The 56,697-nt window shown below is 66.0% G+C and carries 56 protein-coding genes and 1 pseudogene; 42 read left to right on the top strand and 15 right to left on the bottom strand.

Going from position 1 to position 56,697, the window contains the following annotated elements; genetic code table 11:
- Positions 1–90 precede the first annotated feature (90 nt).
- The 5 genes from R1L06_RS00285 to R1L06_RS00265 all read right to left on the bottom strand — a co-directional run bounded on the left by R1L06_RS00285 (position 91) and on the right by R1L06_RS00265 (position 7,270).
- Complete coding sequence (locus tag R1L06_RS00285) at positions 91–480, bottom strand: DUF805 domain-containing protein (protein WP_317216560.1); 390 nt, start codon at positions 478–480, stop codon at positions 91–93.
- A 188-nt stretch (positions 481–668) separates the two neighbouring features.
- The gene (locus tag R1L06_RS00280; RefSeq protein ID WP_014037159.1) at positions 669–1,946 is read right to left on the bottom strand and encodes a replication-associated recombination protein A; all 1,278 of its coding nucleotides are present in this window, start codon (positions 1,944–1,946) and stop codon (positions 669–671) included.
- Positions 1,947–2,176: 230 nt separating this feature from the next.
- A complete protein-coding gene (gene lolA / locus R1L06_RS00275; RefSeq protein ID WP_317216559.1) occupies positions 2,177–2,815 on the bottom strand; it encodes an outer membrane lipoprotein periplasmic chaperone LolA in 639 nt (212 codons plus the stop codon).
- A gap of 111 nt (positions 2,816–2,926) precedes the next feature.
- Positions 2,927–4,870, bottom strand: a complete 1,944-nt coding sequence (locus R1L06_RS00270) for a DUF3857 domain-containing protein (protein WP_317216558.1) — start codon at positions 4,868–4,870, stop codon at positions 2,927–2,929.
- Between the two features lie 39 nt (positions 4,871–4,909).
- Positions 4,910–7,270 carry a DNA translocase FtsK gene (locus R1L06_RS00265; protein WP_317216557.1) on the bottom strand — a complete coding sequence of 787 codons (2,361 nt, stop codon included), beginning with the start codon at positions 7,268–7,270 and terminating at the stop codon, positions 4,910–4,912.
- Positions 7,271–7,503: 233 nt separating this feature from the next.
- On the opposite strand from R1L06_RS00265, the gene trxB reads away from it, so the two are divergent.
- Together trxB and R1L06_RS00255 are read left to right on the top strand one after the other, a co-directional pair.
- Positions 7,504–8,475 carry a thioredoxin-disulfide reductase gene (trxB, locus tag R1L06_RS00260; RefSeq protein WP_317216556.1) on the top strand — a complete coding sequence of 324 codons (972 nt, stop codon included), beginning with the start codon at positions 7,504–7,506 and terminating at the stop codon, positions 8,473–8,475.
- Between the two features lie 101 nt (positions 8,476–8,576).
- A complete protein-coding gene (locus tag R1L06_RS00255; RefSeq protein WP_317216555.1) occupies positions 8,577–9,701 on the top strand; it encodes a GNAT family N-acetyltransferase in 1,125 nt (374 codons plus the stop codon).
- 127 nt (positions 9,702–9,828) lie between these two features.
- Here R1L06_RS00255 and R1L06_RS00250 read toward each other — a convergent pair whose 3' ends face one another.
- Complete coding sequence (locus tag R1L06_RS00250) at positions 9,829–11,097, bottom strand: hypothetical protein (protein WP_317216554.1); 1,269 nt, start codon at positions 11,095–11,097, stop codon at positions 9,829–9,831.
- A gap of 72 nt (positions 11,098–11,169) precedes the next feature.
- Between R1L06_RS00250 and aat the strand changes: the two genes are divergently transcribed.
- From aat to R1L06_RS00230, 4 genes are all read left to right on the top strand, one after another.
- On the top strand, positions 11,170–11,910 hold the full coding sequence (aat, locus tag R1L06_RS00245) for a leucyl/phenylalanyl-tRNA--protein transferase (protein ID WP_317216553.1): 741 nt from the start codon (positions 11,170–11,172) through the stop codon (positions 11,908–11,910).
- Between the two features lie 86 nt (positions 11,911–11,996).
- On the top strand, positions 11,997–12,215 hold the full coding sequence (infA, locus tag R1L06_RS00240; RefSeq protein WP_005409596.1) for a translation initiation factor IF-1: 219 nt from the start codon (positions 11,997–11,999) through the stop codon (positions 12,213–12,215).
- 171 nt (positions 12,216–12,386) lie between these two features.
- Positions 12,387–12,659 (top strand): hypothetical protein, encoded by a 273-nt coding sequence (locus R1L06_RS00235; protein ID WP_049399363.1) that lies wholly within the window; start codon positions 12,387–12,389, stop codon positions 12,657–12,659.
- 129 nt (positions 12,660–12,788) lie between these two features.
- Positions 12,789–13,166: a hypothetical protein gene (locus tag R1L06_RS00230; RefSeq protein ID WP_032127355.1), complete on the top strand. Its 378-nt coding sequence runs from the start codon at positions 12,789–12,791 to the stop codon at positions 13,164–13,166.
- Positions 13,167–13,214: 48 nt separating this feature from the next.
- Here the strand turns inward: R1L06_RS00230 and R1L06_RS00225 are convergent, their stop codons facing one another.
- From R1L06_RS00225 to clpA, 3 genes are all read right to left on the bottom strand, one after another.
- Positions 13,215–13,502 carry a HigA family addiction module antitoxin gene (locus tag R1L06_RS00225; protein ID WP_032127356.1) on the bottom strand — a complete coding sequence of 96 codons (288 nt, stop codon included), beginning with the start codon at positions 13,500–13,502 and terminating at the stop codon, positions 13,215–13,217.
- An 8-nt stretch (positions 13,503–13,510) separates the two neighbouring features.
- Positions 13,511–13,789: a type II toxin-antitoxin system RelE/ParE family toxin gene (locus R1L06_RS00220; protein WP_125895706.1), complete on the bottom strand. Its 279-nt coding sequence runs from the start codon at positions 13,787–13,789 to the stop codon at positions 13,511–13,513.
- A gap of 183 nt (positions 13,790–13,972) precedes the next feature.
- Positions 13,973–16,258: an ATP-dependent Clp protease ATP-binding subunit ClpA gene (gene clpA / locus R1L06_RS00215; protein ID WP_317216552.1), complete on the bottom strand. Its 2,286-nt coding sequence runs from the start codon at positions 16,256–16,258 to the stop codon at positions 13,973–13,975.
- 138 nt (positions 16,259–16,396) lie between these two features.
- Between clpA and R1L06_RS00210 the strand changes: the two genes are divergently transcribed.
- Positions 16,397–17,209 (top strand): APH(6) family putative aminoglycoside O-phosphotransferase, encoded by an 813-nt coding sequence (locus R1L06_RS00210; protein ID WP_317216551.1) that lies wholly within the window; start codon positions 16,397–16,399, stop codon positions 17,207–17,209.
- A gap of 138 nt (positions 17,210–17,347) precedes the next feature.
- Here R1L06_RS00210 and clpS read toward each other — a convergent pair whose 3' ends face one another.
- Positions 17,348–17,674 carry an ATP-dependent Clp protease adapter ClpS gene (gene clpS / locus R1L06_RS00205; protein WP_006444529.1) on the bottom strand — a complete coding sequence of 109 codons (327 nt, stop codon included), beginning with the start codon at positions 17,672–17,674 and terminating at the stop codon, positions 17,348–17,350.
- Between the two features lie 112 nt (positions 17,675–17,786).
- Here clpS and R1L06_RS00200 point away from each other — a divergent pair, with 112 nt between their 5' ends.
- From R1L06_RS00200 to R1L06_RS00160, 9 genes are all read left to right on the top strand, one after another.
- The gene (locus R1L06_RS00200) at positions 17,787–18,260 is read left to right on the top strand and encodes a hypothetical protein (protein WP_317216550.1); all 474 of its coding nucleotides are present in this window, start codon (positions 17,787–17,789) and stop codon (positions 18,258–18,260) included.
- Position 18,261: 1 nt separating this feature from the next.
- Positions 18,262–18,723: an NUDIX hydrolase gene (locus R1L06_RS00195; protein WP_317216549.1), complete on the top strand. Its 462-nt coding sequence runs from the start codon at positions 18,262–18,264 to the stop codon at positions 18,721–18,723.
- Positions 18,720–19,862, top strand: coding sequence for a tRNA 2-thiouridine(34) synthase MnmA (gene mnmA, locus R1L06_RS00190; protein ID WP_049421942.1), 1,143 nt, complete (start codon positions 18,720–18,722; stop codon positions 19,860–19,862). Before R1L06_RS00195 ends, mnmA begins: the two co-directional genes overlap by 4 nt.
- Positions 19,859–20,473 carry a high frequency lysogenization protein HflD gene (gene hflD, locus R1L06_RS00185; RefSeq protein ID WP_317216548.1) on the top strand — a complete coding sequence of 205 codons (615 nt, stop codon included), beginning with the start codon at positions 19,859–19,861 and terminating at the stop codon, positions 20,471–20,473. The genes mnmA and hflD overlap by 4 nt, the downstream gene beginning before the upstream one ends.
- Before the next feature lie 164 nt (positions 20,474–20,637).
- Positions 20,638–21,828: a methyl-accepting chemotaxis protein gene (locus R1L06_RS00180; RefSeq protein ID WP_317216547.1), complete on the top strand. Its 1,191-nt coding sequence runs from the start codon at positions 20,638–20,640 to the stop codon at positions 21,826–21,828.
- A gap of 98 nt (positions 21,829–21,926) precedes the next feature.
- Positions 21,927–22,142: a hypothetical protein gene (locus R1L06_RS00175; protein ID WP_317216546.1), complete on the top strand. Its 216-nt coding sequence runs from the start codon at positions 21,927–21,929 to the stop codon at positions 22,140–22,142.
- A gap of 97 nt (positions 22,143–22,239) precedes the next feature.
- Positions 22,240–22,587, top strand: a complete 348-nt coding sequence (locus R1L06_RS00170; RefSeq protein WP_049399381.1) for a hypothetical protein — start codon at positions 22,240–22,242, stop codon at positions 22,585–22,587.
- A 136-nt stretch (positions 22,588–22,723) separates the two neighbouring features.
- Entirely contained in the window at positions 22,724–23,188 is a 465-nt protein-coding gene (locus tag R1L06_RS00165) for a hypothetical protein (RefSeq protein WP_317216545.1), read from the top strand.
- Positions 23,189–23,297: 109 nt separating this feature from the next.
- A complete protein-coding gene (locus R1L06_RS00160) occupies positions 23,298–23,825 on the top strand; it encodes a hypothetical protein (protein ID WP_317216544.1) in 528 nt (175 codons plus the stop codon).
- Positions 23,826–23,942: 117 nt separating this feature from the next.
- Here the strand turns inward: R1L06_RS00160 and R1L06_RS00155 are convergent, their stop codons facing one another.
- Positions 23,943–26,702, bottom strand: coding sequence for a bifunctional diguanylate cyclase/phosphodiesterase (locus R1L06_RS00155; protein ID WP_317216543.1), 2,760 nt, complete (start codon positions 26,700–26,702; stop codon positions 23,943–23,945).
- A gap of 131 nt (positions 26,703–26,833) precedes the next feature.
- On the opposite strand from R1L06_RS00155, the gene R1L06_RS00150 reads away from it, so the two are divergent.
- Entirely contained in the window at positions 26,834–28,936 is a 2,103-nt protein-coding gene (locus tag R1L06_RS00150) for a sensor histidine kinase (RefSeq protein WP_317216542.1), read from the top strand.
- A 4-nt stretch (positions 28,937–28,940) separates the two neighbouring features.
- On the top strand, positions 28,941–30,713 hold the full coding sequence (locus R1L06_RS00145) for an EAL domain-containing protein (protein ID WP_317216541.1): 1,773 nt from the start codon (positions 28,941–28,943) through the stop codon (positions 30,711–30,713).
- A gap of 42 nt (positions 30,714–30,755) precedes the next feature.
- Here R1L06_RS00145 and R1L06_RS00140 read toward each other — a convergent pair whose 3' ends face one another.
- The 4 genes from R1L06_RS00140 to flgA all read right to left on the bottom strand — a co-directional run bounded on the left by R1L06_RS00140 (position 30,756) and on the right by flgA (position 33,440).
- Positions 30,756–31,976 carry an ATP-binding protein gene (locus R1L06_RS00140; RefSeq protein WP_019337422.1) on the bottom strand — a complete coding sequence of 407 codons (1,221 nt, stop codon included), beginning with the start codon at positions 31,974–31,976 and terminating at the stop codon, positions 30,756–30,758.
- A 91-nt stretch (positions 31,977–32,067) separates the two neighbouring features.
- Positions 32,068–32,406 carry a flagellar protein FlgN gene (locus R1L06_RS00135; protein WP_317216540.1) on the bottom strand — a complete coding sequence of 113 codons (339 nt, stop codon included), beginning with the start codon at positions 32,404–32,406 and terminating at the stop codon, positions 32,068–32,070.
- Positions 32,403–32,708, bottom strand: a complete 306-nt coding sequence (gene flgM, locus R1L06_RS00130; RefSeq protein WP_049421929.1) for a flagellar biosynthesis anti-sigma factor FlgM — start codon at positions 32,706–32,708, stop codon at positions 32,403–32,405. The genes R1L06_RS00135 and flgM overlap by 4 nt, the downstream gene beginning before the upstream one ends.
- Positions 32,709–32,783: 75 nt before the next feature.
- Complete coding sequence (gene flgA, locus R1L06_RS00125; RefSeq protein ID WP_126928703.1) at positions 32,784–33,440, bottom strand: flagellar basal body P-ring formation chaperone FlgA; 657 nt, start codon at positions 33,438–33,440, stop codon at positions 32,784–32,786.
- Between the two features lie 192 nt (positions 33,441–33,632).
- Between flgA and R1L06_RS00120 the strand changes: the two genes are divergently transcribed.
- The 24 genes and pseudogenes from R1L06_RS00120 to R1L06_RS00005 all read left to right on the top strand — a co-directional run bounded on the left by R1L06_RS00120 (position 33,633) and on the right by R1L06_RS00005 (position 56,535).
- On the top strand, positions 33,633–34,577 hold the full coding sequence (locus tag R1L06_RS00120; RefSeq protein WP_032127374.1) for a chemotaxis protein: 945 nt from the start codon (positions 33,633–33,635) through the stop codon (positions 34,575–34,577).
- Positions 34,578–34,714: 137 nt separating this feature from the next.
- Complete coding sequence (gene flgB, locus R1L06_RS00115) at positions 34,715–35,110, top strand: flagellar basal body rod protein FlgB (RefSeq protein ID WP_005409576.1); 396 nt, start codon at positions 34,715–34,717, stop codon at positions 35,108–35,110.
- 3 nt (positions 35,111–35,113) lie between these two features.
- Complete coding sequence (gene flgC, locus R1L06_RS00110; RefSeq protein ID WP_010485892.1) at positions 35,114–35,521, top strand: flagellar basal body rod protein FlgC; 408 nt, start codon at positions 35,114–35,116, stop codon at positions 35,519–35,521.
- A 23-nt stretch (positions 35,522–35,544) separates the two neighbouring features.
- Entirely contained in the window at positions 35,545–36,228 is a 684-nt protein-coding gene (locus R1L06_RS00105) for a flagellar hook assembly protein FlgD (protein WP_317216539.1), read from the top strand.
- A 32-nt stretch (positions 36,229–36,260) separates the two neighbouring features.
- Positions 36,261–37,484 carry a flagellar hook protein FlgE gene (gene flgE, locus R1L06_RS00100; RefSeq protein WP_107431886.1) on the top strand — a complete coding sequence of 408 codons (1,224 nt, stop codon included), beginning with the start codon at positions 36,261–36,263 and terminating at the stop codon, positions 37,482–37,484.
- Positions 37,485–37,516: 32 nt separating this feature from the next.
- Positions 37,517–38,266, top strand: a complete 750-nt coding sequence (locus R1L06_RS00095) for a flagellar basal body rod protein FlgF (RefSeq protein ID WP_032127377.1) — start codon at positions 37,517–37,519, stop codon at positions 38,264–38,266.
- Between the two features lie 102 nt (positions 38,267–38,368).
- The gene (gene flgG / locus R1L06_RS00090; protein ID WP_005409571.1) at positions 38,369–39,154 is read left to right on the top strand and encodes a flagellar basal-body rod protein FlgG; all 786 of its coding nucleotides are present in this window, start codon (positions 38,369–38,371) and stop codon (positions 39,152–39,154) included.
- A 22-nt stretch (positions 39,155–39,176) separates the two neighbouring features.
- Positions 39,177–39,869 carry a flagellar basal body L-ring protein FlgH gene (gene flgH, locus R1L06_RS00085; protein WP_010485899.1) on the top strand — a complete coding sequence of 231 codons (693 nt, stop codon included), beginning with the start codon at positions 39,177–39,179 and terminating at the stop codon, positions 39,867–39,869.
- A 2-nt stretch (positions 39,870–39,871) separates the two neighbouring features.
- The gene (locus tag R1L06_RS00080; RefSeq protein ID WP_049421917.1) at positions 39,872–41,008 is read left to right on the top strand and encodes a flagellar basal body P-ring protein FlgI; all 1,137 of its coding nucleotides are present in this window, start codon (positions 39,872–39,874) and stop codon (positions 41,006–41,008) included.
- Position 41,009: 1 nt separating this feature from the next.
- Positions 41,010–42,209, top strand: coding sequence for a flagellar assembly peptidoglycan hydrolase FlgJ (gene flgJ, locus R1L06_RS00075; RefSeq protein WP_317216538.1), 1,200 nt, complete (start codon positions 41,010–41,012; stop codon positions 42,207–42,209).
- A gap of 8 nt (positions 42,210–42,217) precedes the next feature.
- Positions 42,218–44,098, top strand: coding sequence for a flagellar hook-associated protein FlgK (gene flgK, locus R1L06_RS00070; RefSeq protein ID WP_049398113.1), 1,881 nt, complete (start codon positions 42,218–42,220; stop codon positions 44,096–44,098).
- The gene (gene flgL / locus R1L06_RS00065) at positions 44,095–45,303 is read left to right on the top strand and encodes a flagellar hook-associated protein FlgL (RefSeq protein WP_049398114.1); all 1,209 of its coding nucleotides are present in this window, start codon (positions 44,095–44,097) and stop codon (positions 45,301–45,303) included. The genes flgK and flgL overlap by 4 nt, the downstream gene beginning before the upstream one ends.
- Positions 45,304–45,389: 86 nt before the next feature.
- Positions 45,390–46,124: pseudogene (locus R1L06_RS20535) on the top strand (flagellin N-terminal helical domain-containing protein); the annotation flags it as partial.
- A gap of 33 nt (positions 46,125–46,157) precedes the next feature.
- The gene (locus R1L06_RS20530) at positions 46,158–46,940 is read left to right on the top strand and encodes a flagellin (RefSeq protein WP_317216751.1); all 783 of its coding nucleotides are present in this window, start codon (positions 46,158–46,160) and stop codon (positions 46,938–46,940) included.
- 222 nt (positions 46,941–47,162) lie between these two features.
- Entirely contained in the window at positions 47,163–48,689 is a 1,527-nt protein-coding gene (locus R1L06_RS00050; protein ID WP_317216537.1) for a flagellin N-terminal helical domain-containing protein, read from the top strand.
- A 183-nt stretch (positions 48,690–48,872) separates the two neighbouring features.
- Positions 48,873–50,213, top strand: coding sequence for a flagellar filament capping protein FliD (gene fliD / locus R1L06_RS00045; protein ID WP_317216536.1), 1,341 nt, complete (start codon positions 48,873–48,875; stop codon positions 50,211–50,213).
- 125 nt (positions 50,214–50,338) lie between these two features.
- Positions 50,339–50,758 carry a flagellar export chaperone FliS gene (fliS, locus tag R1L06_RS00040; RefSeq protein WP_049398118.1) on the top strand — a complete coding sequence of 140 codons (420 nt, stop codon included), beginning with the start codon at positions 50,339–50,341 and terminating at the stop codon, positions 50,756–50,758.
- The gene (locus R1L06_RS00035) at positions 50,755–51,045 is read left to right on the top strand and encodes a hypothetical protein (RefSeq protein ID WP_317216535.1); all 291 of its coding nucleotides are present in this window, start codon (positions 50,755–50,757) and stop codon (positions 51,043–51,045) included. Before fliS ends, R1L06_RS00035 begins: the two co-directional genes overlap by 4 nt.
- Entirely contained in the window at positions 51,042–51,620 is a 579-nt protein-coding gene (locus R1L06_RS00030; RefSeq protein ID WP_317216534.1) for a PilZ domain-containing protein, read from the top strand. Before R1L06_RS00035 ends, R1L06_RS00030 begins: the two co-directional genes overlap by 4 nt.
- Before the next feature lie 91 nt (positions 51,621–51,711).
- Positions 51,712–52,344 (top strand): response regulator, encoded by a 633-nt coding sequence (locus tag R1L06_RS00025; RefSeq protein ID WP_032970105.1) that lies wholly within the window; start codon positions 51,712–51,714, stop codon positions 52,342–52,344.
- A 285-nt stretch (positions 52,345–52,629) separates the two neighbouring features.
- Entirely contained in the window at positions 52,630–54,039 is a 1,410-nt protein-coding gene (rpoN, locus tag R1L06_RS00020; protein ID WP_049398121.1) for an RNA polymerase factor sigma-54, read from the top strand.
- Positions 54,040–54,053: 14 nt separating this feature from the next.
- Positions 54,054–54,431 carry a response regulator gene (locus R1L06_RS00015; protein ID WP_010485922.1) on the top strand — a complete coding sequence of 126 codons (378 nt, stop codon included), beginning with the start codon at positions 54,054–54,056 and terminating at the stop codon, positions 54,429–54,431.
- Positions 54,428–55,933, top strand: coding sequence for a sigma-54 dependent transcriptional regulator (locus R1L06_RS00010; protein ID WP_317216533.1), 1,506 nt, complete (start codon positions 54,428–54,430; stop codon positions 55,931–55,933). The genes R1L06_RS00015 and R1L06_RS00010 overlap by 4 nt, the downstream gene beginning before the upstream one ends.
- A gap of 185 nt (positions 55,934–56,118) precedes the next feature.
- On the top strand, positions 56,119–56,535 hold the full coding sequence (locus R1L06_RS00005) for a hypothetical protein (RefSeq protein ID WP_317216532.1): 417 nt from the start codon (positions 56,119–56,121) through the stop codon (positions 56,533–56,535).
- Positions 56,536–56,697 lie beyond the last annotated feature (162 nt).

Here is a 56,697-nt window from a genome sequence, read left to right as displayed (position 1 = left end):
ATGACGAAGCCGGCATCACGCCGGCTTCGCCCCCCCCCCCCCCCCCCCCCCCGCTTCTGTAGAGTCGAGCCATGCTCGACTACCGCAGCCTCACGGCCCCGCGGGCACCGGACCGTAAACATTCTCCTGCGGCGTGCCCGGCAGCAGCGAGAAGATCATGATCACAATGCCACCGCCCGGCACCAGCGCCAGCAGGAACAGCCAGCCCGACTGGTTGCAGTCATGCAAGCGGCGCACGGTCACGGCAATCAGCGGCACGATCGTGGCCAGCCACATCACGCCCAGCAGCACCATCATGCCGATCAGGATGCCGGCCAGTGCATCGGGACTGTTGCGCAGGAGGATCGCCAGCACACCGGCCAGCAGCATCACCGCAGTTGCGACCAGGAACAGGAACAGCTGGTACATCCAGTACTCGCGGCGGTTGGCGCGCCCCTCGAACTGGGCATAGCGCTTCAACGGCAGAATCATTTCCTGCACGGCATCGATCCTTGAAAGAGAAGCCGCGCAGTGTGCCAAATGCAGGCGCACAGGACAATGTGGCGACGAACCATGCTCGACTGCCATTGCCCCCTGTAGAGTCGAGCCATGCTCGACTACTGTTCCAGAAGGCACCCGTAGCCGTGCAAGAGCGGAGTCGAGCATGGCTCGACTCTACAAGAGCGGGCTCAACGACCCTTTGCCGCCCGCGCCGCCTCTCGCTCGGCGCGCAGCCGGTCCAGCTTTTCCTTCAGCTTGATTTCCAGGCCGCGCGGCACCGGGTTGTAGTACACGCGCTCGCCCATCGCATCCGGGAAACCGGTCTGGTCCAGTGCGATACCACCTTCGGCATCATGGTCATATTGGTACTCGGCACCGTAGCCCAGCTCCTTCATCAGCTTGGTCGGCGCATTGCGCAGGTGCAGCGGCACTTCTTCGGTGCCACTCTCGCGCACATCGGCCTTGGCCTGGTTGAAGGCCGCATAGCCTGCATTCGACTTGGCGGTGCTGGCCAGGTACAGCACCAGCTGAGCAAAGGCGAGCTCGCCCTCCGGGCTGCCCAGCCGCTCGTAGATGTCCCAGGCTTCCAGCGCCATGCTCTGCGCACGCGGATCGGCCAGGCCGATATCCTCGATCGCCATGCGGGTCAGTCGGCGCGCCAGGTAGGACGGATCGCAGCCGCCATCGAGCATGCGGGTCAGCCAGTACAGCGCGGCATCCGGATTGGAGCTGCGCACGGATTTGTGCAACGCCGAGATCTGGTCGTAGAACTGCTCGCCGCCCTTGTCGAAGCGACGGGTGCGGTCGGCCAGCACCTGGGTCAGGGTCTGCGGGGTGATGCGACCACCCTCCCCGCCCGCCAGCTCGGCAGCGATTTCCAACAGGGTCAGCGCACGTCGCACGTCGCCGTCGGCGGCGGTAGCGATTTCCAGCAGCAGCTCGGGGGCGACCTCGATACCCTCCTCGCCCAGGCCGCGTTCGCGGTCACCCAGCGCACGCTCCAGTGCCTCGACGATGTCGGTAGGCGAAACACCTTCCAGCACATGCACACGGCAGCGCGACAGCAGTGCGGAATTCAGTTCGAAGGATGGGTTCTCGGTCGTGGCACCGACGAACAGGATGGTGCCGCGCTCGATGTGAGGCAGGAACGCATCCTGCTGCGCCTTGTTGAAGCGATGCACCTCATCGACGAACAACACGGTGCGCCGGCCTTCGGCGAACCGTTGCGCCGCCTCGGCCAGCACCTGGCGCACTTCCGGCAGGCCGGACAGCACCGCGGAGATCGCACGGAACTCGGCGTCGGAGTATTCGGCCAACAGCAGTGCCAGCGTGGTCTTGCCGCAGCCCGGCGGCCCCCACAGGATCATCGAGTGCACGCGACCGGATTCGACCGCGCGGCGCAGCGCACTGTCCGGCGCCAGCAGGCGCTTCTGCCCGACCATCTCGTCGAGGGTTCGCGGGCGCATGCGCTCGGCCAGCGGGCGCAGATGTTCCCGATCGACGCTCAGCAGATCGGGGCCGGGGAAGGAAGTTGAACGATGTCTTGCCACACGCTCATTGTACCGCGAGAGCGTGCCAACCATGGTTGGCACCCACCAGCGCCAGGCAACAGGAATCGGTAGTGCCGGCCGCTGGCCGGCAGATCAAAAGCGTGTCAACCAAGGTTGACACCCACCGGGGCGTTTCCGCCCAGAGATCAGTTACCGATGACGTCGGTGCCCTTCGGCGGGGTGAAGCTGAAGGTGCCGGCAGCAAAGCCCGGGTTGCGCTTCCAGCCACTGAAGCTGATCACGGTACGCTGGCCAACCGCATCAGTGATCTCCATCTTGGCCAGGCCCTGGGCGTTGAAGCCCAGCGCGGCGTACTGGAAGCTGGCTTCGGTCTCGCGCTTCGGCGACAGCGACAGCCACTGCAGGCCGTCGCGCTGCGCGGCCTCTTCGCTGACGTCGTACTGCTGTTCCAGCAGCGCCGGGTTGATCAGCGCGGTCAGCGGGCTGTTCTGCTCTTCCTTGCCCTGCTCGCGAACAGTGGCCTGCTCCAGGTCCGGCTCGTACATCCAGACCTTCCTGCCGTCGGCCACGATCAGCTGTTCGTGCGGGCGCACGTATTCCCAACGGAACAGGCGCGGCGCCGACAGGGCCACACGGCCACTGGTCGATTCCTTCACTTTGCCGCGGCTGTCGAACACCTGCTGGTTGAACTGGCCATCCAGGCCCTTCAGGCCACTGGTGAAGGTCTTCAGGTCATCGCGGGCGCCTGCCCAGGCGCTGCCGGCGGCGGCGCAGGCCACGGCCAGGGTGGTGGTGGCAAGGAAACGGCGGAAGCGGAAGTTCATGCGGGAATCCTGTGGGCGCGGGCGCCAGGAAAGGTGGTTGCCAGTGTGCCCGGACAAAGATGAATGGGCGATCAGGGCGACATTATGCCGCCCCGAACGTCCATCGGCGATTCAGCCACCCGAGCCGGGCAGCTTGCCGTACAGCACCTGGCCACGGAAGCCGCGCCGCACTTCGCGGTACAGCGCGCGGAACGCCGGATAGTCCTGCGGCTGGCACAGCGCCTCTGGTCCACGCACCGCGTTCTGCTGCAACCGGTGATGCACGATCACGTCCTGGCCATCGCGACTCCAGTCCACCCGGTACTCGCCGGCGGCGTTGGCAAAACGCTGGCTGGCCGGGATGGCGATGATCGGCGCATTGGCCGGGAACTGCAGGCGATAGGTTTCCTCGCGCAGGCTGGCATTGCAGTAGAACGGCGTCTCGTTGGCCGGCGCCGAGGCGGTGGCATACAGCCCGCGCACCGACTCACCACCCGGCGGGTCCGGCACGGCCATGCCGCCGGCCACGCTGAAATCGGCGTAGTCCTCGGCCTGGAACCCCATGCGATAACCGAACGGCCGGGTCAGGTCGACCGGCACGCCCTGGATCTGCAGCTGCCCTCGCCCATCGAAACCGGACGCGGCCATGATCTGCTCTTCAGCGCGCGCACGGTTCTGCGCGTTGAGCTGGGAGAACTGGGCGCGCATGCCGATCTCGGCGTTCTCGCCCAGCTTCGGAATCGTCTCGCCGCGCAGGTTGCCGTTGGCGTCGAAGGTGAAACGCACCTCCATCGAGGTGGCATTGCGCTCCGGCGTATTGGCCGGGGTGCGCGCCAGTGAGGCGTCGCGGGTACGCATCACCGGTGCGCCCAGGTCACCTTCCGGCAACTGCCCGAAGCGCGCCCACGCCGTGGTCGAATCCAGGTACAGATCGAACTCGGGAATGTAGGTGATGGCGTGGTTGAAGCGGCCCAGCACCGGGATCTTCGGCAGCGTCGGGCCACCGCCGGCACCGATCAGCACCGGCGAGCTGGCGATGCCCTTGGCCGCCAGCAGCGCCTCCAGGATCGTCACATGGTCCTTGCAGTCACCATAGTGGTTGTCGAGGATGCTCTGCGCACTGTTCGGCTCCAGGCCACCATTGCCCAGGTACACCGCCACGTAGCGGATGTTCTGCGCCACCCAGCGGTACAACGCGTCGGCCTGCTCGCGACGGTCGCTGATGCCAGCGGTGATCTCATCGGCCAGCGCCTGCAGTTCCGGCGTGACCTGCGCGGCCGGGCCGGCCTTGAGCTGGTAGGCGCGACCCATCTGCGACCAGTCACGATAGGTGCTGGCCATGATGTTCGGGCCGAACTCCCAGCCCGCCGCCGACCAGTTCTGTGCTGGCATGGCTTCGCGACGCTGGTAGCGCCAGCGCCACTGTGCCTGTCCGTTCTTCACCGTGGGGCGATCACTGCCCTGCACGCCGCGGCTGTCGACGAACATCGGCAGGTTGGCCGGCGCACTCAGGGTGACCTCGGCGTCCTCGTACTCGGTGAAGACATTGAAGGTCTCCCACAGGCCGAAGTAGCCCGGGAAGTACGGCGTGGCCTGGGTGCGGCGCACCTGATAGTACAGGCGCGTGCCCGGGGCCAGGTTCGGGAACACGATCACCCGCACCTTGCGGTCGGCATACATCGCCGCCGAAGCGCTGGAGTAGCTCTCCTGGGTATAGATGCGGTCGGCGGGTACGTCGCGGCGCTGGCCATCGGCGGTGATGGTGTAGGCGCCGAGCACTTCCAGCGTCTCCATCTTCTCGCTGTAGCTCAGCCGCACCTGGCTGAACTGCTCGACGGAGGCCTTGGTCTTGAGCAGGACTTCGTAGGTTTCGGTCTGCACATTGCCCGCATCCGGCCGCACCTGGTAGTCGGCGCGGTAACGGACAATGCTGAAATTATTGCTGGCTTCGGTATCGCCGCTGGTGGAAGGCGGCGCCGTGGCGGGCGCGGAGGTGGCGGTGTCTGCCAGTGCCGGGCCGGCAGCCAGGAAGGCTGCCAGCGCCAGTGCCAGCGCGCTTGGTACGGGGTGAAGCATGCGTCGGTTCCTTGGACGTCGTGGGGGATACGTCGGGTCTTACTTCGGCGGCGGCGGTGCCAGCACCGTGCGGTCGCCATTGTGCTCGGGCGGACTGACCACGCCGGCCGCTTCCATGGCCTCGATCAATCGCGCTGCACGGTTGTAGCCGATCTTCAGCCGGCGCTGCACGCCGGAAATCGAGGCACGGCGGGTCTCGGTGACCACCCGCAGCGCTTCGTCATACAACGGGTCGGACTCATCGCCGGCAGAGCTGTTCTCGGGCAGGCCGGTGGCGCCGACGACCACGCCGTCGCCCATCGTCTGCACTTCGTCCAGCACGCCGTCGACGTAGTCGGCCGGGCCCATCGCCTTGAGGTGTTCAACCACGCGATGCACTTCCTCGTCGGAGACGAAGGCGCCGTGCACGCGCTCGGGCATGGCGGTACCCGGCGGCAGGTACAGCATGTCGCCGTGGCCCAGCAGGGTTTCCGCGCCGGACTGGTCGAGGATGGTGCGCGAGTCGATCTTGGAGCTGACCTGGAAGGCGATGCGGGTCGGGATGTTGGCCTTGATCAGGCCGGTGATCACGTCCACCGACGGGCGCTGCGTGGCCAGGATCAGGTGGATGCCCGCCGCACGCGCCTTCTGTGCCAGGCGCGCGATCAGCTCTTCCACCTTCTTGCCGACGATCATCATCATGTCGGCGAATTCGTCGATGAAGATGACGATGAACGGCAGCGTCTCCAGCGGACGCGGCGCCTCGCCCAGTTCCGGGTTCGGCTTGAACAGCGGGTCCATCAGCGGCTGGCCGGCGTCCTGGGCTTCCTTCACCTTCTTGTTGAAGCCCGCAAGGTTGCGCACGCCCACCGCGCTCATCAGCTTGTAGCGGCGCTCCATCTCGGCCACGCACCAGCGCAGGCCGTTGGCGGCCTCCTTCATGTCGGTGACCACCGGCGCCAGCAGGTGCGGGATGCCCTGGTAGACGCTCAGTTCGAGCATCTTCGGGTCGATCATCAGCATCCGCAGGTCTTTCGGCGAGGCCTTGAACAGCAGGCTCAGCACCATCGCGTTGACCGCCACCGACTTGCCCGAACCGGTGGTACCGGCCACCAGCAGGTGCGGCATGCGCGCCAGATCGGCCACGGTCGAGCGGCCAGCGATGTCCTTGCCCAGCGCCAGGGTCAGCACGCTGGCCGACTTGTCGTACTCCTTCGAACGCAGCAGCTCGGAGAGGTAGATCATCTCGCGGGTGACGTTGGGAATTTCCAGGCCGATCACCGATTTGCCCGGAATGACGTCGACCACGCGCACCGACTTCACCGACAGGCCGCGCGCGATGTCCTTGTCCAGCGAACTGATCTGGCTGACCTTGATGCCCGGCGCCGGCTCGATCTCGAAGCGGGTAATGACCGGGCCGGGGTTGGCGCCGACCACCTGGGCGTCGATGCGGAAATCCTTCAGCTTGAACTCGATCTGCCGCGACAGCGCGTCCAGAGTTTCCTTGTCGTAGCCCACCGGCTGCGGCTTGGGATCGTCCAGCAGGGCCAGCGGCGGCAGGTCTGATCCGTCGCCGTTGACGCCACGGAACATCGGGATCTGCGTGTCGCGCTTGGCCCGGTCACTCTTCTCGATCACCGGTTCCGGGCGCGGCTCGATCTTCACCGGCTCGCGCTTGGCGCGCACCTCGGCATCGGCCTTGCGTACCTCCTGGCGTTCCTCGCGCATCACCCGGGTCTGCTGCCACTCGGTGACTTCTTCCTTCTTGCGCGCCAGCAACGGCGCCAGCGACATCACGCCGCGGCCGATCTTCTCCATCACCGTGAACCAGGACAGCCCGGTGGCCAGGGTGATCGAGGCCAGCAGCAGCACCAGCACGAACAGGTTCGCGCCCAGCGCACCGAAGCCCAGCGTGAGCGAATTGCCGACCAGCTTGCCGAGGATGCCGCCGGCACTGGAGACGTCGCCACTGAACAGGCGCACATGCAGGAAGCCGGTGCCGGCGATCAGGAAACCGACCAGGCCAACCAGGCGCAGCGCCGGGTCCAGATCGTTCTCGCCCTTGCTCTCGCGCTTGAGGCCGAACATGGCGATCCACGCCAGCGCGCCGAGCACCACCGGCAACAGGAAGGCGATGTAGCCGAACAGCTGCAGCAGCACGTCGGCGATCCAGGCCCCGGCGCGGCCGCCGAGGTTGTGCACCGGTGCGACCACGCTGCCGGTGTGCGACCAGCCCGGGTCGGTCGCTGAATAGGTGAACAGACTGGCCGCCAGGTACAGCAGCGCCGGCGCGATGGCGATCAGGCCAAGGTCGCGCCAGAGGCGTTGGCGGCGTGGATTGTCGGTCGTCGCCGCCGCGGCCGTGCGACGTGACGCCTTGCTGTCGTCGGACTTGGAGCGTTCGGGGACCTGCTTCGCCACCTTAGACCATACCTTTGGAATGCGCTGTTAGTGATTGATAATAAATGAGACGGCGTCAGTTTTCAGTTATGCGACGTCCGACGGGGCAATCAGAGGGCCGGAACCACTGCTGGATGACGGCGTTCTGTTCATCGGCTTGAATCGCCCTGCCCCAGCCGCCACTCTATGACCAGCCACGGATGCTGCGCAAACATCGCCAGCGCCTTGTCCCATCTACCTTTTCGCGAGTCTACATGAGCACCAGCCTGCCCTCCCGCCACCAGCGCCTCATCATCCTCGGTTCCGGCCCGGCCGGTTGGACCGCCGCCGTCTACGCCGCCCGCGCCAACCTGAAGCCGGTCGTCATCACCGGCCTGCAGCAGGGCGGCCAGCTGATGACCACCACCGAAGTGGACAACTGGCCGGGCGACGCCCACGGCCTGATGGGCCCGGACCTGATGGCGCGCATGCAGGCCCACGCCGAGCGCTTCGAGACCAAGGTCATCTTCGACCACATCCACACCGCCGATGTGTCACAGCGCCCGTTCAAGCTGATCGGCGACAGCCACGAGTACACCTGCGATGCCCTGATCATCGCCACCGGCGCCACCGCCAAGTACCTGGGCATCCCGACCGAGGACGAGTTCAAGGGCCGCGGCGTTTCTGCCTGCGCCACCTGTGACGGCTTCTTCTACCGCGACCAGGACGTGGTCGTGGTCGGCGGCGGCAACACCGCCGTGGAAGAGGCGCTGTACCTGTCCAACATCGCCCGCAAGGTCTACCTGGTCCACCGCCGCGACACCCTGAAGGCGGAAAAGATCATGCAGGACAAGCTGTTCAAGAAGGTCGCCGAAGGCAAGATCGAGACCGTCTGGCACCACCAGGTTGAAGAAGTGCTGGGCAATGATGCCGGCGTGACCGGCGTGCGCGTGAAGTCCACGCTGGACGGCAGCACCCGCGACATCGACGCCCACGGCTTCTTCGTGGCCATCGGCCACCACCCGAACACCACCCTGTTCGACGGCCAGCTGGCGATGAACAACGGCTACCTGGAAATCCGCTCGGGCCTGGGCGGCAACGCCACCCAGACCTCGGTGGAAGGCGTGTTCGCCGCCGGCGACGTGGCCGACCAGCACTACCGCCAGGCGATCACCTCGGCCGGTTTCGGCTGCATGGCCGCACTGGACGCCGAGCGCTACCTGGACGCACAGGGCAAGGCGAGCTGAGAGGCGAACCTGCATCCGTAGAGTCGAGCCACGCTCGACTCATGCAAAAGGCCGACGCCAGTGCGTCGGCCTTTCTGTTTCATCTGCCCTATCCTTTCCCCATGCCTTCCCACCGCTTCCTCGACTCCCTGCAGTCCATTCCCGCCACCGACTGGGATGCACTGCACGACGGCCGCAACCCCTTCGTCAGTCATGCCTTCCTCTCGGGTCTGGAACAACACGGCTGTCTGCGCGAGGACTGGGGCTGGCAGCCCCGGCACTTCACACTGTGGGAGGGCGACCACCTGATGGGCGCCATTCCGGGTTACCTGAAGACCAACTCCCACGGCGAATTCGTGTTCGACCATGCCTGGGCCAACGCGTATGCCCGTCATGGCCGCGACTACTATCCGAAGTGGCTGGGCGCGGTGCCGTACTCGCCGGTCACCGGCCCGCGGTTGCTGGCCCGTCACGATTCAGAGCGCACCGCATTGCTGTCGGCGTTGCGCGACGCGTTGCCGCCACTGGACGTATCCTCGGCCCATATCAACTTCCACACCGCTGGTGACGAGGCGTTGTTCGGCGATGACTGGCTGCTGCGCGAGGATGTGCAGTTCCAGTGGCAGAACCCGGGCGACTGGGCCACGTTCGAGCAGTTCCTCGGCGCGATGGACCACAAGCACCGCAAGAACATCCGCCAGGAACGCGCCAAGGTCATTCGCCAGGGCATCACCTTCCGCGTGGTGCACGGCGACGAGGCCAGCCGCGCCGACCTGCAGGCGATGTACCGCTTCTACCTGCAGACCTTCCTCGAGTACGGCAATGCCCCGGCACTGACTGAGGCCTTCCTGCGCCATCTGGCGATTTCGCTGGGGCGCGGGCTGGTGCTGTTCCTGGCCGAACAGGACGGCGAGCCGATTGCCGGCGCGCTATGCCTGCGCGGTGGAGACACGCTGTACGGCCGTTACTGGGGCGGCGCCGCGCTGCCCGGCCTGCACTTCGAGGCCTGCTACTACCAAGGCATCGAGTATTGCCTGCGCGAAGGGCTGACCCGCTTCGAGCCGGGCGCACAGGGCGAGCATAAGCTGGCACGCGGCTTCCTCCCGACGCTGGTGCGCAGCCGGCACTGGGTGGCCGATCGGGATTTCGCAGACGCACTGCAGGACTGGTGCCGGCAGGAGCGGCGCGATGTGCGGCGTTACCAGCAGGAGCTGCAAGGGCATGGGCCGTTCCGCGCAGGAACGTAGAGCCGAGCGTGCTCGACCTGGGCGCCGCCAAAAAGCGTGCCAACCAAGGTGGGCACCTACCGGAGCAATAGCGAGAGCTGCGCGCATCGATCTGGCACCTACCAGATCGATGGCGAGGGCGCTGTGCTCAGGTGCACTGCCAGAAGTGCCCGCTCACCTGGCACTTCGCACACCAGAACGTGTAGAGCATGCCGCCGCTGCCCCACAGCAGCGTGCCCTCACCCGTGGTCGGCAGTGTCGAATCCAGCTGCATCACGAACGGCATCTCTTCGCCGCAATCGATGCACGCCGGGTACCACGCACTCTGCACCCAGCTTGGCGCTCCGCCCACACGCGACAGGTTCTGCCGATGATTGGACTGGCCCCAGTCCTGTTGTTGCCAGCGCGCACTGTCCATGGCGACCAGACCCACCTCGGCCTGCATCAGGTCGCCACTGTCGGTGGGTGTGTTCGGCACCTCACGGTGCTGGCTGGGGTGGCAGCTGGGCAGGCCGGCCGCATCATGGCGATAGAAACGCACGGGCGGGTCTTCCCAGCCGCAGCAGTCCAGGCACAGCCCCAGCGTGATCTCGCCCGACGCGCCCGGCTGCAGCGCGGCGGCATCGGTCTGCAGCAGGCGCTGAAGCGGCGCATGGCAGCTGCTACACAGCGCTTCCAGCGGCCCTCCCATCTGCCCAGCATGGTGTACCTGCCCACCATTCCAGGTCGGGTGCAGGCGCCAGGTGCGCTTGCGCCAGCTCGGTTCGTCCGCCTGCTGCGCGCGATGCTGTTCGCGGCCGAAGCGGAAGTGCAATGGCCGCTCGCCATGTAGGCGACGCGGCTGCGGACCTTCGGCGACGCCGGCCCAGTGCGCCCAGACCTCGGCATCCAACCGCCCCCAGTCGACCAGGTAGCCGCGAGCAATGGCGTAGGTCTCGGACTGGGCGGCGAGCAGCAGCGCCCTGGCCCGCGCCATTTCGCGATCGTCATCGGCTTCGGCCAGGATCTGCGCCCAATGCGCGGCCGTCGCGCTGGGCAGGCCCTGCCAGACCTGCGCGGCCAACTGCACCTCATCCTCACTGGCGACCGCCAGCAATGCCTCCCAATCGTCCTGCAGCACCTGCGGCGCCTGATAGCTGGCGAACTCCATCACGCTCGTCAACACGTCACCGCGCTCGCCCGCGCGATAGCGGCGCCACGCGTCGGCCGCGACCGCGGGCACCGCGTCATCCGGCAGCAGGTCCAGTGCCATGTCGAGGAAGGCCGAGCTCGGCGAAGGCCGCGCCAGCGCCTGCAGCATCAACTCTCCCAGTTGACGCGGCTGTTCAGTGGCCATCGACAGCAGCATGCCTTGGCTGTCGTTGCGCGTGCGCGGGGCGTCATGCAGGTCGAGGATGGCGCTGATCGAGTCACTCATTCGGAGGCTCCTTGCCGGTGAATAGTGATGGTGCCAGACATCACGAATCACCACGACGAATACAATGGCCCCATGACCCGCCAGCTGCCCTGGCGCCTGGCCGATGCGCCGGACGCCCCCTTCCCTCCGGCCGAGACCGCACTGCGCCAGCCCGATGGCCTGCTGGCGGTGGGCGGCGACCTGCATCCGGTGCGTCTGCTCAATGCCTACGCCGGCGGTATCTTTCCGTGGTTCAGCGAGGGCGAGCCAATCCTGTGGTGGTCGCCGGACCCGCGCATGGTGTTCCGCACCGACGGCGTGCACCTGTCCAGCCGCTTCCGCCGCCAGCTGCGCAGCAGCACGTGGGAGGTCACCGCCGACACCGCCTTCAGTCGTGTGATGCGCGCCTGCGCCACGGCACCTCGGCCCGACCAGGACGGTACGTGGATCAGCCCGGCGATGGTCGAGGCATACAGCCAGCTGCACGACCTTGGCTTCGCCCATTCCTTCGAAGTCTGGGATCGGCAGACACTGGTCGGCGGCATCTATGGCGTCGCGATCGGTGCCATGTTCTTCGGCGAGAGCATGTTCAGTGGCGCCAGTGGCGGCTCCAAGATCGCCCTGGCCGCGTTGGCAGCCACCCTGCGTAGCTGGGGCTGGGAACTGATCGATGCCCAGGTCGAAAATCCGCACCTGCTGCGGATGGGTGCCGAACACCTGCCGCGCGCGGACTTCCTGGAGCACGTCCGCCAGGCCGTACACCGTGACGGCCGTGAAGGCCCCTGGACCCAGGCGGTAGGACGCTTGCCAGCACAGCGTTTGGCCGGGGGTTAACACAAACTTTGCAAGCCGGGCCCATCACGCGTAAAATACCGCGCCTTAGGCCCAGCGTGGCCGTTTTCTGAACCGCACAGGACTACATGTCGAAAGACGATTCCATCGAGTTCGAGGGCACCGTCAGCGAGACGCTGCCGAACACCACTTTCCGCGTTCGTCTGGAAAATGGGCACGAAATCATCGCCCACATCTCCGGCCGCATGCGCAAGAACTACATCCGCATCCTCACCGGTGACCGGGTCAAGGTTGAAATGACCCCGTACGACCTGACCAAGGGTCGTATCACCTACCGCATGAAGTAAGCGGTCGGCGCATTGCGCCACTCCGACAGGGCCGGCCTCGCTGCTGGCCCTTTGTCGTGCGCGGAAGAAAGCGACCGGCACCGGGACCGCTCGATTTTCGTCCCTGTCCGAAATACCGCATCGCGCCGCGACTCTAGAATCAACGCGTTCTTCACAGAAGGCGTTGCGCGCATGACCTACCTGATCGTCCTGGACCCCCAGTCCGTCACCAGCCGCTGCTACGCCAGCAAGGGCCCGGACGGCACCTGGTTCGGCCAGCCCTGCCTGGTCTGCACCAGCATGGACGCCTCGCACCCGCTGTACCTGGCCGTGCAGCGCGAGATTCCGCATATGGGCAGCACCCTCAAGCAGCGCCTGCACATTCCGCACGAGGCGGTTGCCTTTGTCATCGAAGACGGCGGCGACCAGGGGCGCCAGCAGGGATTCCGTTCGATCGCGGCCTGAGGCGCCAAAGGTCATCGTGACCGATCTCACCGTGGCTTCGGTCAGCCCTGCTTGCGGCAGATTCGCATTTGCAGCGGCGGCGGCATCTTGGGATCCGATCCAGTCCGGATCGCTGCCCCCTGCCCCGCCATGAACCTGTCTTCCCTGCTCATCCCCCTGGCTTTGTCCGCCGTCACCCTGCTGGCGTCGTCCGCCCATGCCGCCGACACCGCGCCGGCACAGTGCGTATCACTGACCGGCGAACAACAGATCGTTCGCGCCGGCGCCGACAAGAACATCCTGCTTCGCTCCGGCGAAGACCACTATGTTGTGCATTTCCGCAACAGCTGCCCTTCTGCCGTACTGGCCACCCGCCTCGGCTTCAAGACCGACGGCAAAGAAGCTGACGAGCTGTGCAGCGAGGGCCGAAGCGCACTGGACACCGGTCGCGGCAGCTGCGAGGTTGCACGCATCGAGCCGATCGATGCCGAGCGATTCAAGCGTGAGGCGCGCCGCCGCAGCCGCTGACCCCAGACAGGACAAGGGCGGCCGAAGCCGCCCTTGTCGCCATACACGTCAACGCGTCGCGGCAACCAGCGACAACACTCTCGGTTGCGCGCGCTGCCGTGCCAACCAGAGATCGTAGCTGGATTGCAGCCCCATCCAGAAAACCGCAGTACTCACCCCCGCCATCTCAAGGCGGATGGCCAGGTCAGGACTGATGCCCGCCTTGCCGTTCAGAACCCGCGAAAGGGCTACCCGCGACATTGCCAGGCGCTCGGCCGCTTCGGTCACAGACAGATCCATTGGATCAAAGACCATTGCCTTGATCGCCTGCCCGGGATGCGGATGGTGATGAATCATGCGCGGCCTCAGTGATAGTCCAGGTAATCCAGCAGCTCCACGTCGCTGCCGGCGAAACGGAAGGTAATCCGCCAGTTTCCATTGACCCATACAGACCAATGCCCTTTCAGGCCGCCCCGGAGCTTATGCAGACGCAATCCAGGCATGGCCAGATCCTCAGGACCCGAAGCAACATCCAGGATCGACAGGATCAACAACACCTTGCTGGCGTGACTGTGGCGGATTCCACTGCTACTGCCGGAACGGTAGAGCCGCTCGAGGCCCCTGTGGCGAAAACCGATGATCATCACTGTATCCTGTATCGTTTCGCGATACAAACAGGGCAACACCCTATCGCGACCAGAAGACAGCATTGGCACCTCCGTTCCGTTCAAGCAAGGCCGCGGACGACAGTCCCACTGGAAATGACAAGGGCGGCCGAAGCCGCCCCTTTCATTTCCAGGCCTTCACGTCAAGCCTATGGCATCAGCTCATTCCACCGTGACCGGCAGCAGCCGCTCCGGCTCGGCCTGGGTCTCGACCACCAGCTCGTCGTCGCGGACGTCGATACTGACCTTGCCACCGTTGACCAGCTTGCCGAACAACAGCTCGTCGGCCAGCGGACGCTTGATCTTGTCCTGGATCACGCGGGCCATCGGGCGGGCACCCATCAGCGGGTCGAAACCATGGTGGGCCAGCCAGTCGCGCGCGGTCGGGGTGGCCGACAGGCTGACGTGCTTGTCCTGCAGCAGCATCTCCAGCTCGATCAGGAACTTGTCGACCACGCGCAGGATGTGCTCGAAGCCCAGCGCCTGGAACTGCACCACCGCGTCGAGGCGGTTGCGGAATTCCGGGGTGAAGCTGCGGCGGATGGTCTCCATCGCGTCGGTGGCATGGTCCTGCTTGGTGAAGCCGATCGAACGCCGCGAGGCCTGCGCCGCACCGGCATTGGTGGTCATCACCAGCACTACGTTCTTGAAGTTGGCCTCGCGACCGTTGGTATCGGTCAGCACGCCGCGATCCATCACCTGCAACAGGATGTTGAAGATGTCCGGGTGCGCCTTCTCGATCTCATCCAGCAGCAGCACGCAGTGCGGCGTCTTGACGATCTTCTCGGTCAACAGGCCGCCCTGGTCAAAGCCGACGTAGCCCGGAGGCGCACCGATCAGGCGGCTGATCGAATGTGGCTCCATGTACTCGGACATGTCGAAGCGGACCAGTTCGATGCCCAGCTGCAGCGCCAGCTGCTTGGTCACCTCGGTCTTGCCGACACCGGTCGGGCCGGCGAACAGGAAGTTGCCGATCGGCTTTTCCGGGTTGCCCAGGCCCGAACGGGCCAGCTTGATCGCCGAGGACAGCGTCTCGATGGCCGGGTCCTGGCCGAAGATCACCATCTTCAGGTTGCGCTCCAGGTGCTGCAGCACATCCTTGTCGGTGGCGCTGACCTGCTTGGTCGGGATACGCGCCATCTTGGCGACGATCGCCTCCACTTCCTCGACGTCGATCAGTTCCTTGCGCTGGCCTTCCGGCAGCAGGCGTTGGCGGGCGCCCGCCTCGTCGATCACGTCGATGGCCTTGTCCGGCAGCAGGCGGTCGCCGATGTGCTTCATCGACAGGTCCACCGCAGCCTGCAGCGCCTCGTCGGAATAGGTCACACCGTGGTGCAGCTCGTACTTGGACTTCAGGCCCTGCAGGATCTCGTAGGTCTCGCCGACGGTCGGCTCGACGATGTCGATCTTCTGGAAGCGGCGGGCCAGCGCCCGGTCCTTCTCGAAGATGCCACGGTACTCCTGGAAGGTGGTCGAGCCGATACAGCGCAGCTCACCGGACGCCAGCGCCGGCTTGATCAGGTTGGAGGCATCCATGGTGCCGCCCGACGCCGAGCCGGCACCGATGATGGTGTGGATCTCGTCGATGAACAGCACCGCATTGGGCACCTTCTTCAGCGCGGTCAGCACGCTCTTCAGGCGCTTCTCGAAGTCGCCGCGGTACTTGGTGCCAGCCACCAGCGCGCCCAGGTCGAGCGAATAGATCACCGCATCGGCCAGAACGTCGGGCACCGAGCCCTCGACGATGCGGCGGGCCAGGCCCTCGGCGATGGCGGTCTTGCCTACGCCCGCCTCACCCACGTACAGCGGGTTGTTCTTGCGGCGGCGGCACAGGACCTGGATGGTGCGCTCGATCTCGTCGGCTCGACCAACCAACGGGTCGATGCGACCGGCCCGGGCCTGTTCGTTGAGGTTGCTGGCGAACTCGGTCAGGGCATCACCCTTCGGCTCGCCCTCCCCGCCTTCGATGCGGCCTTCGCCCTCGGAGGAGGACGACGGCTGCTCGCCTTCCTCGCCCAGCTTGGCGATGCCGTGGGACAGGTAATTGACCACATCCAGCCGGGTGACATCCTGCTGGTTGAGGTAGTAGACGGCGTGCGAGTCCTTCTCGCCGAAGATGGCGACCAGCACATTGGCGCCGGTGACCTCCTTCTTGCCCGAGGACTGCACGTGGTAAACGGCCCGCTGCAACACGCGCTGGAAGCCCAGGGTCGGCTGGGTATCGCGGCCGTCATCTTCGGCCAGGCGGGACACGGAGGCCTCGATGGCCTGCTCCAGCTCCTGGCGCAGGCGTTCGGCGTCGGCGCCACAGGCCTTCAGTACAGCCTGGGCGGACGGGTTGTCGAGCAGTGCCAACAGCAGGTGTTCGACCGTCATGAACTCATGCCGGGCCTCACGGGCGCGCTTGTAGCACTGGCCGATGGTGTGTTCGAGGTCTTTGCTGAACATGGATTACTCCGGCGGCAGATGGGGACAATATGCGGCCTGACTACGCGATTTCCATCACCCTAGCGGATTGCTGCGTTCAGATGGCGTTATCAGTGCGAATCGATTGATCTTCATTCACTCCAGGACAGCCCACCCAGCATGAGCGAACCCTACCTGAGCCGCTGGCGATTGCGGCGTGATGGCGCAGCCATCGAAACGCCCCATGCCCGGCTCTGGCCGGTGCTGACCGCCGCCGGCGCGCCGGCCATGCTGAAGATCAGCAGCGAAACCGAAGAGCAGAACAGCCATCGCCTGCTGCGTTGGTGGGACGGTGACGGCGCCGCCCGCCTGCTGGCCCACGAGGGGCCGGCGATCCTGATCGAACGTGCCGGCGGCGACTCGCTGCGGCAACGCTCGATCGAGGGCGACGATGACACCTGCACCACGGTCCTGTGCCAGGTCCTGCAGCGGCTGCACCGGCCACGGGGCGCACCGCCAGCGGAACTGGTCTGCCTGCGAACATGGTTCGCCGACCTGCTGCAGCCAAGGGCTGCGCTGCAGCCACTGCTGGAACAGTGCAGATCGCTGGCGGAGGGACTGTTGCAGCAGGAACAGGAGATCCGGCCGCTGCACGGCGACCTGCACCACGACAACGTGCTGGATTTCGGCGCGCGCGGCTGGTTGGCGATCGACCCGAAGCGGCTGCTGGGCGACCGCGCGTTCGATTACACGACGATGTTCAGTAATCCGGACCTGTGCGGCCCCGGCATCCATGTGGCCACCCGGCCTGAGCGGTTTGCCACCCGGCTGGAACAGGTCGGCGCGCTGGCGGGCCTGGAACGCACGCGCCTGCTGCGCTGGATCGCAGCCAGCGCGGGGCTGTCAGCGGTGTGGTTCCGGGATGATGGCGACCCCGCCGAAGTCGACGAGGCGGTGGCGAGAATGGCGCTGGAGGCGTTGGCGGAGGGCTGATCCCGCGCTCTGGTAGATGCCCACCTTGGTGGGCACGCCCCATCCACTATCGATACAGGCCCCTGCCTTGGTAGGTGCCCACCTTGGTGGGCACACCGGGTCCGGAGTCGATGTGCCCGGACGAAAACCGTCAGCCGGTCAGGCCTTTTCCATCGTGCACAGCAGCGGGTGCTGGTTCATCCGCGAGTACTCGTTGACCTGGGCGACCTTGGTCTCGGCCACTTCGCGGGTGAACACCCCGCACACGCCGCGGCCACGGGTATGGACGTGCAGCATCACCTGCGTGGCCTTGTCCAGGTCCATGCTGAAGAACTGCTGCAGCACGTCCACCACGAAATCCATCGGGGTGTAGTCGTCGTTGAGCAGCATCACCTGGTAGAACGGCGGCGGCGCCACTTCCGGGCGCGCGGGCTCCACGGCAACGCCGTGCTCGTGATGGGAATCGGGGGAAGACTCATGGGGCATCTGCCCATTATAGAGGCACGGGCCAGCCTGCGTCGGCCTGCCGCAGATTGGACGGCACGCACGCCCACCGTCACAATTGCACCCTCTCTCAACACTGTTTCACAGGATCTTCATGAAAAGGACCCTTCTTCCCGCCCTGCTGATCGCCCTGGCCGCCGCCGGCTCCGCCGCCGCCGAGACCCAGGCCGACAAGGCCGTGGCCCACCACCTGGACAAGCTGGGCTATACCTACGAGGTCGACGAGGACGGCGACTACCGCATGGTGTTCGACGTCGAGGGTGACCGCACCCAGATGGTCTACGTGCGCTCGTCGGTGGAAGATTTCGGCACCCACAACATCCGCGAAATCTGGTCGCCGGCCTACAGCGCCAAGACCAAGCAGTTTCCGGTGGCCGTGGCCAACCGCCTGCTGGAAGATTCGCAGGACGCCAAGATGGGTGGCTGGGTGAAGCAGGACACCACCGCCATGTTCGTAGTCAAGATCGACGCCGATGCAACGGCCGACCAGCTCAGCGACGCCATCGATGCGGCCATCCGCACCGCCGACGCCATGGAGCTGGAACTGACCAAGAAGGACGAGTTCTGAGTTGAACACCACGCCGGACCCGCGCTGGGCACCGCACGCCACTGTCGCCACCGTGGTGGTCGACGGTGGCCGCGTGCTGCTGGTCGAGGAGACCATCGACGGCCGCCAGGTGCTGAACCAGCCGGCCGGCCACCTCGAGCCGGGCGAAAGCCTGGCCGAGGCAGCCCTGCGCGAGACCCGCGAGGAAACCGGCTGGACGGTGCAGCTGATCCACTTCATCGGCTGCTACCAGTGGACGGCCGGCGACGGCACCACCTTCCTGCGCTTCTGCTATGCGGCGCGTCCGGTCTCGCACGACCCGGCGCAGCCGCTGGACACCGGCATCGATCGCGCGCTGTGGCTGACCCCGGCCGAGCTGCAGGCCGCCACGGAGCACCTGCGCAGCCCGCTGGTCTGGCAGGTGGTGGCTGATTTCCTGGGTGGCCAGCGCCATCCGCTTTCGCTGGTCCGGGAGGTCGCATGAGCACTCCGCGCGTGATGGTGGGCGTCTCCGGTGGCGTCGACTCCTCGGTCGCTGCCTGGCGGCTGGTGCAGCAGGGCGAAGCCGTGGCCGGCCTGTTCATGCAGAACTGGGCCGACGACGGCAGCGGCGAGTGCCGCGCCGAGGACGACCGCCGTGATGCGGTGGCCGTCTGCGGCCTGCTCGGTATCCCGTTCCACTTCCGTGATTTCTCCAGCGAGTACTGGCAGGGTGTGTTCGAGCACTTCCTGGCCGAGTACGCGGCCGGCCGCACCCCGAACCCGGACGTGCTGTGCAACCGCGAAGTGAAGTTCAAGCACTTCCTGGATGCCGCCCGCGAGCTGGGCGCCGAACGCATTGCCACCGGCCACTACGCGCGCGTGGCCCAGCGCGGCCACCAGTGGCTGCTGCTGCGTGGTGCCGACCGCTCCAAGGACCAGAGCTACTTCCTGCACCAGCTGGGCCAGGCGCAGCTGGCGGCCACCCTGTTCCCGATCGGCGACCTGGAAAAGACCGACCTGCGCCGGATCGCGCGTGACGTCAGCCTGCCGACCCACGCCAAGAAGGACTCCACCGGCATCTGCTTCATCGGTGAGCGCGACTTCCGCGAGTTCCTCGGCCGCTACCTGCCGGCCAAGCCCGGGCAGATCCTGGACCCGGCCGACGGCAGTGTGATCGCCGAGCACCCAGGCGTCTTCTATTTCACCCTGGGCCAGCGCGAGGGCCTGAACATCGGCGGCGTGCGTGGCCGCCCGGCCGCGCCGTGGTACGTGGTTGGCAAGGACGTGGCCAGCAACGTGCTGTACGTCGACCAGGATCGCGACAGCACGTGGATGCTGTCCAACCGCCTGCGCTCGGAGACCGCGCACTGGATTGCCGGCGCGCCGCCGGCACGACGCTTCGAATGCACCGCCCAGACCCGCTACCGCCAGCCCGACGAGCCGTGTACGGTCGAGGTGCTGGACGATGGCAGCGTGCTGGTCACCTTTGCGCGCCCGCAGCGCGCCGTTACTCCCGGTCAATCACTGGTGCTGTATGACGGTGATGTGTGCCTGGGTGGCGCGGTGATCGCCGCCACCGATGCGCCGCTGGAACAGCGCCTGCGCACCACCCCTTCCCCTTTTGAGGTAATCGCTGCATGAGTTTCACTGTCGACGACCGCGTCCTGGCTTTGGCCGGCATTGCCCAGGCCCTGCAGCAGGTACGCCGCATCGCCGATACCGGCCATTCCGACGCCGCCGCCGTGCGCACCGCCGTGGACAGCGTGTTCCGCGTCGATGCCTCTTCGCCGCAGGAGGTGTTCGGTGACCGCAATGCATTGAAGGCTGGGCTGCGCCTGCTGCACAACTACTTCCGCAGCCAGGGCCAGGACCCGATCCTGCCCAAGCTGGCCCTGTCGGTGCTGCAGCTGGAGCGCCGCTTCGTGCAGGACGGCGCCACCGTGAACAAGGTCGCCTCGGGCATCGAACGCGCCCAGCGCCAGGCCGTCGAGCTGGGCGACAGTGGGCACCCGGACGTGCTGGCCAACCTGGGTGGCCTGTACGCCGACACCATCAGCCACCTGAAGCCGCGGGTGATGGTGCAGGGCAACCCGCATTACCTGGGCCAGGCCGGTGTGGTCGCAGAGATCCGCGCCCTGCTGCTGGCCGCGGTGCGCTCGGCGGTGCTGTGGCGGCAGCTGGGCGGCAGCTACTGGGACTTCCTGTTCAGCCGCAAGGCGATGATCGAGGCCGTGGACCGGCAGCTGGCCTGAGCCCCATGGGGTCGGATCCTTTTCCGGCAAGGAAAGGGCTCTGACCCCGAAGCCGCCGAGGCGTCGGAAAACCGGCGCATTCAGAATGCACTTCGAGGCATTTCGACGTTAAAGAGAAAGGGGGTACGGCCGATACATCCTCCGTGCACCTCCCGAGAACGTCCATGTACTCACGCATTTTCATCCGTCTGGCCGCCCCCCTGGCTCTGACCCTGCTGCTCCCCTTCGCCATCGGTTTCGAATGGCCGGCCGCCCTGCGCTGGGCGATCCTGACCACGATGACGCTGAGCTGGCTCGGCTTTGCGTGGTGGACCACCCGCGCCCAGGCGCACCGTTCCCCAGAACATGCCCGCGTCCTGCGTGAGCAGGACCAGCTGCTGACCGAGCTGCGCAACTTCGTCGGCAACGAAATCGACGGTTCGCGTGGCGAAGTGGAACGCGCCCGTGACCTGATCCGCCAGGCGGTCTCCAGCCTGGGCGGCAGCTTCGACGCCATGAACCGCAAGTCGCGCCAGCAGAGCCAGGCCCTGTCGCGCATCGTCGATCGTGCCGGTGATGAAGGCAATGCCGGCCTCGACGTTGCCCGTTTCGCCCAGCACGCCAGCAACCGCATGGAACAGCTGGTGGAAGCATTGGAACAGGTGAGCGGCCAGAGCAGCACCACCGTGCAGCACATCGACCAGATGGCGCAGCACCTGGATGGCATCTTCGCGCTGCTGGAAGACGTCAAGTCGATCGCCGACCAGACCAACCTGCTGGCGCTGAACGCCGCCATCGAAGCCGCGCGTGCCGGTGAAGCCGGTCGTGGCTTCGCGGTGGTCGCCGACGAAGTGCGCAACCTGTCCGAGCGCTCGACCACCTTCAACGAGCAGATCCGCAAGCTGGCGCACAGCTCCAAGGACGCCATCGCCAAGGTGCGCGAGACGGTCTCGCACATGGCCTCGCGTGACATGGACCGCTCCCGCGAAGCGCGCCAGGAGGCGGCGGCGATGCTCGATAACGTCGCGCAGATCAATGCGTCGCTGGGTGATGGCATGCGCGAAGTCTCCGACTGCGCCCGTTCGATTGATGGCAGCGTGGCCGAGGCCGTGCGCGCCCTGCAGTTCGAGGACATCGCCACCCAGGCGCTGGGCGGCGTGCACACCCACCTGGACCGCCTGACCGCGATCAACCGCGAAGCGGTGGCCCTGCAGGAACTGCTGCACCGCAATGGCGGCGTGTTCGACGAAGAGATCGCCACCGCCCTGCAGCGCACCGGCAACCGCCTGCGCGAACTGCGCAGCGAATGGGAACGCCCGCCGCACAAGCCGGTTGCCCAGCAGAGCATGGGCGCCGGCACCGTCGAGCTGTTCTGATCCTGATGTCCGCTGCCGCCGCCGGCAGCCCGCAAGGCCCCGGTTCGTCCGGGGCCCGTGCCGGTAACCCGCCGTTGGATGCATCCTGTACACGCACCATGACCCTGATCCGCGCCCTGCCATCCCTCGCCGACACCGAGCGCCCGCGCAACGCGAGCGTGCGTGAGCAGCTGCAGCAGCTGGAAGAGGTGGCCCGCGAGGAGATCCGCGAACTGCAGCAGCTGGCCGATGCGCGCCCTGCCCTGTCCCGCACGGACGACACGCTGCTGGGTCTGGCGTGGGACCTGGGGTTGGATGGGGAAGCCTTGAGGTAGATCCACGCCATGCGTGGATGGTCTTCACCACCACCCGCTCCAAACCCATGGCATGATCCGCCCATGCCACCTACGGCTGGACACGGAGTGTCGTCGCATGAGCACCACGTTCATGACCTGGCTGGGATTTGCTGTGATGGTGCTCATCGCGGTCACCTTCACCTGGCGCCCCGCCTACGCCACTTTGCGGCCACCCCGGCATAGACCTGTCGCATTCCTGTTCGGCAGCCTGCTCTTCATGCTGATGGCCTTTCTATTTGCCTGGGCGCCGGCAACTGCCATCAACACCGGGCATGTTCATCTGAGCCATCACCGCTCCGGCACCATTGATGCATGGCGGGACATCGAGCCGATGACCTTCTGGCTGATCATCGTCGCGGAGTACGCGTTCGGGCTGTTGATCGCCAGCTATTCCATTGCAGGCATCGCATTGATGAAACGGTAGATCCACGACTTTCGGGGATGGACGCCGCGATCTCTGCAACCTCTGCGTTGCCTGTCGCCTTTTAGGATTTATTGCATAGCCGGAGGAAGGGGACGAGGACACACTGCCCACTCCCCCTGTCTCCTCTGGCCTCTGCATGACGTTCAATCTGGAAGAAGCCCGCGAGGCTTTTGAGCAATTCCTGATGCTGATGGACGGCCAGATAGAATGGCTGGTCGCGCAGGCTCAAACGCATGGCATTGAACTGGATAGCAGCCCCGAAAGCCTCGACAGGCTGGAACGCCTCCATGACTTGATGGCAGCCACGCTGTCTGAGGACGAGCGGGACTCTCTGAGGGTCGTGTTCGCCCGATATCTAGGGGAGACCGTCAGGCTGGTACACGGTGGGAAGTGGGCCCTGCCACTTGATGACCCTAAGGACATCCACTTCAACAGGCCCGTCATCATGGGGCACTCACGCTACCCCCTGTGTGAATTCAGTCCCATCCATGCGATACGCGCCTACTCGCTTCGCCGCCGCCCGGGGCTGATCAGAAGCATCGTAGCCAGCAGCGTCAACCCGCAGATCCTGGACCTAAGCGATCTGGCGGAAAAGGATTGAGCCAAGTCGATCCGGCAAGGCATGTGACCTGTTGCTCGTACTCGAACCCGCAGTGCTAGCGCCGGCCATCCCCATGGCATGATGCGCCGGTCCCGTTCATGGAAGACCGATGGCCATCGCCCTGATCGCCGTGCTGTTGATCGAAGTCCTGCTGCTGGTCCTCTGGGCGCCGTTCTTCTTCCGCACCGGCATCGTCCTGTTCAATCAGCGCATCGCCGCTACGCCCGCAGAGCTGGCGCAGCTTTCGCTAGCCGGGTTGGAGCATGATCTGCCGGCCGATACCTGGCTGCGCCTGGTATTCCGCGCGCTGCCGGACGGCAGTGTCGCCTTTCGCGAGAGCTTCACGCCGAGCTTTGCCGGTCGCTACTTTCCGCTGATGCGCGGGCGGGTGATGATCGACGCGCGACGCAGGGAGGTGCGGGTGGTCGGGCGGTGCAGCTGGTTCGCGCTGGGCCTGACACTGATGCTGGTGCCCATCATCCTGGTCCGCCCGGCTGCCTCGCCAATGCTGGTGGCCCTGCTGCTGTTCTACATGGGCTATTTCATCCAGCGCCGACGCTATGCACATGTGGTGGAAGCAGTGCGCGCACGGCTTCGCTCCGAATTTCCGCAGCGAATGGTTGCCGCATCGCAGTAGATCCACGCCATGCGTGGATGATCGCGAGCACCGGCATTCGTGTCGACCAAGGTCGACACCTACCAGAGCGGTGCGTCGGCGTACGGCGATCCCGCCGGGCATGGCCCGGCGCCAGCCTCAGCGCGCCAGCACGACCTCGCTGGCAGCGTCGGTGCGCCCGGGCGCGGCGTGCTGCTGGCGCAGCCACTGCGCCAGGTCGCGCGGGCTGAGCGGGCGCGAGTACAGGTAGCCCTGGATCTCGTCGCAGCCCTGGCGACGCAGCATATCTTCTTCCTGATGCGTTTCCACGCCCTCGGCCACCACCTTCATTCCCAGCGCGTGGCCCAGGTGCACGATGGCCTGGGTGACTTCGGCCGTGCCTGAGTCATGCAGCATGCCCTGCACGAAACTGCGGTCGATCTTCAGGCGCCCCACCGGGAAACGGTTGAGGTAGTTCAGATTGGAGAAGCCGGTACCGAAATCATCCACCGCCAGCGGCACGCCATGCCGTTCCAGCACGTCGAAGCAATGGCGCAGGATGTCGGTGTCACGGATCAGCGCCGACTCGGTCAGCTCCAGCTCCAACCGCTGCGGCGGCCAGCCGTGGGCATGGCAGATCTCGATCACACGTTCGGCAAAACCGCGGTCGCGCAGCTGCACCGCCGATACATTGACCGCGATGCGGTCGAAACACAGGCCGGCCCGGTCCCAGGCGATCGCCTGGCGGCAGGCTTCATTCAGTACCCAGTCGCCGATGCGCACGATTTCGCCGCACTTCTCTGCAATCGGAATGAACTCGGCCGGGCTGCAGTAGCCGATGCCGGGACGATGCCAGCGCAGCAGTGCCTCGACCGCTGGTGGCTCGCCCTGGTGCGCATGCAGCAGCGGCTGGTAGGCCAGGCTGAACTCTTCGCGTTCGATCGCCCCGTGCAGGGCATGCTCCAACTCGAGCTTGCGCTGGATGCGGGCCAATGCGTCCTGGCTGTAGTACTGGTAGGTGTTGCGCCCCGCTTCCTTGGCCGCGTACATCGCGGCGTCGGCGGCACGCAGCAGTGAATCGAAATCGGTCTGGGCATCGCCCAGCATCGCGATGCCGACGCTGGCACCGACCTTCAACGTGGTCTCACCACGCCGCAGTGGCTCGGCCAGCGAGGCAATCAGCTTGCGGGCGACATGACCCGCATCTTCCGGCTCGGCCAGGTCGCGCAGCACAACGATGAACTCATCGCCACTGAAGCGGCCAAACAGGTCGTTGTTGCGCAGGTTCTGGTGCAGGCGGGTGGCGGCGGCCTTCAGCAGCGCATCACCGGTGGCATGACCGAAGCTGTCATTGATGGTCTTGAAGCCGTCCAGGTCGATGAACAACATCGCCAGCGAGGTGCCGCGGTCGCGCGCTTCCTCGATGGCTTCTGCCGTCTGCTCGCCGAGCAGCACACGATTGGGCAGACCGGTGAGCAGATCGTAGTGCGCCAGCAGCTCGATGCGCTCGTTGGCCTCGCGCTCGCGGGTGATGTCACGGAACAGCACCACGAACCGAGGCGGCAGGCCGTCACGGCGATCCAGCTCGATCAGCACCTGCACCCACACGCGCAGGCCTGACTGGCGATAGAAGCACAGGTCCAGCTGTTCCGGCAGTCCACCCGCAGCGATCCGGCCCAGCGCCGCCTCGAAGGCATTGCGCGAATCCTCGGTGTACAGCGCCAGCGCCTGATCGAGGGTGATCGGCTCCTTGCGCAGGCCGTGGATGCGGTAGCACTCCTCGGTCCACTGCATGTGCCGGGTCTGCACTTCGATCTCGCAGCCGCCGATGCGGCCCAGCGCGGAAACACGGTTGAGCAGTTCGGTACGCCAGCGGATCAGTGCATCGGTCTGGTGCTGCTCGGTGATGTTCTGCACCTGGCCGAGCAGTCGCTTGGGCTGGCCATCCATGTCCAGCAGCGGCTGCATCCATAGCCGCAGATGCTGCGACGGTTCGTTGCCGCGGGTCAGTTCCAGTTCGATGTTGGCGGCCCGGCCGTCGCGCCACAAGCGTCGCCATGCTGCGCGTAGCGCACCACGCGAGCGCGGATGCAGCTGCTTCAGCCAGCGCCGCTGGCCGGGTACGGCCCCCTGCTCCAACGACAGCAGCGAACGCAGCTCCGGCGACCACCAGAAATGACCGCTGTTGGGGTCGAACGACCAGCTGCCCATGCTGGCGATGCGCTGGGCCTCGCTCAGGTGCAGCTGCTGTTCCTGAAGCAGCCCTTCCAGCTGCTTCTGCTGTTCGATATCGGTATGCGTGCCGACCATGCGCAGCGGCTGGCCATCGGCGGTGCGCGCGACCACGCGGCCGCGGTCCAGTACCCAACGCCACTGGCCATCGGCCTGGCGGAAACGGAACTGTACGCTGTACTGCTCGCTCAAGCCACGCAGATGCTCATCCAGTGCAGCCCGCACCTGTGCGATGTCCTCGCTGTGCACGCGGGCCAGAATCTCGGTAGCGGTTTCATCGCCCAGTGCCGGGGTGCGCACCACACGGTCGCTGGGAATGTCCCAGTCCCAGAGGCTGTGGCCAGCACTGTCCAGCGCCAGCTCCCAGCGCCCACCGCCGCCGAGCGGCACCGGCTCGGGAATGCTCAGCGTGAAGGCCAGCAGGTTGCCGGCGCCATCATGCACGGCGCGCAGGTGGCCGTCGTAGTGCCCGTGCGGGCCACCCGGCAGCGTGCAGGCCACGATGCCGCCATCGGCGGCCATCAGGCGCAGATCTTCCAGCATCGGCGCATACGCAGCCACGGTCGCCGGCAGGCCGTGCTCGCGCGCAGCCGGATTGGCCGCCAGCGGGCGGCCCGTGCGGTCGACGATGACCAGCGCCGACGCAAGCGGGTGCTGCAGCAGGCTGGCGATGATCCCTTGGTCCACGCGATCTTGCTCCGGATGACACGCCCGTCAGCGGGGCACGCAGTGGTTAACGGCGCCTGCGGCGGATAATTGAGTGGTCTGGGCGCACCTGCGCGGTAAGATGGCCGGCGCCCCTTTCTTCCGCCCTGTCCATGCCCGCAGAACCGACCGGCAACGCCCCAGTTCCCGACCCGCGGATGGCGCAGGCGCTGAGCCGCGACCGGCGCCGGGTGGTGCTGAGCTACCTGGCGATGGCGCTGGCCTGGATGATCTCCACCGACAGTGCGGTGCAGGCACTGGTGCCCGACCCGCAGCAGGCGGCCTTGTGGCAGGGCCTGAAGGGCTCGTTCTTTGCCCTCGCCAGTGCCGGCCTGCTGTATCTGCTGCTGCGCCCGCTGGCCGAGCATGTGCTGCACACCCATGCACGCCAGCAAGCCTCGGAGCTGCGCCTGCGGCAGATGTTCGAAGGCAACCCCGGCCCGATCCTGGTCTACGACCTGGACACACTGGCGATCCTCGATGCCAATCCGGCGGCCTGTACGGCCTTCGGCTGGGACCGTGACGAACTGCTGGAGCAGACCATCGATTCGCTGTGGCCGCCAGGCCAGGACCTGGCGCTGCAGACCAAGCTGGAAGCGATCCGCGAGGCACCGGAGGAATTGTGCATCCTGCGTACCCAGCTGCAGCTGCGTGACGGCTCGCTGCGGCAGATGGAGCTGCGCTCCAACGCCATCAGCTATGACGGCCACAACGCCCGCCTGCTGATTGCCATCGACCGCACCGCCGAAGACCTGGCCCAGCTGCGCCGTGACCAGGCGCTGGCGCGGGTGGAGGAAGCCCACGAGCTGGCGCGCATCGGCGCTTGGGAACTGGACCCCTCCACGGGACTTGGCCGCTATTCGAACCAGGTCTATCGCTTGCTCGGTCGCCGCCCGCCCGAGGCGCGGCGCTGGCATCGCTTCGACGAACTGCTGGTGCCGGCAGACCCGGCCACCGCCACCCAGACCGAACAGTTGCTGGCCGAGCTCTGCTCCGGCGATCCCGTGCAGGTGGACGTGCTGTTGCCGTTGCTGTCGATGGATGGGCGCGCCTTGATGGTGCATCTGCGTGCGGCCAGCGGCATCGATGAGGCCGGCCGCAACCGCGTGCTTGGCACCCTGCAGGACGTGACGGAGCGCGAGCAGTCGCGACGCCTGCTGCGCGAGCGCGAGGAACAGTTCCGCGAACTGGTTCGGGTGCTGCCCGACGGCGTGGTGATCCTCTCCGACGAACACGTGCTGTACGCCAACGCCTGGGCCGCCAGCCTGTTCGGCTATGGCAGCCACACCCTGCTGGGCGAACCCCTGTCAGCACTGGTGGACAGCGCCGATCTGGCCCGCGTGCGCAGCCAATTGCGTGCAGGCCAACCACACCTGGGGCCCGGTCACAGCAGCGTGGTGGCGATGCAGCGCGCGGATGGCCGCAGCTTCCATGCCGGCCTGGCGGTGGGCGAAGTGCGTTATGGCGGACGCGACTGCAAGCTGCTGATCGTGCGCGACCTGAGCGATTCCGAACGCACCCGCACTGCACTGGAAACCAGCAACCGTGAGCTGCAGGCGATGGCCGGCCGACTGTTCTCGCTGCAGGAGGATGAGCGCCGCGCGATCTCGCGCGACCTGCACGACGACATCGGCCAGGCGATCACCGCAATCAAGCTGTCCGCCCATGCTGCGCAGGACGAGCATGATCCACAGCGCCGCGCCGAGGATCTGGCGCAGATCGTCAGCCTGGCCGACACCACCGTGGCCAAGCTGCGCGACATCTCCACGCTGCTGCGCCCGCCGCAGCTGGATGCCCTGGGCCTGGAGGCCGCACTGAGCTGGCAGGCACGGGTGCTGTTCCGTTCGTCGCCAGTGGAACTGCTGGCCGAGATCGAACCGCTGCCACAACGTCCTGACAACAGCATCGAGCAGGCCTGCTTCCGCATCGCGCAGGAGAGCCTGACCAATGCCCTGCGCCATGCCCGCGCCAGCCAGGTCCTGCTGCAGCTGCGCGATGTCGGCCAGCGCGGCCTGCACCTGCAGATCCGTGATGATGGCGAGGGCTTCGACCCGGACGGTCCGCGCGGGCTGGGCCTGATCGTGATGCGTGAGCGTGCGCAGAGCGTCGGTGGCCATGTGCGGATCGAATCCGCACACGGCGAAGGCACCCTGATCGACGTACACCTCCCCTACCAGGCGGCCAGCATGGCCGCCGTTGAGTCACCGGACTACTGAGCCTATGTGGAATCCCAACCAGCCCCCGGTCAGCATCGATGATGCGCCTGATCGCCTTGGCGCCGGCAACCCCGAGCTGCAGGCGATGGTCGCCGAGGCGGCCTCGGGCGGCACCGCACTGATGTTGATGCACGTGGACATCGACCACTTCGCCTCGGTCAACGAAAACATGAGCGCCGAGGTGGGTGACCAGGCCCTGGTGCTGGTGGCGCAGCGGTTGCAGTCCTACCTGCGTGGTCGCGGCAAGCTGTGGCGCCACGGCAGCGATGAGTTCCTGATCGCAGTGCCACGCACCGCCGACGTGCCATTGCCGGAGGACTTCGCAGAGGAGATCCGGCAGCAGATGGAGCTGCCGCTGTCGGTGCTGCCGTACACCTTGTTCATGACCGGCAAGCTGGGCGTCAGCCTGTGCCCGGACCATGCCAGCAGCACCTCGCGCCTGCTCGATCACGCCGAAGATGCGCTGTACCAAGCGGCCCGCGAAGGCGGCAACGCGGTGCGCATCCACGCCGTGGATACGCCACCGAGCGCGCACAGCGAAAGCATCATCGCCCGCCAGATCGTGGACGCCATTCCCAATGGTGAGCTGAAACTGCGTTACCAGCCGCTGGTCAGCGCCCGCGATGGCCACGTGGTCGGCATGGAAGCGCTGCTGCGCTGGCAGTCGCCGACGCTGGGCATGCTGGTGCCGGAGCGCTTCATGCGCACGGCAGAGCGGCTGGGCATCATCGTGCAGATCGGCACCTGGGTGCTGGAAGGCGCACTGAAGCAGGCACGCCTGTGGCGCGACCAGGGCTTCGACGACTTCACCATCGCGGTAAATGTCTCCACCCTGCAGCTGCTGCGGCCCAACTTCTTCGCTGAAGTCATGGGCCTGATCCAGGCCGCGGGCGTGCCGGCACAGATGCTGACGCTGGAGATCAACGAAAGCGCGCTGACCAACAACGTCAACTTCGTGCACGAGACGCTGGCCAATCTGCGCAACGAAGGTATCAGCCTGAGCCTGGACAATTTCGGCACCGGCGATTCCAGCCTGAGTGCACTGGTCCGCTACCCGGTGGACAAGCTCAAGATCGACCGCAGCTTCATCAAGAGCGCGCCGGCCGGCAACCGTGAGGCGGCCATCGCCCGCGCGATCGTCGCCATGGGCCATCAGCTGGGCATGACCGTGATCGCCAACGGCGTGGAATCACAGGCCCAGCTGGGCTTCCTGCGCCGCAATGACTGCGATGTGTTCCAGGGCTACCTGTTCGGCGAACCGATGTCGGCCGATGCCGCCGGCATGACCCTGCGCCGCCGCTACCTGCGTCCGGAAGCCTTTGCCGAGACCCGTCCCGACCGCACGCTGCTGCTGCTGGACGACGAAGAAAACGTACTGCGCTCGCTGGTGCGCCTGTTCCGTCGCGACGGCTACCGCATCCTGGCCGCCGGCAACGTGCGCGATGCATTCGACCTGCTGGCAATCAATGACGTGCAGGTGATCCTGTCCGACCAGCGCATGAGCGACATGAGCGGCACCGAGTTCCTGGGCCGGGTGAAGATGCTGTACCCGGACACGATCCGCCTGGTGCTGTCCGGTTACACCGACCTGAACACCGTGACCGACGCGATCAACCGCGGTGCGATCTATCGCTTCCTGACCAAGCCGTGGAACGACGACGAGCTGCGCAAGCACATCCACCAGGCGTTCCGCACCTACGAGGAGCAGCGCCGCAGCAACGCCGGTCCGGCGCCGGTAGAAAGCGGAGATGGCGGCGAGGATCGTCCGCTGCGGTGACCCACATGTAGAGTCGAGCATGGCTCGACTCTACAGAAGCGATCAGCGCGGCTGCTTCACCGGCAGCACCACGCGGAAGCGCGAGCCCACGCCCGGGGTGCTGTCCAGGTCGATGCGGCCGTGGTGCTTGTTGATGATGCTGTAGGAGATCGACAGGCCCAGGCCGGTGCCGCTGCCCACCGGCTTGGTGGTGAAGAACGGATCGAAGATGCGCTGGCGCAGTTCCGGCGAGATGCCGCCGCCGGTGTCTTCAAACTCGACCCATACATGATCGCCATCGACGCCGGTACGCACCGTGATCGTGCCGCGCTCGGCGATGGCGTGGCCGGCGTTGAGCAGCAGGTTCATGTAGACCTGGTTCAATTCCGACGGCAGGCACTCCACCAACGGCAACTGGCCGAACTCCCGCACCAGGGTGACCTTGTACTTCAGCTCGTTCCAGATGATGTTGATGGTCGATTCCAGGCCCGCGTGCAGGTCGACCAGCTTCCACGACTCGTCGCGGCCGGAATACGAGAAGTCCTTCAGATCACGCACGATGCGCGTCACCCGCTCGATGCCTTCGCGCGACTCGGCCATCAGCTGCGGCAGGTCGCGGCTGATGAAATCGATGTCCAGGCGGTCACGGATATCGTCGATCTCCGGGATCAGCGCCTTCGGGTCCGGCGCCCGCAATGCGCGCTCGTAGGCTTCGATCACGGTGAACAGGCTGCGCAGGTACTCCTGCAGGCTGCCCAGGTTGGAGTGCACGTAGCCGATCGGGTTGTTGATCTCGTGCGCGACGCCTGCGGCGAGCTGGCCGATCGAGGCCATTTTCTCCGACTGCAGCAGTTTTTCCTGGGTACCGTTGAGGCGCAGGTAGGCCTGCCGCAGCTCTGCATGACGCTGCTGCAATTCGCGTTCGTAGTCTTCCTGGCCTTCGATATGGCGGAACAACGCCAGGAAGTGCCCCTGGCCGACCGGGCCGTGGTGATACAGATGGGCGATGACCACGCCCTCGCCCAGCGGCAGGCTGCCGTTCCAGTGACCATGCTGGCGCGCCTGCTCCAATGCATCAGGCGGCAGCAGTTCACGCAGGCGCTGCGGCGGTGGCAGGCCGCCGCCCTCACCGCTGGCCAGCAGGTTCTGCGCGGCCGGGTTGGCCAGCGCCACCTGCCCGTCTTCGGTGAACAGCAGCAGCCCTTCGCGCAGGCGCTCAAGCAGCGCCTGCAGCACCGGCTGCGGCGGAAGGGGGGCGGTAACCAGGGCGTTGGCAGCGGACACGGCGACTCGGGGCATTCGAACAGGCGCCCAATATACGCGGTCGTGCGGCGGGCTTCAGCCCGCGGGGGTGGGATGTGCGACCGCCGTCGCGTCAGGCGATGGCGAGTGGGCGCCGCGCAGTGACCGTATGCGACTGGCCCTTGGCATCATAGGAGGATGAGGCCTCGGTGCGCCCGAGCTGGCGCAGCGCCCAATCGACCTCGCGGCGCCGGCGCGACAGCAGCACGCCATTGGCTCGGTTGCGTTCGGCCAGTTCCTGGAGGTGATTCCCCTCACCAAGCGGCGGCGTGCCTTCCAGTGCACGCAGCGCCTCCAGCTTGGCACCGGTCGCCCGGATCAGCGCGTGTACGTCATGATCGACCAGCGCCTGACGTTCAACGTCAAGCGCCTGGGCCAGCCGCTGCAGTTGTTCGCTCATCGGCGCGGTCATCCGTGCAGCTGCTGATCCAGCTCAAGCATGCGCGATGCGATCGCGTCCGGATTGATCTTGTAGGTGCCGTTCTGCAGCGACTCGCGCACTGCGGCCACACGCTGGGCGTCGATTGCCGGGGCGGTGGTCAGCTCACGCTCGATGGCCTGCAGATTGGTGGCCTCGCCGGTCAGGCGCAGGCTGTCGGCCGCTTCGACCGGGCGCGTCGCCGCATCGGTGCTGACGCCGGGCTTGTTGGCCGGGGTCGTCACGCTGCGCAGTGCCTGGGGGACCTGCAGGTTGCCGTCGATTTTCTGGCTCATGGGGTGTCCTGGAGTTGCCGTTCACAAGGGATAACGGCCGCAGGGCCGTGATCTTTAGGGATATTTTGCGGTAAATCAACGCGCCACGATTACGTCACCGGCGGCATCGACCGTGCCCTGCACGATCCGCCGCGAGGACAGGTTCTCCACCGAGACCCGTTCGTTTTCACCGGCATCGCCCATCGCACGGCCTGCAATACGGACCTCGACCGAGCCGCGACGCGAAACCAGGGCCACATTGTCTCCTCGCTTGATGAGACGCTGCACCACCAGATCGTTGTTCGACAGCAGGGCTCCGGCCTGCAACGGACGGCGGGCGATGCGGCCGATCGCTGCATTCGGATCGGCCAGCACCGCACCGGCAATCCGGGCGGCATCACGCTGGGCAGTGGTGATATCGGCGGCGGTGAGGGTTTCTCCAGTGCCGATTCCGCGGTTGAGCACCAGCACGGTCTGGTTGCGCCGCACCTTTACTGGCACGAACAGGCGCCACCCGCCGGCATCGGGGCAGCTGACTTCAACCGTGGTGTTGGCGGTGGGCTGCACCTGCAGCGCGCCACCACACTTGGGCAAGCGCAGCGCATCGGCCACCTGGGCCTCGCCCTCGCTGCCGGCCGGCAGCGTCGACAACGCGGCGGTGCGGATACTGGCCACCGGCTGCCAGTCGGCGGCAACCGCCCACGGCGAGGCCAGCGCCAGCGCGATGGCGAACAGAGATGTGACCCGGCGCATGGCGCCTCCTGTCGAAGGGATCTGGCCCAGGTGCGTGCAAGGGGTGTGCCAGAGGGGCTTGTGTGGAGTCGAGCTAGCTCGACTGCTTTCATGACCAGTCGAGCAAGCTCGACTCTACAGAGGCAGGGTCGAGCATCGCTCGACTCTACAAAGGCGCTCAAGTTCGGGGCCCACCCCGCCGATACAGCAGCCATGTCCCATGACCTGCTCAACCGGATCGACCAGCGGACCCGACTGGCCGGCCACAATCGCCTGGCGCTGCTGCTGTTCCGCCTCGGCGGACGTCAGCTTTTTGGCGTCAATGTCTTCAAGGTTCAGGAAGTCCTGCGCCGCCCGGAGCTGTTCCAGGTGCCCGGACTGCCCAGCCAGTTCGCCGGCGTGGCCGACGTCCGTGGCCGCTCGGTGCCGGTGCTGGACCTGGGCCTGGCCATCGGCCACCCCGAGCGTGAGCCCGATGCGGACACCTCGCCCGGCTACCTGGTCGTCACCGAATTCAACCGTTCGATCCAGGGTTTCCTGGTCAGCGGCGTGGAGCGCATCGTCAACATCGCGGTGGAAGACATCCACCCGCCACCGGAACTGGGCGCCGAATCGAGCTATCTGACGGCGGTGACCCGCTTCCAGGGCGAGTTGATCCAGGTGATCGACGTTGAAAGCGTGCTGGCCGATATCGCCCAGGTACGCGGTGAAGCAGTACTCGACCCGGCGATGGCAATGCCCGCCGACGGCCCGCAGCTACAGGTGCTGGTGGTGGACGACTCTCGTGTAGCCCGCCAACAGATCCGCAGCGTGCTGGACCAGCTTGGGGTGGGCGCCACCCTGCTTTCCGACGGCAAGCAGGCGCTGGACCACCTGCTGCAGATCCAGGCCTCGGGCGAGAACCCCGCCGAGCGCTACGCCATGGTCATCTCGGACATCGAAATGCCGGCCATGGACGGCTATACGCTGACGACGGAAATCCGGCGCCACCCGGGCCTTGCCGGCCTGTATGTCCTGCTGCATACCTCGCTGTCGGGCGTATTCAACAATGCGATGGTCGAGCGCGTCGGCGCCAACGCCTTCGTCGCCAAGTATTCGCCGCACGAACTGGCCGACTTCGTGCTGGACCGCCTGCGCAAGGTCGCGATGGCGGCCTGAGGCCTCTGATCCGGTAGTGCCGGCCGCTGGCCGGCAACCGCGGACAACCCGGGAAGCCGGCCAGCGGCCGGCACTACCCTCTCGAATCTGGCACACCCCTTGCAGCTTCCCGGGCAACGTTCCTGTGGGAGTGCACCGTGCGCAACCTGATTACCGACTACCTGGGCGTCCACGCCCAGGCCATGCCGTTGCGCGAACAGCGGATGAAGCTGATCGCCAGCAACCTCGGCAATGCCGACACTCCCGGCTACAAGGCCCAGGATCTGGACTTCGATGCCGCCCTGCGCCACGCCCAGGGGCAGGATGCCAATGGCCTGATGGCCACCACCCACGAGCAGCACTACGAGATCAGTAGTGGCCTGAACCCGTTCCAGATCGCGCGCGAAGGCGTGCAACCCAGCCTGGACGGCAACACCGTCGATCCCGATGCCGAGCGTGCCGCCTATGGCCGCGCCGCACTCGAATACCGCGCCTCGCTCAGCTTCGTCGAGAGCAAGGTGCGTTCCATGCTGACCGCGATCACGGGGCAATAAGCCATGAGCAACCTGCCGATCTTCGATATCGCCGGCTCCGCGCTGCAGGCGCAGTCGGTGCGCATGAGCACCATCGCCTCCAACCTCTCCAACGCGGACACCGTCGCCGGTTCCGCCGATGCCGTGTACAAGCCGCTGGAGCCGATCTTCCAGGCCGTGACCAGCAAGAACGATCCGAACATCACGTCGGTGAAGGTCAAGGAGATCACCCAGAGCGAAGCCGCGCCGATCAAGCGCTATGAACCGGGCCACCCGCTGGCCGACGGCGATGGCTACATCTACCAGCCCGATGTCGATCCGGTGGCGCAGATGGTCAACCTGATCTCGACTTCGCGCAATTACCAGGCTGGCGTGGAGATGCTGACCACCGCCAAGGAACTGGCCCTGGCGACCTTGACCATGGGCCGCTGAGGCCCGCAGCACCGGATACCACCATGACCACCGCCGTCAACAACCAGACCAACCAGGACGTCTACGCCGCGCTCGGCCTGAACGCCCCGAACAGCAACGCCACCAAGAAGAAGAACACGCTGGACCAGGCCGATTTCCTGCGCCTGATGACCGAGCAGCTGCAGCATCAGGATCCGCTGAAGCCGATGGACAATACGCAGATGGTTGCGCAGATGGCGCAGATGTCCACCGTGCAGGGCATCACCGATCTGAACAAGACGGTGAAGGGCTTCCAGGAATCGATGGCCAGCGACCAGGTGCTGCGCGGTGCCGCTCTGGTTGGCCACCAGGTACTGGTGCCGTCGGAAAAGCTGGTACTGGAAAAGGAAGGCAGCGTCGAAGGCACGGTGGCTGCGCCCTCGGCCGGCATCGTGACCGTCGACATCACCGATGCCAACGGCACCAAGGTCACCTCGCTGAGCATAGAAGCCAAGGCCGCTGGCGAAACCGCGTTTCAGTGGGACGGCAAGGACGCCAACGGCAAGCGCATGGAACCGGGCAAGTACTCCATCGTCGCCAACCACGTCGACACCGCCGGCAAGAGCACCAAGCTGTCCACCTTCGTGCAGGCCCCGGTGGAGAGCGTGACCGTCGGCTCCGACGGCCTGTACCTGAATCTCAAGGGCCTGGGCACGGCCCCGATCGACTACGTGCTCCGCGTCAGCTGAGCCGCACATTCCGCATCTACCAGGAGCATCCCATGGGCTTCAACGTCTCCCTGTCCGGCATCAATGCCGCCAATACCGACCTGAGCGTCACCGCCAACAACGTCGCCAACGTCAATACCGCCGGCTTCAAGCAATCACGCGCCGAGTTCGCTGACCTGTTCGCCTCCACCAGCTACGGCCTGTCGAAGAACCAGACCGGCTCGGGCGTGCGTGTTTCCAACGTGGCCCAACAGTTCATCCAGGGCCACAACGAGCAGACCGGCCGCAGCCTGGACATGGCGATCTCCGGTGAGGGCTTCTTCACCATGAACATGAACGGCTCGCGCGTGTACTCGCGTGCCGGCAACTTCCAGACCGATTCCGCCGGCTATGTGATCAACCCGCAGGGCGCGCGCCTGCAGGTGTTCGCGCCGAACGCCGATGGCACCAACTTCGATGCAGGCCGCCTGGTGGACCTGCAGCTGCTGACTACCGACAGCGCGCCGAAGCAGACCAGCGAAGTGAAGGTCGGTTTCACCCTGCCCGCCAACGCCAAGCAACCGACGGTCACCAATTTCGACCCAACCGACTCGAACAGCTACAACCACTCCAGCGGCGGCATCACCGTGTACGACTCGCTGGGCGTGAGCCACATCCAGGTTTCGTACTTCGTGAAAGGCGCCAACCCCAACGAGTGGACCGTGCGCAACTACGTGGATGGCCAGCCGGCCGGCGCCCCGACCCCGGTGACGTTCGACAACAGCGGCAAGCTGACCAATCCTGCCAACGGCAAGGTCAGCCTCGGCACCTTCACCCCGACCACCGGCGCGGGCCAGCTGAACATGACGCTGGATATCAGCGGCTCGACCCAGTACGGCGAGAAGTTCGCGCTGCGCAACACCCAGCAGGACGGCTACGCCGCCGGCAAGCTCAACGAGATCACCGTGTCGGAAACCGGCGTGGTCTATGCCCGCTACTCCAACGGCGACGACAAGCCCCTCGGCCAGGTCGCACTGACCACGTTCAACAACACGCAGGGTCTGGAGCAGAAGGGCAACAACCTGTGGGTGGAGACGTTCGAGTCGGGCACCCCGCGCACCGGCATGCCGGACACCTCCAACCTCGGCAAGATCCAGGCCGGCTCGCTGGAAGCGTCCACCGTCGACCTCACCGAGCAGCTGGTCAACATGATCACCGCGCAGCGCAACTTCCAGGCCAACGCGCAGATGATCACCACGCAGGACCAGATCACCCAGACCGTCATCAACATCCGTTGATGACCTGCTGACCCCGTCACGGAACTCCCCGCATGGATAAAGCCCTTTACGTGGCGATGACCGGTGCCCGCGCCTCCCTGCAGGCGCAGGGTACGCTCAGCCACAACCTCGCCAACTCCGACACCCCCGGCTTCAAGGAAGCGCTGGCCAACACCGAAGCCTTCCCGATCCGTGGCCCGGGCTTTGCCTCGCGGGTGGATGCGCTGCATGTAGACGCCGGGTTCAACCGCACGCCCGGCTCGCAGCACATCACCGGCAAGCCTCTGGATCTGTCCCTGCAGACCGGCACCTGGCTGGCCGTGCAGTCCAGTGACGGTAGCGAGGCGTACACGCGCGGCGCGGCGTTGTCGGTGACGCCGAACGGCCAGCTGGTGACCTCCAGCGGCCGCCCGGTACTGGATGACAACAACAACCCGATCGCCATTCCGCCCTACCAGGCGATGGAGATCGGTGCCGACGGCACGCTCTCGATCATCCCGCAGGGCGAAGGTCCGCAGACCATGGCGCAGATCGGTCGCATCAAAGTGGTACAGGCACCGGATGAACGTCTGGAGCGTGGCCTGGATGGCCTGTTCCGCAACACCGACCCGCTACAGCCGTTCGCACCGGCACAGGGCACGGCCGTGCACAGCGGCCAGCTGGAAGGCAGCAACGTGGATGCCGCTGGCGCGCTGGTGCAGATGATCCAGCTGCAGCGCCAGTACGAAATGCAGGTGCAGGTGATCAAGCACGGCGACGAAAACGCGCGCAGCGCCAACAGCATGCTGCGCCTGGGCAGCTGACGGAATTCCGGCGCCGGTTGATGCCGGCGCTGGCACACCGCTTGCACACCCGCATACAAGGGCCGCACCACGCGGCCGGCTTCAGCAGACAGGACATCGAAGATGAACCAGGCATTGTGGATCGCGAAAACCGGACTGGATGCGCAGCAGATGCGCATGTCGGTGGTTTCCAACAACCTCGCCAACACCAACACCACCGGCTTCAAGCAGGACCGTGCCAGTTTTGAAGACCTGCTGTACCAGCAGGTGCGCCAGCCCGGCGGCTCATCGTCGGCGCAGACGCAGCTGCCCACCGGCCTGCAGCTGGGTACCGGCGTGCGCGTGGTCGCCACCGCCAAGAACTTTGAACAGGGTGGCCAGCAGCAGACCGGCCGCGCCCTGGACGTGATGGTCAATGGCCGCGGCTTCTTCGAAGTTCAGATGCCTGATGGCAGCTCGGCCTACACCCGTGATGGCTCGTTCAAGATCAACCAGGACAGCGAGCTGGTCACCAACAGCGGTTACCCGGTGCAGCCGGGTATCCAGATTCCCGAAGGCGCGCAGTCGGTGACCATCGGCACCGATGGCACCATCAGCGTGAAGATGGCCGACGGCGCCGCCTCGGTGGAAGTCGGCGCACTGACCCTGACCGACTTCGTCAATCCCGCAGGCCTGCAGGCACGTGGCGAGAACCTGTTCCTGGAGACCACTGCGTCCGGCCCGGCACAGAACGGCAACCCCGGCCTCAACGGCCTCGGCACTGTGGTGCAGGGCGCGCTGGAAGGCAGCAACGTCAACGTGGTGGAAGAGCTGGTGTCGATGATCGAAACCCAGCGCGCCTACGAGATGAACGCCAAGGCGATCTCCACCACCGACTCGATGCTCGGTTATCTCAACAACAAGCTCTGACCGGCCAAACCGGGAAACCGCCATGTCGCCCATTTCCAACTTCGCCCGCACTGCTCTCGCCTGCGCCGTGGCCGCCCTGCTCGGTGGTTGCGTGATCGCGGGCGACGTGCGCCCCTACCCGACGATGGCACCGATCCAGCCGATCATGCCGCCGCAGGCACAGCCGACCGCCGGTGCGATCTACGCTGCCGGCCCGACCCTGCAGCTGTATTCGGACCGACGCGCGCGCGATGTTGGCGACCTGTTGACCATCACCCTGCTGGAAAACACCACCGCGCAGACCAGCGCCAACACGGCCACCAACAAGGAATCGAACCTGAGCCTGGGTACGCCGTCCATTCTCGGCGCTCCGGTCACCCTCGGCGGCAAGGACATCCTGAGTGCCACAGCCAAGGGCGCGCGTGACTTCACCGGCAAGGGCAACAGCGCGCAGAGCAACCGCCTGCAGGGCAGCGTCACCGTCACCGTGGTGCAGCGCCTGCCCAACGGCAACCTGGTGGTGCAGGGGCAGAAGAACCTGCGGCTCAACCAGGGCGATGAACTGGTGCAGGTGCAGGGCATCGTGCGCCCGGGCGACATCAGCCAGGACAACACCATTCCGTCCAGCCGCGTGGCCGAGGCCCGCATCGTCTACGGCGGCCGCGGTCCCGTCGCGCAGTCCAACGCGATGGGCTGGCTGAGCCGCTTCTTCAACTCCGGCCTGACGCCGTTCTGAGTATGGCCATGAAACTCTTCTCCTCTTCTTCCTGGCAGCGACGCATGGCGTCGTTCGTCGCGCTGATGCTGCTGGTCGTGGCTGCCCCGGCCAGCGCCGAGCGCATCAAGGACCTGGCCCAGGTCGGCGGCGTGCGCGGCAATGCGCTGGTGGGTTATGGCCTGGTGGTCGGCCTGGATGGCAGCGGCGACCGCACCAGCCAGGCACCCTTCACCGTGCAGAGCCTGAAGAACCTGCTCGGCGAACTGGGCGTCAACGTGCCGCCGAACGTCAACCCGCAGCTGAAGAACGTGGCCGCCGTGGCGATCCACGCCGAACTGCCGCCGTTCGCCAAGCCGGGCCAGCCGATCGACATCACCGTGTCCTCGATCGGCAACGCGGTCTCGCTGCGCGGCGGTTCGCTGCTGATGGCGCCGCTGCGCGGTGCTGACGGCCAGATCTATGCCATCGCACAGGGCAACCTGATCGTCGGCGGCTTTGGTGCGCAGGGCAAAGACGGTTCCCGTGTCTCGGTGAACGTGCCCAGCGTCGGCCGCATTCCCAACGGTGCCACCGTTGAACGCGCCCTGCCCGACCCGCTGGCCAACGGCGGCGACATCACCCTGAACCTGCACAACAACGACTTCACCACGGTCTCGCGCATGGTTGCCGCGCTCAACAACGCCTTCGGCGAAGGCGCCGCGCGTGCGGTCGACGGCGTGACCGTAGCGGTTACCGCGCCGACCGATCCAGGCGCACGCATCGGCCTGTTGGCACGCATCGAGAACCTGGAACTTACCCCCGGCAGCGCCCCGGCCAAGGTGGTGGTCAATTCGCGTACCGGCACCGTGGTCATCGGCCAGCAGGTGCGCGTGGGACCGGCTGCGATCTCGCATGGTTCGCTGACCGTGACCATCCAGGAAAACACCAACGTCAGCCAGCCCAATGCGCTGTCCGGCGGCCGCACCGTGGCCAGCCCGCAGTCGACCATCACCGCCACCAACGACGGCAGCCGCATGTTCAAGTTCAGCGGCGGCACCACCCTGGACGAGATCGTGCACGCGGTGAACGCCGTGGGCGCGGCACCGGGCGATCTCATCGCGATCCTGGAAGCCCTGAAGCAGGCCGGCGCGCTGAGTGCCGAGCTCGAGGTGATCTGATATGCGTATCACTCCCGCATTCGATCTGCACCCGGCGCAACAGAACGATCCGGCCAAGATCGACAAGGTCGCGCGCCAGCTGGAAGGCCAGTTCGCGCAGATGCTGGTCAAGAGCATGCGTGACGCCAGCTTCGGCGACTCGCTGTTCCCCGGCGAAAACAAGATGTTCCGCGAGATGTACGACCAGAAGATTGCCGAGGCCATGACCCGCGGCAAGGGCCTGGGACTGTCGGGCATGATCAGCCGGCAGCTGTCCGGCCAGGCCGCGGACGGCCCCGCGCTGGATACCCGCGTGGACCCGGCCAAGGCCAGTCGTGCCTACCAGCTCAATGCACCGGCCAAGCCGGCACCGTCGCTGCCGCTGGAAGACGGCAGCCAGGCCGTGCGCCTGCTGCAGCAGATGGCCGCCGGTGCACAGCACGGTGCGCAGGCGGCGGTCGCACCGATGGAACAGGCCCTGGACCTGATCGCCGGCCGCGAGAGCAGCAGCATGCACCGCTCGTTGGGCACCGACGATCCGTACATCGGCAGCCTGCAGGGCGAGGACTGGGCCGCCAACAGCGACCAGTGGTCGGCCACCGCCAGCAATCGCGGCACCGCGATCAGCCCGGCCGATGCGATGGCCACCCGTACCGCCGTCGCCCAGCTGGGCGAACACACCCCGGAAGGCTTCGTCGCCAGCATCTGGCAGCACGCGCAGAGTGCAGCCAAGGAACTGGGCGTGGATGCCCGCGCCCTGGTCGCCCAGGCGGCGCTGGAAACCGGCTGGGGCAAGCGCCACATCAAGCATGCCGACGGTAGCACTTCGCACAACCTGTTCGGCATCAAGGCCAATGGCTGGAACGGCCAGCGCGCCGTGGCCGGCACCCACGAATATGTCGATGGCGTGCGCCGCAACGAGACCGCCAGCTTCCGCGCCTACAGTTCGCCGGCCGAGAGCTTCGCCGACTATGTGCGCCTGCTGAAGACCAGCCCGCGTTACCAGCAGGCACTGCAGGCCGGCACCGACGTGCAGGGCTTCGCCCGCGGCCTGCAGCGCGCCGGCTATGCCACCGATCCGCGTTACGCGGCCAAGATCGCCGCGATCGCCGGCGGCCCGACCATCGAGCGCGCCGTCAGCGCCGTCGCCGATGCCGGCTCGCGCCTTGGCCAGACCTTCGCCAGCACCGCAACCGCGGCGCTGGGTATCACTCGTCGTTGAGGAACCCCATGTCCAGCGTACTTTCCACCGGTACTGGTGCCCTGCTCGCCTTCCAGCGTGCGTTGGCGACCACCAGCCACAACGTCGCCAACATCAACACCCCTGGCTACAGCCGGCAGAAGGTCGACTTCGCCACGTCTGATCCGCAGAACTACGGCTTTGGGGACGTTGGCAGCGGCACCCGCATCACCGATATCCGCCGTGCTGCCGACCAGCTGGCCATCTCGCGCCTGCTCGACAGCAGCGGCGAGCTGGCACGCCTGAAGCAGCTTTCGGGCATGGCCGACCGGGTGAATGCCCTGTTCTCGGACCCGGCCACGAATGTCGCCGGCTCCTGGTCCAACTTCTTCGACGCCGTCAGTGGCCTTTCGTCCAACGCGGCCGGCACGGCCGACCGGCAGAGCCTGCTCGATGGCGGCAAGGCCCTGGCGAGCCGCTTCGTGCAGCTCAACACGCAGATGAACAACCTGAGCAGCGAGGTCAACAACGGGCTCATTGCCGGCGCCACGGAAGTCAATCGCCTGGCGCAGGAGATTGCGCAGATCAACGGTGCCATTGGCAGCAACGTGGCCAATGCGGCGCCGGACCTGCTCGATCGTCGCGACCAGCTGATCTCGCAGCTGATCGGTTACACCGGTGGCACTGCCGTCGTCCAGGATGGCGGCGTGATGAACGTCTATACCGCAGGCGGCAATGCGCTGGTGGTGGGCACGACCGCGTCCAAGGTCACTACGGTGACCGATCCATACCAGCCCGAACGCCTGCAACTGGCGCTGGAAACCCAGGGCAACACGATCACGCTCGATCCCAAGGCAGTGGGCGGAAAGATCGGCGGCATGCTCGAGTTCCGCGATACCGTGCTGACACCGGCCCAGGCCGAACTGGGCAAGCTCGCCGTCGGCCTGGCCGAGAGCTTCAACCAGGCGCACCACCAAGGCGTGGACCTGTACGGCAAGATGGGCGGCGACTTCTTCACCATCGGCAACCCGCGCGTCACGCCCAACGCGAGCAATACCGGTACCGGCAGCCTCACTGCGACCTATGGTGACCTGTCCAAGCTGGAGGCACAGAACATCGTCCTCAAGTTCGACGGCACCCAGTGGCAGGCCACCCGCGCCGACACCGGCGCCACCGTTGCGTTGACCGGTACCGGCACGACCGCCGATCCGCTGGTGATCAATGGCGTCAAGCTGGTGGTCGGCGGCACCCCGGCCACCAACGACCGTTTCCTCCTGCAGCCGACCGCGGGCGTCGCCGGAAGCCTGGAAACCGCCATCACCGATCCCTCCCGCATCGCCGCAGCGGCAGCAGTCAAGGGTACGGCTGCACTGGCCAACACCGGCACCGGGAAGCTGACCGGCGTCACCGTCAACGACGTATCCAATCCGAACCTGCGCGATCCTGCCGCAATCGTGTTCACGTCGGCGACCACCTACACCATCAACGGTGGGCCGCCACAGACCTACACACCGGGCCAGACCATCAGCGCCAATGGCTGGAGCTTCGTGCTGGACGGTGCACCGAAGGTCGGCGACACCTTCAATATCAGCCCTACTCCGGCAGGCTCGTCGGACAACAGCAACGCGGCAAAGCTGGCCAAGGTCGAGGACGCCAAGGCGTTCAACGGCGGCACCGTCACCCTCAACGGTGCGTTGGGGGGGTTGACCACGCAGGTCGGCGCGGCAGCACGTTCGGCCGAGTACTCGCTGGACGCGCAGCAGGTCATCACAGACAAGGCGCAGGCAGCCCGCGACGAGATCTCCGGCGTCAACCTGGATGAGGAAGCAGCCGACATGCTGCGGTTGCAGCAGGCCTATCAGGCCGCCTCACAGCTGATCTCCACCGCCGACAACATGTTCCAGACCATCCTGGGAGCCGTCCGTCGATGAGCAGCCGAATTTCCACCGGGATGATGTTCAACCAGTCCGTGTCGCTGATGCTCGCCAAGCAGTCGAAAATCAGCCACCTCGAGCAGCAGATCGCGACTGGCAGCAAGATCACCTCCGCCAAGGACGACCCGGTCGCTGCAGGTACGGCCGTTGGCCTGGACCGTGTCGTGGCCGGGCTCGAGCAGCTCGGCAAGAACGCCAACAGCGTGCAGAACCGCCTGGGCCTGCAGGAAAACGCCTTGGCTCAGGTCAATGAGCTCATGTCGCGCGCCGTGGAGTTGAGTATCCAGGCCAACAGTCCGGTGCCCAAGGCCAGTGACCTCAAGGCCATCGTCAGCGAGCTGAAGACCATCCAGGAAAGCCTGCTGTCGCTGGCCAATTCCAGGGATGGCAGCGGACGCTACCTGTTCGGTGGCAGCAACGACGCTGACGCCCCGTTCCAGCGAAGCGGCGGCACCGTGACCTACAGCGGTGACCAGAACCAGCGGCAGGTGGAGGTGGCACCGGGCCAACTGGTCTCCGACGCCCTGCCCGGCAGCGAGATCTTCATGCGCATCCCCACCGGCGATGGCCGTGTGGATGCCAGCGCGGCCGCCGGCAACACCGGCAGTGGCCTGTTGACCTCGGTCAGCCGTGACGGCAGCGGCAGCTGGGCCGGCGGCACGCTCAATGTCCGCTTCACCGGCACTGCCGAAGGTGCCTATGAGGTGGTTGATGGCACCGGCACGGTGGTCGGCAGCGGAACCCACAAACCCGGCGAGGACATTGTCGTTGGCGGTGTGCGCATGCGCATCGAGGGCAAGCCAGCCGCCGGTGATCAGTTCAACGTCAGCGACGCGGGTAGCCGCGACATCTTCTCCACCCTGGACAAACTGGTCGCCGCACTGGAAACCGACCCGTCCACCGAAAGCCAGCGCACGGCGCTGCAGAACACGCTGCAGTCCAGCATCCGCGACCTCAACAGGGCCTCGGAAACGATGATCGACGCCCGCGCCAAGGGCGGCGCCCAGCTGGCCGCCATCGATACCGCGGCCAGCGCCCGCGAAGCCACTGCCGTCACCGTCAAGAGCACGCTCTCGACGATGCGCGACCTCGATTACGCCGATGCCATCGGCCAATACAAGCTGGAGACCGCCGCCCTTCAAGCCGCCCAGACGATCTTCAGCCAGATGCAGGCGATGTCCCTGTTCAACAAGATCCGCTAGTCCCTTTCCCCGTTCCATCCGTCTTCCAGCACGGCGCGTCCCGCGCCTTCCACACCGAAACAACCGAGCAACCACGGAGAAGCACCATGGCACAGATCATCAACACCAACACCATGTCGCTGAACGCTCAGCGCAACCTGTCCACCAGCAGCAGCTCGCTGGCCACCTCGATCCAGCGCCTGTCCTCGGGCATGCGCATCAACAGTGCCAAGGACGACGCCGCCGGTCTGGCGATCTCCGAGCGTTTCACCACCCAGATCCGTGGCATCAACCAGGCCGCACGCAACGCCAACGACGGCATCTCGCTGGCGCAGACCGCTGAAGGCGCACTGGGCGAAGTCGGCAACAATCTGCAGCGCATCCGCGAACTGGCCGTTCAGGCCCGCAGTGCAACCAACTCGGCCTCGGACCGCCAGGCGCTGAACGCCGAAGTGCAGCTGCTGAAGCAGGAAATCCAGCGCGTTGCGGAGCAGACCAACTTCAACGGCACCAGCCTGCTGGACGGCAGCTTCACCAACCAGGCCTTCCAGATCGGCGCCGACCAGGGCCAGACCATCAACATCTCGCAGATCACCAATGCGAATGTGCACAAGCTCGGCGACTGGACCAGTGCCTCGACCCCGGCAAGCGTGGCCGGCAAGACTGCGACCGGTGGCGCCGAGGCTGCGATTCCGACCACCTCGGGTCCGTCCGGCAACTTCAATGCCATTGCGACGGTTCCTGCTGGTGGCTTTGCCTTCTCTGTCGGCGGTATTTCGATCCACACCGCCGCTGCTGGCGGGGCGGTCAATGCCGCTGACATCACCGCGGCACTGGCAAGCAAGTCCGATGCGCTGGTCGCCGCCGGCATCACCATGAGTGGCAGCGTGGCTGCCGGCACCTTGGCATTCTCGCGCGCCGACGGCAATGACCTGCCGATCACCGTCACCGGCGCCGGTGCCGGTGAGGGCTTCGCCACTGGCGCCTTTGTCGCCAACCATCAGAACGGCACGCCGGCAATTGCAGCTGATTTCCCCGCCATCACTGCCGGTCAGCTGACGCTGACCAAGGCCGATGGCAGTGGCGTGGTCGACATCAACGTGGGTGCCGCAAAGAACGCCTCGGAACGCAATACGTTGCTGGTGAACGCAATCAACGCCAAGACCCACGAAACCGGCGTCACCGCATCGCTGATCGACGGGAAGGTGCAGCTGGAAAACAAGGAAGGCAACTTCACCATTGGTGGCTCGCTGAGCGCCACCGCACTGGCCAATGCCACCGGCCTGACCGCAGGCAGCAGTGCCACCAATGGCACGGCGTTCACCGCAGGTACGGCCCAGACAGGCTTTGCAGAACTGGATATCTCCAACCAGGCCAACGCCGACAACGCCATCCTCGCCATGGATGCGGCGCTGCAGTCCGTCAATTCGGCCCGCGCCGACCTCGGCGCGATCCAGAACCGCTTCACCTCGACCATCGCCAACCTGAACACCAATTCGGAGAACCTGTCCGCCGCACGCAGCCGCATCCGCGACGTTGACTACGCACAGGAAACCGCCGAACTGACCCGCGGGCAGATCCTGCAGCAGGCCGGCACGGCCATGCTGGCCCAGGCCAACCAGGTGCCGCAGAACGTACTGCGCCTGCTGCAGTCGTAATTCCTGCACCACTCGAGCTGGAGCCGGGGCCCGCCATGCAGATGGCGGGGCCTTTTCGTTTGACCAGAGAAAAAAGGATCGAAACTCCGCTAAAGGCCGGAGGGGTAGTGCCGTTATTGATTTCAGCAGCGGTAGCACACCCCTTGGGGGGAAGCCAGCCACTGCCCCCCGAAACCGGTCAGGCTGCTCTGCCGGACACACTGCCTACAAGGAAACCGCACCATGGCACAAGTCATCAACACCAACACCATGTCGCTGAACGCCCAGCGCAACCTGGGCACCAGCGGCGCCAACCTGGCCACCACCATTCAGCGCCTGTCCTCGGGCATGCGCATCAACAGCGCCAAGGACGATGCGGCCGGCCTGGCGATCTCCGAGCGTTTCACCACCCAGATCCGCGGCGTCAACCAGGCCGCCCGCAACGCCAACGACGGCATCTCGCTGGCCCAGACCGCCGAAGGCGCACTGGGTGAGATCGGCAACAACCTGCAGCGCGTCCGCGAGCTGGCTGTGCAGTCGCGCAGCGCCACCAACTCGGCTTCGGACCGTCAGGCCCTGAACGCCGAAGTGCAGCTGCTGAAGCAGGAAATCCAGCGCGTCGCCGAACAGACCAACTTCAACGGCACCAACCTGCTGGATGGCACCTTCACCAACCAGGCGTTCCAGATCGGCGCCAACCAGGGTCAGACGATCAACATCTCCCAGGTTACCAACGCCAACATCAGCAAGCTCGGAAGCTGGACCAGCGCTTCGACCGATGGCTCGGTGACCGGCGCCGTTCCGAACGGTGGTGCTGCAAAGGCCATCAAGACTGACACTGCGGTTTCGGGTGCCTTTGGTGCTGTCACCGTCGGTGGCACGGCCTACAGCTTGAGCGTCAATGGCATTTCGATCTATGAAAATTCCACTGCCGCTGCAACGGTTGCAGGCGCCGATATCGACACTGCACTGAACAGCGCCGATGTCAGCAAGAAGCTGGCCGACGCAGGCATCACCCGCACCGGTACGGCCGCTGCCGGCACTCTGGCGTTCAGCAAAGCCGACGGCACTGACATCACTGTGGCTCAGGCCGGTGCCGCCACCAATGGTTTCGGCGCTACGTTCGTGACCACTCACAGCGGTGGCACTCCTGCAGTAGCCGCTTCCTACGGCTCGGCCAGCTTCAGCCTGGCCGGTAGCAAGGGCACGGCGCAGATCGATCTGACTGCTGTCGGCAACGCCGGCGACCGCGCCACCCAGATGGTCAATGCCGTCAACGCCAAGACCCACGAAACCGGCGTCAGCGCCGCACTGGTTGAAGGCAAGCTGCAGCTGACTGACAAGGAAGGCAACTTCACTGTCGCCGTCGCAGGCACCACCACTACTGCTTCGCTGACCCAGGAAACTGGCCTCACCGCAGGTGCGTCGACCAGCTATGCCGCAGGTGGCGCCAAGACCGGCTTTGCCGATCTGGACATCTCGTCGAAGGGCGGTGCCGACAACGCCATCCTGGCGATGGACGCAGCCCTGAACTCGATCAACTCCGCCCGCGCCGACCTGGGTGCGATCCAGAACCGCTTCACCTCGGTGGTTGCGAACCTGAACACCTCGTCGGAAAACATGTCGGCTGCCCGCAGCCGCATCCGCGACGTGGACTACGCTTCGGAAACCGCCGAGCTGACCCGCAACCAGATCCTGCAGCAGGCCGGTACCGCCATGCTGGCCCAGGCCAACCAGTCCAGCCAGAACGTGCTGAGCCTGCTGCGCTGATCCAGCGGTAGTACAAGGCAACAACGGGAAGGGGGCGCAAGCCCCCTTCTTCGTGCCCGGTGGCGGATTGGCATGGGCCTTGCAGAAGGCTGGAGAGCGTTTCCACGCTCAAGCTCGCCCCTCCCAGGCCGATAGCAGGTGCAGGACACCCGCCCGGCCCGTCCAAGATAAAGGATTCCCCTCATGGCCATCGGCACGATTGGTTCCGGCCTCGACATTCCCAGCCTGGTTGCACAGCTGACCGCCAAGGAACGCGAGCCCCGGGAAAAGCAGATCAACTCGGCGGGTGTTGCCGCCAGCGCCAAGCTTTCGGCGCTTGGCACCATCAAAAGCGGAATGACAGGTCTGCAGAGCGCGCTGAAGACCCTGGTCAAGGGCGTGGCCACCCCCGGCCTGAAAGTCAGCACGCCGACCGAGTCGAACTTCACTGCAACCCTGGACACCAGCACGACCGCCGGCAAGGCCGCTGCGGGCAGCCACCAGGTGGAAGTCAAATCCCTGGCACAGAACCAGAAGCTCAGCTCCAAGGCGTATACAAAGGACGCCGTGGTTGGCGACGGAACGCTGACGATCGCATACGGCGACAAGTCCGTCAGCGTGAACATCGAACCCGGCGCGACGATGGAGAAGATCGCAGCCGAGATCAATTCCGCCGCCGAGAGCAAGGGCGTCACCGCGGCCGTGGTGACGGCCGACGATGGCATGCACCTGGTATTGACCGCCGTTGATTCCGGCAGCAAGGGCGCGTTGAAAGTCAGCGCCAGTGGCGGCAATGGCGGACTCTCCGAGCTGGCCTATGACGGCACATCCGCATCGAAGATGACCGAGATGGTGCCCGCCAAGGATGCAGTGGTGGTGGTGGATGGTTTCACCCGCACCAGCAGCTCCAACACGATCACCGACCTGGTACCTGGCATCAGCCTCACCCTGACCAAGGCGAAGGAAGGCGAGACGCAGACGCTGACCGTCACTCCGGACAACAGCACGCTGAAGACCAATCTCACGGCCTTCATCACCGCCTACAACGGCATCCAGACCACGTTGAAGAATTCCAGCGCTTACAACGCTGAGACGCGCACGGCCTCGACCATGACCGGCGACGCCATGGTCCGTGGCCTGCAGCAGCAGCTGCGCGCCCAGCTGAGTGCCAACGTCAACGACCTCAAGGATCTGGGCATCACCATTGCCGCCGACGGCAGCATGAGCCTTGATGGCGCCAAGCTCGACACCGCGCTGGCGAAGAACCCGGAGGCGGCCACCAAGCTGTTCGGTGCAGAGGGCGCGCTGGGCAAGCCGATGACCGAACTGCTCAAGAGCAGCCTGGACGCGACCACCGGCACGATCACCCAGCGTACGGCGACCTTGAACAAGCAGATCAAGGCACTGGAAAAGCAGCTGGACGAGCTGGACAAGAACATGGAAAAGGTGGCCGACCGCTACACCAAGCAGTTCACCGCGATGGAAAAGATGGTCACGCAGATGCAATCGGCCGGCGGCTCGCTCATCCAGCAGCTCGGCAACTGATTTCCAGGCATTTTTCCGGCGCAGTCGGTACTCAAGTAGAGCCCCGGCTGCGCCGATAACCCGTTAGACCCGTGCCGAACCCCTCAACCCACGCGGATGGGCAGGCATTCCAGGAGACTTCCCCTATGTACGGTTCCAATCGGCAGTTCGCCGAGCAGTACCGAAAAGTCGGCGTGACCACCTCGGTCGTCGATGCCGATCCACACAAGTTGGTAGCGCTGCTGCTGGCCGGTGCCTGCGAGCGCATCCGCACCGCTGAAGCCTCTTTGCAGCAGAATGACCAGGCGCGCAAGGGCAAGGCCATCGGCGAAGCCTGCGCCATCGTCGGCCACCTCAACGGCTCGCTCGATCACGAAGCCGGCGGCGAGATTGCCGGCAATCTGTCGGCACTGTACGACTTCGTCATCATGCGCCTGACCGAGGGCAACCTGCACAACGATCCGACCGCACTGAAGGAAGCCCTGGGCTTGATGGTGGAGATCGACTCGGCCTGGAACGCGATTCCGGCAGACCAGCGCCAGGTCACCAAAGCGGTGGCGCCATGAACCTTCAAACTATGCACGATGCCCTTGATACGCTGGAAACCAGCCTCCAGGGCGAGGACCACGACACCAGCGAACGGCTGATGGCCGAACACCTGGAAGCCGTGGCTGCCCTGTCGTTGATTGTCGAGCGCCCCAGTGATGCCGCCATCCTCGCGTTGCGCGACCACCAGCAACGCGTACTGGCGCGCATGATCTCCCTCCGCGATGAAGCCGCAGCTCATCTGAAGCACACCGGCCGCTCCCTTCGCGCGGCGCATGCCTATCTACAGGCAGAATCACTCGCATGACCCAACTGCCGACCACGTCGCTGCACCACCCCGCCGAAAGCGAGCTGTTCGACGAAACGCTCAGCTGCGAGCTGGCCTTGCCGGCCGAGTTCCAGGCAGGCAGCGCCGCCGGTCGCACCAGCAGTGCCGAAGGTCTGCTGCGCAGCCTGGCCCTGGTCGAGGACAGCCGCGTTGACGAGCACGACGACCGCAATGAGTCCAGCCTGCAACTGCAGCGGCTGGAAGCCAAGCTGGATCTGGCGATGGTGCTGCTCGGCCGTCTGGTACGCCAGCAGGGCCAGGAACTGACGCTGCGCCCGGTGCGCTGGTCGCGCCGTGGCATCCGCCTGCAACTGGGGCCGCGCAGCGGCGCCAGCCCCGGCCAGGCCGGCCTGGTGCGCCTGCAGCCCAGCGACTGGCTGCCTGACCATATCGACCTGCCCGTGGAAGTGGTCGCCGAAGCGGCGGACGGTGGCGGTGGTCACTATCTGTGGCTGCGTTTCCAGCGTCTTGGCGATGGCCTGGAGATGGCAATGGAGCGGCATCTGTTCCGCCTGCATCGCCGCCAGGTGGCCGAAGCACGCCGCGCCCGCTGAAACCTGCCACCATGACGCCGGATGGGCAACCCTTGGCGCGCCCGTTCAGCTAAGTTAAGGTGGACTCCCCTCACGGACCTCCAACGTGCCTGTGCGAGTTCTCATCGTCGACGATCACACCCTGGTCCGCGCCGGCCTGGCGCGGCTGCTGCAGGGGTTTGCCGACGTGCAGCTCGTCGCCGAGGCCAGCAATGCCGAGCAGGCACTGCAGCTGGCCCTGCAGCACGCCCCGGACGTGATCCTGATGGACCTGTCACTGCCCGGCCGCACCGGCCTGGAAGCCCTCAGCGACATCCGCCTGCGCGCCCCCGGCACGCGGGTGGTGATGATGACCATGCACGACGACGCCGCCCACGTGCGCGATGCACTCGATCGCGGTGCGGTCGGGTTCCTGGTCAAGGATGCCGCACCGCAGGAGCTTGAACTGGCGCTGCGTGCCGCGCACGCCGGCCAGGTGTTCCTGAGCCCGCAGATCTCCGCCAAGATGCTGGCACCGATGCTCGGTCGCGAGAAACCCACCGGCATCGCCGCACTGTCGCCGCGCCAGCGCGAGATCCTGCGCCGCATCGGCAAGGGTGAGAGCAACAAGGAAATCGCCGCCGACCTCGGCATCAGCGTCAAGACGGTGGAAACCCACCGCGCACGCATGATGGAGTCGCTGGGCTGTCGCCGCGCCAACGATCTGCTGCTGCTGGCCGCGCGCCACCAGCACGAGCTGGAGTGATCCTCTGCGAAGGAGGCCAGATCCGCACTGACGACGAATTCCCGTCACCCCGACACGCCCTGACAGGAATCCGTACACGGCGCAGCCCGATCAATCCGGGACCCACACCGGAAATCAGCAACTTAGCGGCGATCATCGTCAACATTCCGCGACAATGTAGGGAATACCCCTACACCCTGTCAGGACATTCACGAAGCCCCTCAGGAACCCCCTGATTCCGCCCCCGCCGGATCAAAAGCAAGATGCGTTCCACAAGGCGCCGGGGAGCGGTGCCGGGGAACCACGATGAAGGCTGCACTCTCGGCCCAGCTGGGCCAACAACTTCACCTCACCCCGCAGTTGCTGCAGTCGATCCGGCTGCTGCAGCTCGATGGCCTGCACCTGGAACAGGAAATCCAGCGCCTGCTGGACTCCAACCCGCTGCTGGAGATCGAAGAGGCTGAAGCACCCACCGCCGAAGCCACCGAGGCCGGCGCCACCACGCTGGAAACCGCTGCGTTCGACGAGCTGCCCGAGTCGTCGATGTGGGACGTGGCCGGCGCCAGCTGGCAGGACGGCGACGACGACCGCATGGCGCGCATCGCCGCCGGCGAATCGAGCGACCCGCAGCTGCGCGTGCTGCAGCGCCTGTCGCTGGACATGGATGACCGCGAGCTGGCCGTGGCCGCCTTCTGGCTGGACCATTGCGATGAGGCAGGCTACCTGCAGGCACCGCTGGACCAGCTGCAGCTGCTGGCCAGCGCCCAGTTCGACATCGCCGCCGACGGCGTGGAAGCCATCCGTCAGCAGCTGCTGCATGGCGAGCCGGCCGGCATGGCCGCTCAGGACCTGCGCGAAGGCCTGCAGGCACAGCTGCGCAGCCTGCACGGCGTAGTCCCCGCCCGCCACCTGGCGGCACGCATTCTTGATGGCGCGCTCGACGCGCTGGCCGCGCACGACTACCCCGCCCTCGCCCGCCTGCACGACGCCGAGATCGACGACGTGCGCGAAGCCGTGCGCCTGATCCTCTCGCTGCAGCCGCGCCCGGGTGACAGCCTGCTGCCCGAACGCAATGCCGTGGTGGTGCCGGACGTGGTCGCCTGGCACGCCGACGACCAGTGGAAGGTGGCGCTGAATCCGGCGACCAGCCGCCGCGTCTCGATCAACAGCCAGTACGAACAGGCCCTGGCCGAGACCAGCGAGGCCGCACCGGCACTGCGCGAAATGCTGCAGGAAGCGCGCTGGTTCAGCCGCGGCCTGTCGATGCGCTACGACACCCTGCTGCGCACCGCGCGGGTGATCGTCGAGCGCCAGGCCGCGTTCCTGGTGCGTGGCGAGGAGGCCATGGCGCCGCTGACGTTGAAGGAAGTGGCCGAGGAAATCGGCATGCACGAGTCCACCGTCTCGCGCATCACCACCGGCAAGTTCCTGCAGACCCCGCGCGGCACCTTCGAACTGAAGCACTTCTTCGCCGTGCGCCTGGAAGGCGCCAGCGTCTCCGGGCAGGCCGTGAAGGCCATGGTCCGCCGCCTGATCGACGCCGAACCGGCCGGCCGCCCGCTGGCCGACGAGGCCATCGCCGGCCTGCTGTCGCGCCAGGGGGTGAACATTGCCCGCCGAACCGTCGCAAAATACCGAGAACAACTGGACATCGCCCCGGCCCGTGAACGGCGCCGGCTTGGCGCCAGGCAACCGCAGCTGGCCCGGGTGGGCTGAAAAGGATGTTGGACATGAACAAGCTCACGGTCCTGCTGGTCGATGACCACGAGGGCTTCATCAACGCGGCGATGCGCCATTTCCGCAAGATCGACTGGCTGCAGATCGTCGGCAGCGCCGGCAACGGCCTGGAAGCGATCGAGCGCTCGGAAACGCTGCGCCCGCAGGTGGTGCTGATGGACCTGGCGATGCCGGAAATGGGCGGCCTGCAGGCCACCCGCCTGATCAAGTCGCAGGACGATGCACCGTACATCGTGATCGCCAGCCACTTCGACGACGCCGAGCACCGCGAACACGCGCTGCGCGCTGGCGCCGACAATTTTGTCAGCAAGCTGTCCTACATCCAGGAAGTCATGCCGATCCTGGAAGGGCTCAGGGAGGATCGATCGTGAGCGAATCGCGCATCCTGGTGCTGGACAACGACGCCGTGCGCGCAGAGCGCACCGTTGCCCTGCTGGAATTCATGGATTTCAACCCGCGCTGGGTTTCCGACGCGGCCGACTTCGACCTGGGCCGTCAGCGCCAGAACGACTGGATGGCCGTGATCGTCGGCAGCCTGGACGACACCGCTGCCAGCACCGCGCTGTACAACTGGCTGGGCGGCAGCAGCCTGCCGCCGCCGGTACTGCTGGCCGACGGTGATGCCGCAGCCTTTGCCCACCAGCACGGCCTGCACGAAGCCAACATCTGGCCGCTGGAAACGCCGCTGCGCCATGCGCAGATGGAAGCCCTGCTGCGCCGCGCCAGCCTCAAGCGCCTGGACGCCGAGCACCAGGCCGGCGCCGCGCAGGACCAAGGCCCGACCGGCAACGGTCCGGCGGTGACTGCGTTGCGCACGATGATCGAACAGGTGGCCGCATTCGACACCACCGTGCTCGTGCTGGGCGAATCCGGTACCGGCAAGGAAGTGGTGTCGCGCGCCATCCATCAGCGCTCGCCGCGCCGCGACGGCCCGTTCGTGGCGATCAACTGCGGCGCCATTCCGGCAGACCTGCTGGAAAGCGAACTGTTCGGCCACGAAAAGGGTGCCTTCACCGGCGCACTGACCGCGCGCAAGGGCCGTTTCGAAATGGCCGAAGGCGGTACCCTGCTGCTCGACGAAATCGGCGACATGAGCCTGCCGATGCAGGTGAAGCTGCTGCGCGTGCTGCAGGAACGCAGCTTCGAGCGCGTCGGTGGCAACCAGACCATCCGCTGCAACGTACGCGTTGTGGCCGCGACCCACCGCGACCTGGAAACCCGTATTGCCGAAGGCAAGTTCCGCGAGGATCTGTTCTATCGCCTCAACGTGTTCCCGATCGACGTGCCCGCCCTGCGCGAGCGTCGCGAAGACCTGCCGGCGCTGGTGGAAACCATCGCCGCGCAACTGGCGCGCACCGGCCGTGGCGAAGTGCGCTTCACCCCGGAAGCCCTGCAGGCCCTGGCTGGCTACGAGTGGCCGGGCAACGTGCGTGAGCTGACCAACCTGGTCGAGCGCCTGGCGGTGCTGCATCCGGGCGGTTCGGTGCGCGTGCAGGACCTGCCGGCCCGCTACCGTGGCGACGCTGCACTGGCAGCGGTGGCCGCACCGGCACCGGTACAGCCGACGGCCAGCGAAGAACGCCTGGACCTGCGCAGCTTCTCGTTCCACACCCCGGGCGGCGGCAACCAACCGGCGCTGGAGCACGGCATTGCCGTCAATCGCGCCGCAGCATCGGCGGCGCTGCCCGATGAAGGCATGGACCTGCGCAACCACATGGCCAACATCGAACTGGGCCTGATCAACGAAGCACTGGAACGCACCCAGGGCGTCGTCGCCCACGCCGCCCAGCTGCTCGGCCTGCGCCGCACCACCCTGGTGGAAAAGCTGCGCAAGTACGGCATCGAACGTGAGCAGGCTGAACTGGCCGGCTGAAGCTCGCAACCAGCATGAAGGGGGCACGAACGCCTGGGTTAGCCCAGGCGTTGGTGTTTCCAGTACCTGGGGTCAGATCCCTTTCCTTCGGAAAGAGATCTGACCCCATTGCATTTGCACGTTTTCCTAAAGACATCACCGCCGCAGTGCGGAGCATGGCAAGGACATCCCAACGAGGTCCCACCATGCATCGCCTCACCCTGCTCGCCACCCTGCTCTGCCCGCCCCTGGCCAGCGCCGCCGACTGCACCCTGCCCACCACGCTGGACCAGCGCCAGTTCACCAACCTCAGCGACCCGCTGTACGCACCGGACAACCCCAATGCCGGACGCATGGTGCAGGTCAGCTTTGCCGGCAGCCAGTACGTGCTGGACATCCTCGGCACCGACCTACGCATCGGCGGCAGCTACCGCTACCAACGCCTGGCCCCACACATCGCGGAAATCCAGATGACCGAAGCCCACCCGGCCGGCCCTACCCACTACGCCCTGCTGCTGACCTGCCAGACCGATCACCAGGGCCGTTTCATCTACACCCAGCACGACGGCCCCATCGCACCCCGCCAGCGCCAGAATTCCGGCCGCTGGACCCTGCAGCCATAGGCCAGAAAACCGACGCCGGTTAAATGGCGCCTCCAATGGGGTAAGAGCCCGTGCCGACCAACGGTCGGCACCCACCATCAGCAGCAGGTTCCAACAGATCGCGGAATTCTGTCGAAGGCGGGGTGGGTCCGGTTGCGGGGGCGTGAGCGCCATGGATGGCGC

Origin of the sequence: Stenotrophomonas mexicanensis, assembly GCF_032911605.1 — a bacterium.
Classification (GTDB): Bacteria; Pseudomonadota; Gammaproteobacteria; order Xanthomonadales; family Xanthomonadaceae; genus Stenotrophomonas; species Stenotrophomonas maltophilia_A.
This window is presented reverse-complemented; position numbering and strand designations above follow the sequence as displayed.

Coding starts and splice junctions, on each gene's coding strand:
- R1L06_RS00160 (WP_317216544.1), top strand. CDS start 23,298: ATGGCCATCGCCCTGATCGCCGTGCTGTTGATCGAAGTCCTGCTGCTG.
- R1L06_RS00230 (WP_032127355.1), top strand. CDS start 12,789: ATGAACCTGTCTTCCCTGCTCATCCCCCTGGCTTTGTCCGCCGTCACC.
- R1L06_RS00200 (WP_317216550.1), top strand. CDS start 17,787: ATGAAAAGGACCCTTCTTCCCGCCCTGCTGATCGCCCTGGCCGCCGCC.
- R1L06_RS00135 (WP_317216540.1), bottom strand. CDS start 32,406: ATGACCGCGCCGATGAGCGAACAACTGCAGCGGCTGGCCCAGGCGCTT.
- R1L06_RS00170 (WP_049399381.1), top strand. CDS start 22,240: ATGAGCACCACGTTCATGACCTGGCTGGGATTTGCTGTGATGGTGCTC.
- flgJ (WP_317216538.1), top strand. CDS start 41,010: ATGCGTATCACTCCCGCATTCGATCTGCACCCGGCGCAACAGAACGAT.
- flgE (WP_107431886.1), top strand. CDS start 36,261: ATGGGCTTCAACGTCTCCCTGTCCGGCATCAATGCCGCCAATACCGAC.
- flgG (WP_005409571.1), top strand. CDS start 38,369: ATGAACCAGGCATTGTGGATCGCGAAAACCGGACTGGATGCGCAGCAG.
- R1L06_RS00250 (WP_317216554.1), bottom strand. CDS start 11,097: ATGAGTGACTCGATCAGCGCCATCCTCGACCTGCATGACGCCCCGCGC.
- clpS (WP_006444529.1), bottom strand. CDS start 17,674: ATGCCCCATGAGTCTTCCCCCGATTCCCATCACGAGCACGGCGTTGCC.
- fliS (WP_049398118.1), top strand. CDS start 50,339: ATGTACGGTTCCAATCGGCAGTTCGCCGAGCAGTACCGAAAAGTCGGC.
- R1L06_RS00270 (WP_317216558.1), bottom strand. CDS start 4,870: ATGCTTCACCCCGTACCAAGCGCGCTGGCACTGGCGCTGGCAGCCTTC.
- R1L06_RS00225 (WP_032127356.1), bottom strand. CDS start 13,502: ATGATTCATCACCATCCGCATCCCGGGCAGGCGATCAAGGCAATGGTC.
- R1L06_RS00015 (WP_010485922.1), top strand. CDS start 54,054: ATGAACAAGCTCACGGTCCTGCTGGTCGATGACCACGAGGGCTTCATC.
- R1L06_RS00145 (WP_317216541.1), top strand. CDS start 28,941: ATGTGGAATCCCAACCAGCCCCCGGTCAGCATCGATGATGCGCCTGAT.
- trxB (WP_317216556.1), top strand. CDS start 7,504: ATGAGCACCAGCCTGCCCTCCCGCCACCAGCGCCTCATCATCCTCGGT.
- flgH (WP_010485899.1), top strand. CDS start 39,177: ATGTCGCCCATTTCCAACTTCGCCCGCACTGCTCTCGCCTGCGCCGTG.
- R1L06_RS00120 (WP_032127374.1), top strand. CDS start 33,633: ATGTCCCATGACCTGCTCAACCGGATCGACCAGCGGACCCGACTGGCC.
- R1L06_RS00180 (WP_317216547.1), top strand. CDS start 20,638: ATGTACTCACGCATTTTCATCCGTCTGGCCGCCCCCCTGGCTCTGACC.
- flgM (WP_049421929.1), bottom strand. CDS start 32,708: ATGAGCCAGAAAATCGACGGCAACCTGCAGGTCCCCCAGGCACTGCGC.
- flgL (WP_049398114.1), top strand. CDS start 44,095: ATGAGCAGCCGAATTTCCACCGGGATGATGTTCAACCAGTCCGTGTCG.
- flgC (WP_010485892.1), top strand. CDS start 35,114: ATGAGCAACCTGCCGATCTTCGATATCGCCGGCTCCGCGCTGCAGGCG.
- R1L06_RS00280 (WP_014037159.1), bottom strand. CDS start 1,946: ATGCGCCCGCGAACCCTCGACGAGATGGTCGGGCAGAAGCGCCTGCTG.
- rpoN (WP_049398121.1), top strand. CDS start 52,630: ATGAAGGCTGCACTCTCGGCCCAGCTGGGCCAACAACTTCACCTCACC.
- R1L06_RS20530 (WP_317216751.1), top strand. CDS start 46,158: ATGAGTGGCAGCGTGGCTGCCGGCACCTTGGCATTCTCGCGCGCCGAC.
- R1L06_RS00175 (WP_317216546.1), top strand. CDS start 21,927: ATGACCCTGATCCGCGCCCTGCCATCCCTCGCCGACACCGAGCGCCCG.
- R1L06_RS00105 (WP_317216539.1), top strand. CDS start 35,545: ATGACCACCGCCGTCAACAACCAGACCAACCAGGACGTCTACGCCGCG.
- flgK (WP_049398113.1), top strand. CDS start 42,218: ATGTCCAGCGTACTTTCCACCGGTACTGGTGCCCTGCTCGCCTTCCAG.
- R1L06_RS00080 (WP_049421917.1), top strand. CDS start 39,872: ATGGCCATGAAACTCTTCTCCTCTTCTTCCTGGCAGCGACGCATGGCG.
- R1L06_RS00255 (WP_317216555.1), top strand. CDS start 8,577: ATGCCTTCCCACCGCTTCCTCGACTCCCTGCAGTCCATTCCCGCCACC.
- R1L06_RS00210 (WP_317216551.1), top strand. CDS start 16,397: ATGAGCGAACCCTACCTGAGCCGCTGGCGATTGCGGCGTGATGGCGCA.
- R1L06_RS00050 (WP_317216537.1), top strand. CDS start 47,163: ATGGCACAAGTCATCAACACCAACACCATGTCGCTGAACGCCCAGCGC.
- hflD (WP_317216548.1), top strand. CDS start 19,859: ATGAGTTTCACTGTCGACGACCGCGTCCTGGCTTTGGCCGGCATTGCC.
- R1L06_RS00030 (WP_317216534.1), top strand. CDS start 51,042: ATGACCCAACTGCCGACCACGTCGCTGCACCACCCCGCCGAAAGCGAG.
- clpA (WP_317216552.1), bottom strand. CDS start 16,258: ATGTTCAGCAAAGACCTCGAACACACCATCGGCCAGTGCTACAAGCGC.
- R1L06_RS00235 (WP_049399363.1), top strand. CDS start 12,387: ATGACCTACCTGATCGTCCTGGACCCCCAGTCCGTCACCAGCCGCTGC.
- mnmA (WP_049421942.1), top strand. CDS start 18,720: ATGAGCACTCCGCGCGTGATGGTGGGCGTCTCCGGTGGCGTCGACTCC.
- flgA (WP_126928703.1), bottom strand. CDS start 33,440: ATGCGCCGGGTCACATCTCTGTTCGCCATCGCGCTGGCGCTGGCCTCG.
- R1L06_RS00220 (WP_125895706.1), bottom strand. CDS start 13,789: ATGATCATCGGTTTTCGCCACAGGGGCCTCGAGCGGCTCTACCGTTCC.
- R1L06_RS00095 (WP_032127377.1), top strand. CDS start 37,517: ATGGATAAAGCCCTTTACGTGGCGATGACCGGTGCCCGCGCCTCCCTG.
- lolA (WP_317216559.1), bottom strand. CDS start 2,815: ATGAACTTCCGCTTCCGCCGTTTCCTTGCCACCACCACCCTGGCCGTG.
- infA (WP_005409596.1), top strand. CDS start 11,997: ATGTCGAAAGACGATTCCATCGAGTTCGAGGGCACCGTCAGCGAGACG.
- R1L06_RS00165 (WP_317216545.1), top strand. CDS start 22,724: ATGACGTTCAATCTGGAAGAAGCCCGCGAGGCTTTTGAGCAATTCCTG.
- R1L06_RS00005 (WP_317216532.1), top strand. CDS start 56,119: ATGCATCGCCTCACCCTGCTCGCCACCCTGCTCTGCCCGCCCCTGGCC.
- R1L06_RS00150 (WP_317216542.1), top strand. CDS start 26,834: ATGCCCGCAGAACCGACCGGCAACGCCCCAGTTCCCGACCCGCGGATG.
- aat (WP_317216553.1), top strand. CDS start 11,170: ATGACCCGCCAGCTGCCCTGGCGCCTGGCCGATGCGCCGGACGCCCCC.
- fliD (WP_317216536.1), top strand. CDS start 48,873: ATGGCCATCGGCACGATTGGTTCCGGCCTCGACATTCCCAGCCTGGTT.
- R1L06_RS00035 (WP_317216535.1), top strand. CDS start 50,755: ATGAACCTTCAAACTATGCACGATGCCCTTGATACGCTGGAAACCAGC.